This is a genomic window from Bradyrhizobium sp. CB2312, assembly GCF_029714425.1.
Taxonomy (GTDB): domain Bacteria; phylum Pseudomonadota; class Alphaproteobacteria; order Rhizobiales; family Xanthobacteraceae; genus Bradyrhizobium.
In genome coordinates, this window is record NZ_CP121668.1 from 7,299,699 (window position 1) to 7,356,450 (window position 56,752).

Sequence of the window (56,752 nt, forward strand, 5' to 3'; positions counted from 1 at the left end):
GCTTCGCCGTGCATGAAGCCGAAGTAGGTCAGGATGGCACCGACCAGCGCGAAGGCGGAGGCCTTCTCGAAATCGCGCTCGATGATGAAGACACCGATCGCACCCAGGATGAGGCCGCCGAGGATGGAGCCGCCGCCCATCACCTCCAGGCCGTGATAGAACACGCCCTGCTGCGGCAGCGCGGCGATCGCGGCGGCCTTGACCGCGTCGGCCTTGTCAGCGGCCATTCCGCCGACCGTCGCCGCAGCCGTCATGGTCGAGCCAAGCATGGTGTCGATCTGGAGCTTGGCCCAGGCGGCAAGATGCGGCGTCAACGCCAGCACGATCGCGGGCGCGTGCTTGACCGGCGTGGTCTGGAACGCCTGCGCGCCGATGAGCATGCCGATATAGAGCAGGATCGGCGAGATCGCGACGACGGGCACCAGTGCCAGCAGCACCGAGATGATGCCGAACCAGGCCAGCACCACGACCATGATGCCGGTCGCAGCCGAATAGCCGATACGGCCGCCCATCGCCTTCCAGCCGGGATGGCCGATATAGACCGCATTGATGAAAGGATTGCCCATCAGGCAGCCGATCAGGCTGACGACGCCGTCGGCGGTCAGCACGCGCGTGGTCGGATATTCGTCGCCGGCCGCTTCCGCGCTCTCGACATTGTCCATGGCCTCGACGAGGTCGTAGATGCCGAACGGAACGGCGGTGACCAGGATGATGCCGAGGAATTCGAAGCCGGAGAAGACGTAGCCCACGGCCGGGATCGGCACCGAGAAGCCGAAGTTCGCGAAAGCGGCTCCAACACCTGCGATGCTCAATCCGCCAAGGCCGAGCCCGAACAGGTTGGAGCCCCAGGCGATGATCATGCCGGCCGCGATCGCAACCAGACCAGCGGGAATGCCGCGCCAATATTTCACGCCGCCGAACCAGCTCACCAGGATGATGGCGAAGCAGACGAGGCCAATCTGCGGCGTCATGTACATCTCCAGCGCAGGCCGCATCGAGATGAAGGTGACGGAGACGCCGGCGAGCGTGCCGAGCAGCGCCGCGCGCGGCGTGATCTTGCGGATGAACGGCGCAATGAAGCCGCCGATCATCAGGATGAAGCTCTGGAAGAACACCCAGACGAGGCCGGCCGACCAGCCCTTGAGCGGATCACCGGTCTTCAGCGTGATCGGCAGCATGATCACGAAGGTGACGATGAACATGTGCGGCACGCTGACGCCCGACGGAAGCGCGCAGACGTCGCTGCGGCCGGTCTTCTGCGCCAGGCGATAGGCGAGATACGCGTAATAGAAGGTGGAGAGGCACATCATCAGCCCGAGCGCCGGCAGGATGCGGCCGAACACGAGGCTATCAGGCATCTTCAGGACGAAGCGAAGCAGGCCCGTGAGCACCAGCATGTTGACGAGGATGTTGGTGCCGAAGCCGAAAAACGCGTTCCAGTCGCCGGATGTCCATAGTGCCGGCTTGAACTCAGACTTGCCGGCCGTCCCCGTCAATGTGCTCATGATAATACCCCTATGTGGTCGAAACCTTCATTGCCTCCAGGACTGCGCCCGAGTCCGCGACCCAGCCGAAGATGCCGCCTTGGGCCTTGATCATCCTCAGGCCCATCTCGTGAAACTCGGGGAAGTAGGACGCGCAGCCGTCGGAGATGACGACGCAGCGATAGCCGCGGTCATTGGCCTCGCGCACGGTGGTGTTGACGCACACTTCGGTGGTGACGCCGCACACCAGCAAGTTCTCGATGCCGTATTTCTCCAGAACGTCGGTGAGCTCGGTGGCGTAGAACGCGCCCTTGCCGGGCTTGTCGATCACGACCTCGCTGTCGAGCGGATAGAGTTCCGGGATGATGTCGTGGCCGGCTTCGCCGCGAATGAGGATGCGGCCCATCGGGCCGGGATCGCCGATGCGCAAGGACGGCGCGCCGCGCTCAACCTTTGCCGGCGGCGCGTCGGACAGATCGGGCAGATGGCCCTCGCGGGTGTGGATCACCAGCATGCCGGTGTCGCGCGCAGCTTTCAGCAGCGCGCCGATCGGCTTCACCGCGCGCGCAAGCTGGCTGACGTCATTGCCGAGCGTCTCGCCAAAGCCGCCGGGCTCCATGAAGTCACGCTGCATGTCGATGATGACGAGCGCCGTACTCGACCAGTCGAGCTTGATCGGCTCGGGCTCGGCGCTGATGACGCCCAGTGTCGGCTTGGGTGAGTTCAACATGACGCCCCTCGCGAGAACTCTCTTTACGGAGAGTTCTGCAAGCGCCGTGCCATTGTGTACAATTGCGGTAGGACGTGAGCCGCGAGCGAATTCGTTGTGCGGTCAGAAGGTTACGTCAGAGATCGACGTCTGCTTATTCCCTGTGCGACGGCTTTGCGACGTGCATTTGCTTAAGAGATGGGCGGCGCACGACGCACTCTCCGCCGTCATTTCGGGGCGACGCGTCAGCGTCGAGCCCGGAATCCATCGGGCCGCAGTACGCGAGGTGAAATGGATTCCGGGTTCGCGCTACGCGCGCCCCGGAATGACCGAGCAGAGTATGTGGCGACGCCTAGCGCCTACCGCCCTGCCCCATACAGCTGCCCATACTCATTCTCATACGACGCATACGAATCCTTCAGCGTCGCCATGTTGAGCAACATCGTCGCAACCATCGTGCCCGCCCTGTCGAACACCCGTGTCTTCACCCAGGCACTCTCGGTGCGGCGGCTGCCGGAGAGCGCGACCACCTCACGCTCGACCTCGTACTCTTCGTCGACGAAGAGCGGGCCCTTCACCAGGCGGATCTCCTGATCGGCGAACAGGCCGACCGCCGGGCCCTTGGCCGGCAGCGGATCCTCCTTGGAGCGGTACTGGAACAACACACTCAGCATTTCCATCGGAATGATCGGCCTGCGCCACGGATCGTCGGCGGTCGCGTAGTAAGGGGAGTTCTCGGTGATGACGGAGAGCTTCTGCCGCAGCGAAAACGGATAGAGGTCGCCCATGTTCTGGTCGAACGCCATCCGCACGCTCTGCCGCTTGCTCGTCTGCGCCACCTTCACGTCGCGCAGGATCACGGGATCGGTGAGCGGCTTGAGCTCCGTAAGACGCGTCTCCAGCGCAGTCTGGGCGTGCGGCTCACCGACCGAGGCCGTGCCGCGCAGTACCTCGGTGCCGTCGCGCTTCACCATCTGGACCTGGCACTGACTCGTCCCCGGCAGCGGCTTCGACAGGATCGCCTGCACCTCCTCACCCTCGTAGCAGACGCTGCGATAATGCGCCGAGAGGCAACCGGTCTCGAACCAGGCCCGCCCCCACAAGCGCTCGCCGAGCGGAGCGAACTGGCTGAAATGCGTCGGACCCTCGATGGTGCCGCCCTTAAAGCCGAGCTTCTGCGCGGTCGCGTCGTCGTGGATCGAGGCATGCGCGTCGTAGGTCTGCGCTTGCAACATCTGGCGCGGCCGGCGCCACGGGCCGGTCAGGGCCTCGGCCGTCTCGGTGATCTCGGTGTCGAATGCATTTGCAGCCATGGTGCTCTCCACTGGAAGCCATGACTAGCAGGAGCGCCACGGATGCGGCCAGCGATATTGACTTCGCGGCCCCATGCCTTTGACTGTCACAATTCGCGTCGCGCAGCCGCAACCCCTCCCGCAGCGCAAACCCCACGCCGAACGAGACACGAGGACTCCTGAAATGACGCTGATGCAGGTCGAGCTGGACGATAAATACCGGCTCGAATCGAAGCGGATCTTCCTGTCCGGCACGCAGGCCCTGGTCCGCCTGCCCATGTTGCAGCGCGAACGCGACCGGCTCCAGGGGCTCAACACCGGCGGCTTCATCTCGGGCTATCGCGGTTCCCCGCTCGGCATGTACGACCACGCGCTGTGGCGCGCGAAGTCTTTCCTCCAGCAGCACGACATCGCCTTCGTCCCCGGACTGAACGAGGATCTGGCGGCGACCGCGGTCTGGGGCAGCCAGCAGGTCGGCCTATTCCCCGGCGCCAAGGTCGATGGCGTGTTCGGCATCTGGTACGGCAAGGGTCCCGGCGTCGACCGCTCGGTCGACGCGCTCAAGCACGCCAATGCGGCCGGAACCTCGCTCAACGGCGGCGTGCTCGCGCTGGCCGGCGACGACCATGGCTGCCAGTCCTCGACACTGGCGCATCAGAGCGAGCAGGTGTTCGCGGCGGCGCTGATCCCCGTGATCAATCCGGCGACGCTGCAGGACTATCTCGATCTCGGCCTCTACGGCTTTGCACTGTCGCGCTTCTCCGGCTGCTGGGTCGGCTTCAAGGCGATTAGCGAGACGGTCGAGAGTTCGGCCTCCATCTACAGCGATCCCGAACGCATCAAGATCGTGCTTCCCGATGATTTCGAGATGCCGCCCGGCGGCCTCAACATCCGCTGGCCCGATCCGCCGCTGGAGGCCGAGCGGCGCCTGTTCGGCCCGAAGATGGCCGCGGTGCAGGCTTTTGCCCGCGCCAACCAGCTCGATCGCATCGTGCTGGATTCCAAGCCGGCCCGGCTCGGCATCGTCGCGACCGGCAAGGCCTATCTCGATCTGCGCCAGGCGCTCGCTGACCTCGGCATCACCGACAAGGACGCGCAGGATCTGGGCTTGCGCATCTACAAGGTCGCGCTGACCTGGCCGCTGGAGGAAAGCGGAGCAAGGCGCTTCGCCGAAGGCCTTCAAGATGTGCTGGTGGTCGAGGAGAAGCGCGGCTTCATCGAAGACCAGCTGATGCGCATCCTTTACAACATCGATGCGTCCAGGCGCCCGACCGTGACAGGCAAGCGCGACGAGCGTGGCGCACCGCTGCTGCCGAGCGAGGGCGAGCTGACGCCGACCATCGTCGCCGGCGCGCTGGTGGCGCGTTTGCGCAAGCTCGGCCATCACAGCCCGGTGCTGGAGCAGCGCCTCGCCCGGCTCGAGGCATTCGACAATCCCGTCACATCAAGTTCGCAGATCAAGCTCGCGCGCACGCCGTTCTTCTGCTCGGGCTGCCCGCATAACTCCTCGACGCGCGTGCCCGAAGGCAGCCGCGCCATGGCCGGCATCGGCTGCCACGGCATGGCCCTGAGCATGCCGACCCGCCGCACCGACCTGATCTCGCACATGGGCGCCGAGGGCGTGAACTGGATCGGCCAGTCACCGTTCACCACCGAGAAGCACATTTTCCAGAATCTCGGCGACGGCACCTATACCCATTCCGGCCTGCTGGCATTGCGCGCCGCCTCCGCCGCCGGCATCAACATCACCTACAAGATCCTCTACAACGACGCCGTCGCGATGACCGGCGGCCAGCCCGCCGAAGGCGCCTTCAATGTCGCGCAGATCGCGCACCAGGTCTGGGCCGAAGGCGTCAAGCGGCTCGCGATCGTCTCGGACGATCCCAGCAAATATCCGCAAGGTGATTACTTCCCGCAAGGCGCGACCATCCATCACCGCCGCGAACTGGACGCAGTGCAGCGCGAGCTGCGCGACATCAAGGGTCTTACCGTCGTGATCTACGACCAGACCTGCGCGGCGGAAAAGCGCCGTCGCCGCAAGCGCGGGCTCTATCCCGATCCGGCAAAACGCGCCTTCATCAACGAGCTCGTCTGCGAAGGCTGCGGCGATTGCTCGCAGGCCTCCAACTGCGTCTCGGTGCAACCGCTGGAGACCGAGTTCGGCCGCAAGCGCCAGATCGACCAGTCGAACTGCAACAAGGACTTTTCCTGCGTCGAAGGCTTCTGCCCGAGCTTTGTCACCATGCATGGAGGCACGCTGAAGCGGATGAAGACCTCGGCCGTGGACTCCGGCCAGCTGTTCGCCGATCTGCCGCTGCCGTCGGCGCGCGAGCTCGACGGACCCTACAACATCCTCGTCACCGGCATCGGCGGCACCGGCGTCATCACCATCGGCGCCCTGCTCGGCATGGCCGCCCATGTCGACGGCCGCGGCTGCTCGGCGCTGGATTTTACAGGCCTGTCGCAGAAGAACGGCGCGGTGATGAGCCATGTCCGCATCGCGCCGAGGCCGGAGGATATCTCCGCGGTCCGCATCACCACCGGCGGCGCCGACGTCATCCTCGGCTGCGACATGATCGTCTCGGCTGGCCCGACTGCGCTCAGCCGCGCCGAGCGCGGCGTGACCAAGGCCTATATCAACGCCGACCTGCAGCCGACCGCGAGCTTCGTGCAAAACCCCGATCTCGATTTCGAGCTGGGCACGATGCAGACCGTGCTGCGCGATGCCGTCGGTGACAAGAACCTCGACATCATCGACGCCACCGGCATTGCCGCCGCGCTGATGGGCGACAGCATCGCGACCAATCCCTTCATGCTCGGCTTCGCGTTCCAGAAGGGCGCGATCCCGCTGTCGCTGGAGGCCCTGCTCCGCGCCATCGAGATCAACGGCGCCGCAATCGAGATGAACAAGCTCGCCTTCACCTGGGGCCGCCTCGCCGCCCACGACATGTCGCGGGTGCGCAGCGTGCTCCAGTTCAAGAACAGGGCGTCCGCGCCGACAAAATCGCTGGATGACATCATCGCGACCCGGGCGGAGTTTCTGACCAATTATCAGGACAAGGCCTATGCCGACCGCTACCTCGCGGCCGTCGCCAAGGTGCGCAAGGCGGAAACGGCAGCTTCGCCCGCCTCCACTGAGCTGACCGACGCCGTGGCAAAAAACCTGTTCAAGCTGATGTCCTACAAGGACGAGTACGAGGTCGCCCGCCTCTATACCGATGGCAGCTTTGCGAAGAAGGTGTCCGAAAAGTTCGACGGCGACTTCACGCTGAAGTATCACCTCGCTCCGCCGATCTTCGCCAAGCGCGACAAGGCGACGGGCCGGCTTCAGAAGCAGGAGTTCGGCGGCTGGATGATCCACGCCTTCCGCGTTCTTGCAAAACTGAAATTCCTGCGCGGCGGCGCCTTCGATCCGTTTGGTCGCACCGACGAGCGCCGGACCGAGCGGAAGCTGATAGCGGATTATGTTGCGATGATCGAGCAGCGGATGGCCGGGCTGACGGCGGAGCAGATCCCACTGCTGGCGCGGCTCGCGAGGGTGCCGGAGAGCATCCGCGGCTTCGGGCATGTCAAGGAAGCCAATATCAAGCTGGCGGCGGCCGAGGCGGCGCGGCTGGAAGCGGAGCTCGAGAACAGCCGCTTTGCGGCGGCGGCGGAGTAGCGGTTAGGCGCGAGCTCTCTCCGCGCGTCATTGCGAGGAGCGAAGCGACGAAGCAATCCAGGATCTTTCCGCGGAGGCGGCCTGGATTGCTTCGCTGCGCTCGCAATGACGAGATTGTGGAGTGCGCTTGCCACACGCTTGGTGTCATCGCCCGCGAAAGCGGGCGATCCAGTACGCCGCGGCAGTTATTGTTGATCTCGCCGTCTCTGGAATACTGGATGCCCCGCTTTCGCGGAGCATGACAGCGGTGGAGATGGCTAGACCGGCGCTGCGGCCGCACCCGCTGCGACTGCTGCATTCCCCTCCGCCAGATGCCGTCCCGCGATGTACCCGAACGTCAGCGCCGGTCCGAGCGTGATGCCCGGCCCGGGACAATTGCCATTCATGATCGAGCCCATGTCGTTGCCGCAGGCGTAGAGGCCCGCGACCGGTGTGCCGTCCCCGCGCAGCACGCGGGCCTGCGGATCCACCTTCATGCCGATGGCGGTGCCGAGATCGGCCGGATAGATGCGCATCGCGAAGAACGGCGCGCGGAGGATCGGCGCGACGCAGGGGTTGGGCTTGTGAGCGGTATCGCCGAGATGACGCTGGTAGATCGTGCTGCCGCGGCCGAATTCGGGATCGCGGCCCTCGTTGGCATCGGCGTTGTAGCTTGCAATCGTCGCCTTGAGCGTGGTTGGCTTGATGCCGATCTTCGCCGCCAGCTGCACGATGTCAGGCGCCTCGACCAACTCGCCGCTCGCCACATAGCGCCGCACCCTGCGCGTGAACGGCTTGATGCGGCCGAGGCCGTAGGCCCATAGGAACGCGTGGTCGCAGATCAGATAGAACGGCCGGTCCGGCTCGCCATTGCCATCGCGCAGCATGGCGAGCACGAACTCATGGTACGACAACGCCTCGTTGACGAAGCGACGGCCGGCGGCGTTGACCGCGATCACGCCGGGCTTGGCGCGGTCGGTCACCGTGTGCGGAAAGACTCCGCGGCTGCCATCGGCGCGACGGAACAACGAGGCCGGCACCCAATAGGCCGGGCTCGTCGCGTCCGTATTGAGCGCGGCGCCGACCGTGGCCGCGAGCCGAAGCCCATCGCCTGTGCTTGATGGGTTGGCTGCCGAGACGAAGCCGGCTGCACGCGGAAAAAAGCGCTTGCGCAAGGTCGCATCGTGCGAGAAGCCGCCAGTCGCCAGCACCACGCCGCGACGCGCGGCGATCGGGCGGTCACGCGCGCCGTGACGGACGACGACGCCATCGACGCGATCGCCCTGCATCGACAAATCCTCGACATCCGCGCTGAACAGGATCTCGACCTGCCGCGCCAGCAACGAGGCGTAGAGCCGCGCCGCGAGCGCATTGCCGAGATGCAGCGTCGTGCCGCGCGGGCTGTGCAGCCGCTGCAGCGCGTATGCGGAAACCAGCCGCGTAGCGCGCAACGTCGAACGCAGCGATTTTCCGGCACGCCGCAGATGCGGGATATCGAGCGGATCGACCATCATCCCGCCGAACAGCGTGAACTCCGGCAGTGGCGGCCGCAGGCGCGCAAAAGCCTGGCCGAGCCGTGTGCCGTCGAAAGCGACCGGCTCCAGCACGCGTCCGCCTGATGTTGCGCCCAATCGTTCCGGATAACAATCCGGATAGACGTTCACGGGCTGGAGCCGCACCTCGGTATTGGCTTCGAGCCATGCGACCGCCTCCGGGCCACGCGTCAGGAAAGCAGCGCGCAGGCCCGCATTGGCAGGCTCGGGAACCGTGCTCGACAGATATTGAACTGCATCCGTGATGCTGTCGGAGAGTCCTGCCTCTTTCATCCTGGCATTGGCGGGGATCCAGACCATGCCGCCGGACCGCGCCGTGGTGCCGCCGACGAAGGCGGTCTTCTCGATCACCAGCACGCGCAGACCTTCAGCGGCAGCCACTGCCGCGGCGGTCATGCCACCGGCACCGGCGCCGATGACAATGACATCGTAGGTCTCATGCGCCGGCATCATGCGGCAAGGGTCCGAGGGCGAGGCATGACACCGTCATACCCCGCCCGAGCAGAGATAGGCCATAGTCTGATGCCGGCGCTTCACCTCTCCCTACGGGAGAGGTAACACCGCGTCCTCGGCTTGGACCAAAGCCAAAGAAGGTTTAGCGCGCCGGCTTGCGCTCGATCGGGTCGATATCGATCGCCCGCAGGCGGCCGAGCCGCAGCACGTCCATGGCGAGCCGTCGGCCGATCCGGTCGCGGTCGAGCACGCGGATCAGATCGTCGACGCCGTTGATCTCGACGCCGTCGAGCCTGATCACGACGTCGCCGGGCAGCAGGCCCGCCTTGGCCGCCGGGCCGTCAGGCTCGATCTGCATCAACAGCGCGCCCATCTTGTTCTCGACGCCGGCCAGCACCGCATGCCGCCGCGGGACCGGCGCGGTCTGCCCGGCCACGCCGATATAGGCGCGACGGACATAGCCGTGGCGGATGATCTCCGACAGCACGAATTGCGCGGTGTTGCTGGCGACCGCAAAGCAGATGCCTTGCGCGCCGTTGATGATGGCCGTGTTGATGCCGATCACCTCGGCATTCGACGACACCAGCGGCCCGCCGGAATTGCCGGGATTGAGCGCGGCATCGGTCTGGATCACGTCCTCGATGGTGCGCCCGCTCACCGAACGGATCGAGCGGCCGAGCGCCGAGACCACGCCGGCCGTGACGGTCGATTCGAAGCCGAGCGGATTGCCGATCGCGATCACCAGCTGGCCGCGCTTGAGGCTCTTGGAATTGCCGAGCGCGGCATAGGGCAGATCGCGCACGCCGTTGGCGCGGAGTAGCGCAAGATCGGTATCGGGATCGACGCCGAGCACCCGGGCATCGCCGACATGGCCCTCGACATCCCGCAGCCGGATCTCCTTGGAGGAGCCGACCACATGGCTGTTGGTGAGCACGAGTCCGTCAGGCGAGATCACGATGCCCGAGCCGAGCCCGCCGCGCTCGCGGCCATTCGGCACCTTGGGACCGGTCTCGACCCGCACGACCGCTGGGCCGACGCGGTCGGTCACGTCGATCACAGCATTGGAATAGGCATCCAGCAGCGCCCGGTCATCGGCCGGGGCAGCCGCCGTCGTCCGCGATGACGAGGCGTCATCGGCGATATCTGAGGTGAAATCCAGCATGGCAAGAGTCCTTGGGGCTCACACACATGGTGGCCTGTTCCCTCCTACGCAAGGGACCCGCCCGGGGGCGCAGGGCTGGACTGCCAGTGCTTGACTACCCAGCTGGCTAGGGCACCCGCCGCAGCGTGCCCGCCCTCGCCTTGACCGGATCGAGCAACGACCAGTCGCCATCCGGGAGCACATGGCCCTTGGGGAACGGCGCGCGCAGCTCGAGCCCGAGCGAGCGCAGCACGCGGTCGTCGCGGTAGTAACATTGCAGCACGACGCGAACGAGCGTTGCGGCAGGCGCGCCGCCGTGCTTGCGAAACTCCTGCGCCACCGCATCGCGCGCGGCAGGTTCGAGATCAGCGAGCGGCATCCCCGCAAGCCGCGCCAGATGGTCGAGCGCTGCCGCGACAGGTCTGGTGTCGCGGCCGAGCGTTGCAAGGATGTCGGCCTGGATGATCTCGTCGTCGGCGCCGGGGGCGCGATATTCCTCGCTCGGAGGAATGATCATCGCGGCGATGGTGCGCAAGTCCTGGCGCTGCCGCGGCGTGAGGGTCGGCTGATCAGTCATGGCGTACTCTCGTTAGTTCATTCCCGCCGCAAAGACGGTGCGCTCCCTCCGCCGCTCGCGGGGGAGGGTTGGGGGGAGGGTGTCTCCACAGAGGGATTCCCCCAGAGGAGAAAGCCCACACCCGGCACTTCGCACCGACCTCTCCCGCAATCGGGAGAGGTACACGGAGGTCGCGGCTCGCTTCGATCCACATCATCTCAATCGAACAAATTGGCGAGGCGCTGCTTCATCTGATCCGCGATGTAGAGCGCGAGGGCCTGGATGGTCGAAGTCGGGTTCACCCCGCCCGAGGTGACGAAGATGCTGCCGTCGACGATGAACAGGTTCTTCACGTCGTGCGTGCGGCCCCATTCGTTGACCACGGAGCGCGCGGGATCGGTGCCCATGCGCGCGGTGCCGAGCAGATGCCAGCCGCCCCAGGGGATCGGCGAGTTGACGCAGATGTCAGTCGCCCCCGCCGTCTCGAGAAACTCCCGGCCGCGCGCCAGCCCATGCTCCATCATCTTCCGGCTGTTCTCGCTGATCGTGTAGTCGACCTTCGGCGCGGGAATGCCGTGGCTGTCCTTTAGCACCGGATCGAGCGTGACCTGGTTGTGCTCCTCCGGCAGATCCTCGCAGATCGCGGAGAAGCCGAGCCGGTGCCCGTTGAGCTTGCGGAAGACGCGGTGATGATCTTCGCCCCAGGGCAGAATGCCCTTCTGCTCGCTGACCACGGCCTCGAACACCGGACCTGCGCCGCGCACGAACTGCACGCCATAGCCGCGCACGAAGCCGCGCGACAAGTCGGTGTCGTACCACTCCTTGCTCCACAGGCAGGTCGGCGGCGCGCGATTGCTGTCGGTCGGCTCCTTCACATAGCCGTAGATCTGCGCATAGGGATGGAACATCAGGTTCTTGCCGACGAGGCCGGACGAATTGGCAAGGCCGTTCGGGAAGCGGCTGGATTTCGAGTTGAGCAGCAGCCGCGGCGTGCCGACGCCATTGCAGGCGATGATGACGACATGCGCCGGCTGGAACTGCGCTACGCCGTCCTTGTCGTAATAGACCACGCCCGAGGCCATGCCGTTCTCGTCGGTGGTGATCTCGCGCACCCGGCAATGGGTGCGCAGCTCGACGCCGGCGCGGATGGCGTGCGGCCAATAGGTGATGTCGGTCGACGACTTTGCGCCTTGCGCGCAGGCCGGCGTGCAATGGCCGAGATTGATGCACCGCGCGCGGCCCTCATAGTCCATGGTCGCGACCGTGGTGTCCGACGGCCACCAGTGCCAGCCGAGCTTGTTCATGGTCTTGCCGATGATCACGCCGGACAATCCCATCGGCTGCTGCGGCATCGGCGGATGCGTCAGCGGCGACAGCGGATCGCCCGACATCCCCGACGTTCCCATCATGCGGTCGTTCTCTTCGAAGAACGGCGTCAGCGCGTCGTAGTCGATCGGCCAGTCGTCGGCGACACCGTCGAACGTCTTCACCTTGAAATCGGAAGGATGCAGCCGCGGCCAGTGCGCGGTGTACATCACGGTGGAGCCGCCGACCGCGTTGTAGTTGACGACCTTGATCGGCGAATTGTCGTCGTTGATCGGATAGTCCTCGGGCCGGCCGCGCACGTTGGGGCTCGACGACCACTCGCCGTAGAACTTCGCCTCCCAGTCCCGCCCCGTGCTCGGATACTCCGCCGGGTTCATCCAGCCGCCCTGCTCCAGGCAGAGGATGTGCATCTTGGTCTCGGCCAGCGACCACGCCACCGCCGCGCCCGACGCGCCGGCACCGATGATCAGGACGTCCACGGGATCTTTCATCGCAACCTTGCCCTCCCCTCGCCGCTTCCCGGGCGATTCGGCCTCCGCAGTCCGGAAGGCTGCGCAAACGATAGGGGCAGAGCGACGGCCGAGTAAAGCCGCGAGGCCGGAATGTCGCACTTCGCAGGGCGCAGACCATTGGTAACGCCTCGTCCGGATGCTAGGAACAATGCGCCAGAGCAATCGATAGCGAGACCGTATGTCCTTCCGAAATTTCTTTGCCGCCGCCCGCGCTTTTGCGCTCGTTTCGTTTTTCGCTCTGCCCGGATTTCTGATCCCGTCCGAACCGGCCGCCGCGCTGACCGCTGCCGCGACGGTCCGGGACGGCAACTCCATCCAGCTCGGCGACGTGACCTATCGGCTCGACGGCGTCGATGCGCCCGAGCTGGACCAGGTCTGCATCGACGACCACGCCGATCCCTGGACCTGCGGCATCGAGGCCCGCGAGCAGCTGAGCAAGCTGATCAACAAGCGCTCGGTGCGCTGCGACGACGTCGGCCCGGAAAAGAGCTTTGGCAAGCGGCACCGCGCGATCTGCACCGCCGAGGGCGACAAGGCGAGCTTGAACGAGCAGCTGGTCAAGCTCGGCTATGCCATCGCGCGCGAGCCGATCAAGGCGAATGTCAAGCCAGCGGCGACCGACGCCAAATCCGCATCGGCCGGGATCTGGAAGGGCTGTTTTGTTGCACCGCAAGATTTCCGGACCGGCAAGAAGGACGGCACGCTGCTGGGCGCCGCCTGCCGCGCCGACCGCGACAAGGAAATCCGCGCGGTGCTATTTCCGGAGGATCTGGCGATGCCGCCGAGCTGCAGCATCAAGGGCAAGCTTGCGGTGCGCGCACGCGTCACCGGCAATATCGGCATCTACCATTTGCGGGGTTGCCCGAGCTACCCGGCGACCACCAAGCCCGACCGCTGGTTCTGCTCGGAGGACGACGCCCAGGCCGCGGGCTTCCGCAAGGCCTACAACTGCCGCCGGCCAAGGTGAAAAATTGGTTCACGCAGCCGTGAGTGGTACTCCGAGACAGTATTGATCCGGAATTGAACTCCAGCGCGAATTGCTACACCTATATGTGTACGCAAGCGCTTTGCGCGGGCGTTTCCTTGGCAGCAATCCGGCTTCGGCCGATTGTCTTTGCTCGGGCGTTTCCTCCCTAGACTTGGGCCGCTTGTCACAAACAAGCGGCTCTTCTTTTTTGCATCGATACAAGCCTAGGCCGTCATGCTCGGGCTTGTCCCGCCTGCGCGGCCGAAGCCGCTTCGGCGAGGCGTGGATGGCCGGGTCAAGCCGGCCATGACGATGTGGAGACGTTAGCGGATCAAGACGTCTTGCTCTGCCGCCGTCAGCGGCCTACTGCATCCTCATGATCTGATCCATCGGCGGCATGTTCTGGTTGAGATGGGACATGATCCAGACGGTGCCGCCAACCACCAGGAAGACGACCAGCAGCCCGAACGCCAGCGCCAGCACGTTGTTGGTGTTGTCGGGGCCCGTGGTGATGTGCAGGAAGAACACGAGATGCACGCCCATCTGCGCGATCGCGAGGACGATCAGCGCGACCGGAATTGAAGGCTGCCAGACAAGGTCGGTTCCGGCGATGAAGAACGACATCGCCGTGAGCACCAGCGCCAGGGCAAGGCCGACGACGTAGCCGAGGATCCGTTCGCCGACACTGTGTTGCTCTTCCTCGCCCGGTGCGAGGCCATGTTCGGCATTCATGTGCGTCTGATCGCTCATACGGCACTCCCAAGCAGGTAGACGACGGAGAAGACCCCGACCCAGATGATGTCGAGCGCGTGCCAGAACAGCGCAAAGCACATCATCCGCCGCAGGACGTCGGCGCGAAAGCCCTTGGCGAAGACCTGGGCCATCATGGTGAGCAGCCACAGCACGCCGGCCGAGACGTGCAGGCCGTGGCAACCGACCAGCGAGAAGAACGATGACAGGAAGGCGCTCCGCGACGGGCCGTAGCCGCGCGCAACGAGATCGGCGAATTCGCGGAATTCGATGACGAGGAAGATCAGGCCGAGCACACATGTCACGGTCATGCCGAGGTAGAACCAGAAGCGGTTGCGCACATCGGCCGCAATGCTGGCCATGCCGCAGGTGAAGCTCGACAGCAGCAGGCAGACCGTCTCGATCGCGACATTTCGCTGCTCGAAGATCTCCGAGCCCTTCGGTCCGTCCGCGGTCTGATGGACAAGCACTGCATAGGCAGCGAAGAAGCAGGAGAACATCACGATATCGGAGAGCAGGAAGACCCAGAAACCGTACGCGGTGACGATCCGCTTCGACGCGGGCCCGGGATGCTCGATGACGACGCCGATGTGATGGGGATCGGCATGGGCGTGGCCGGCGGTCGCGGTCATCGACATCAGATTGCTCCCGCCATGCTGACGAGGCTGCGCCGCTCCTCGAGATTGACGCGGTCGATGCGGGCGACCTCGGCGGCCGGAATGACGTATTCATCATGGTCGCGCCAGGCGAACACGACGAAGGTCGCGAACGCACCGACACCACCCACAATCACCATCCACCAGATGTGCCATATCAGCGCAAAGCCCATGATGGTGGCGAAGAAGGCGCAGACGAAACCGGTCGGCGAGTTCCGGGGCATCTCGATGTCCTGATACTCTGGCACGTCATGTTCGAGCGATTGCTGCTGGGCTTTGGCCTTCATGTCCCAATAGGCGTCCTCGCCGCGCACGTCCGGATTGAAAGCGAAATTGAACACGGGCGGCGGCGACGAGGTCGCCCATTCCAGCGAGCGCCCGTCCCAGGGATCGCCGGTGCGGTCACGCAGCGCCTCGCGGTTGCGGATGCTGACGACGAGCTGCATGATCTGGCAGATCACCCCGACGCTCAGCACGGCCATGCCGATCGCTGCCACGATCATCCATGGCCGCCACGCCGCGACCTCGTAGTGCTGCAAGCGCCGCGTCATGCCGAGCATGCCGGCGATGTAGAGCGGCATGAAGGTAATGTAGAATCCGACGAAGGTGAACCAGAACGCGGCCTTGCCCCAGCGCTCGTCGAGGCGGAAGCCGAACGCCTTCGGAAACCAGTATTCGAAGCCGGCGAAGGCGCCGAACAACACGCCGCCGATGATGACGTTGTGGAAATGCGCCACCAGGAACATGCTGTTGTGGAGCATGAAGTCGGCCGGCGGCACCGCGACCAGCACGCCGGTCAGGCCGCCGATGATGAAGGTGACCATGAAGCCGACCGCCCACAGCATCGGCGTCGCAAAGCGGATGCGGCCGCCATACATCGTGAACAGCCAGTTGTAGATCTTCACCCCTGTCGGTATCGCGATGATCATGCTGGCGATGCCGAAGATGGCGTTGACGTCGGGGCCGGCGCCCATCGTGAAGAAATGGTGCAGCCAGACCATGAAGGAGATGACGCAGATCGCCATGGTGGCGAGCACCATGGAGCGGTAGCCGAACAATGCCTTGCCCGAGAAGGTCGACACCACCTCGGAGAAGATGCCGAACGCCGGCAGCACCAGGATGTAGACCTCCGGATGTCCCCACGCCCAGATCAAATTCATGAACATCATGACATTGCCGCCGGCTTCATTGGTGAAGAAGTGGAAGCCGAGATAGCGGTCGAGCAGCAGCATCGCGAGCGTGGCCGTCAAGATCGGGAACGCCGAGACGATCAGGAGGTTCGAGGCGAGCGTGGTCCAGCAGAACATCGGCATGCGCAGATAGTTCATGCCCTTCGTGCGCAGCTTCAGCACCGTCGTGACGAGATTGATGCCGGCCACCAGCGTGCCGACGCCGGAGATCTGGAGCGACCAGGCGTAATAATCGACGCCGACGCCCGGCGAATAGGACAGTCCCGACAGCGGTGGAAAGGCGAGCCAGCCGGTGCGTGCGAACTCGCCGATCACCAGCGAGAGATTGACCAGCAGCGCGCCGGTCGCGGTCAGCCAGAAGCCGACGGAATTCAGCGTCGGAAAAGCGACGTCGCGCACGCCGAGCTGGAGCGGCACGACGAGGTTCATCAGACCGATCACGAACGGCATCGCCACGAAGAAGATCATGATGGTGCCGTGAGCCGAAAAAATCTGGTTGTAGTGCTCGGGCGGCAGATAGCCCTGCGACTGGTAGGCGACTGCCTGCTGGATCCGCATCATGATGGCGTCGCTGCCGCCGCGCAGCAGCATCACGGACGCGAGCAGGATGTACATGACGCCGATGCGCTTGTGGTCGACGCTGGTTATCCATTCGTGCCAGAGATAGGGCAGATGTCCCTTCACCACGACCCAGGCCAGCACGCCCAGGATCGCCACCAGCACGATTCCGCCTGCGACGAGCGGAATGGGCTGATCGAACGGGATCGCCGACCAGTCGAGCTTACCGAGCATCGTGGCCTCCCATGTGCGACCGGCCGGCCTCGGATGCGAGCTCCGGTCCGGGCCCCGGCGGGATGTGCTGGGTCGCGATCAGATCGAACAGGCGCGGGTCTTCGAGACGGTAGGTCGGCCGGCCCCGCTCGATGCTCTGCTGCATCAACTTCTTGTAGCTGTCCTCGTTCAGCACGGCGTCGGTCTTCGCGGTGTTCGCCACCCAATCAGGGAAGTCGAGCGGCGAGACCACGTTGACGTCGAACATCATGTCGGGAAAGCCGTCGCCGGAGAAATGCGCCGACAGGCCCTGGAGCTTGCCCTCATTGTCGGCACGCAGATTCAGTCGCGTCACCATGCCGTTCATGGTGTAGATCATGCTGCCGAGCTGCGGGATGAAGAACACGTTCATCACGCTCGACGACGTCAGCCGGAAATTCAGCTCCGCACCGGCCGGCACCGTCAGCGTGTTGACGGTGGCGATGCGCTGGTCGGGATAGATGAACAGCCATTTCCAGTCGAGCGAGACGGCCTGGATCCGCAGCGGGCTGCCGGTGCCCGGCACGGGCGCCGCGGGATCGAGCTGATGCGAGCCGATCCAGGCGACGCCGCCGAGCAGAATGACGGTGAGCGCCGGGATCGACCACACCACCATTTCGACGCGGCCGGAATAGACGAAGCCCGGCTGGAAGCGCGCTTTGGTATTGGAGGCGCGAAACCAGAACGCGAACGCCAGGATCGCGAAAATGGTCGGCACCACGATCACGAGCATGATGAAGACGGAATCGACCAAAATGGTGCTGTTGGCCACAGCTACGGGCCCTTGTGGATCAAGCAGATTCATCGGCAAGCCACTGGCGGTTGGGAAGCCCCGGGACAGAGCCTAGCGCGGGAAAGGCTCGGCAACAAACGCGATCGTGTGGGGTCGGTTCCTTCGGATCGTCCGCTCCGCCCCGCGCAATCTCGCGCGGCGGCATGCAATTCCGTGCGATGTCAATGACATGAGCGTGGGACGGTCGGCCTTCTCACCCCTGCACTCCATTGCTAACTTGCACGAAAATATCGGGATGAAGCGACATGCAGGGCCCTGACGATGATGCCGGCCACGCCGGCAAGGTCGCGCTGACCAGCGGCGGCGGCGCCGCGGACGATGGCGTGGGCAATGGTCGCGCCGCAGCAATCCTGCTGGCGCGCGCCGGCGCGAAGGTGCTGGTGGTCGACGGCGGCGTGAGGTTGCAGGCGCCCGAACCCGAGTCACAAGAACACTAGAGGAAACACAGCAATGGCCCGCCTGCCCTATCTCGAGGCCGACCAGGTCGCGCCGGAATATCGCGACATGCTCCAGCGCAACACCAATCTGCATAAGCTGCTGGTCAACTCTCCGGAGATGGCGCGCGCCTTCAACGGCATCGGCGGCTATATCCGCTTCAAGAGCAAGCTCGATCCGCGCCTGCGCGAGCTTGCGATCCTCCAGGTCGGCTGGATGGAGAAGTCGGAATATGAATTCACACACCACGTGAAGATCGGCAAGGAGTTCGGCGTCACCGACGAGGACATCGCCGGCCTGATGGCCGAGACCGAAGGCAAACCATCGAAGCTGGAGCCGCTCGCCAAGGCAATCCTGAAGGGCGCCCGCGAAATGGTGCGCGAGCTCGCGATGTCGGATGCGACCTTCGCCGAGATCAAGCAGCACCTGTCCGACGAGCACATGGTCGACCTCGTGCTGACCATTGCCTTCTATTGCGGCGTGGTGCGCGTGCTCGCCACCATGAAGATCGACAACGAGCCCTATTACAAAGAGGTACTCCAGCAGTACCCGATCCCGGGAGTGAATTGAGATGCGCTTGAAGGACAAGGTTGCGATCGTGGTCGGCGCCGGCCAGAGCCCCGGCGAAGGCATGGGCAATGGCCGCGCCACCGCGCTCACCTTCGCGCGCGAGGGCGCGAAGGTCTTGTGCGTCGACCACCATCTGGACTCGGCGCAGGAAACGGTTGCGATGATCACCGCAACGCACGGCATCGCCGCGGCCTGCAAGGCCGACGTGACCAAATCCGTCGACATCGAAGCGATGGTCGCGGACGCGCAATCGCGCTGGGGCCGCATCGACGTGCTGCACAACAATGTCGGCGTCAGTCTCGCCGGCGGCGACGCCGAGCTGCTTCAAATCACCGAGGAGGCGTTCGACCGCGTCGTCGCCATCAATCTGAAGAGCTGCATTCTCGCTGCGAAGGAGGTGATCCCGATCATGCGTGCGCAGCGAAGCGGCGCCATCATCAACATCTCCTCCATGGCGGCGATCACGACCTATCCTTACGTCGCCTACAAGGCGACGAAGTCGGCGATGATCGCCTTCACCGAGCAGCTCGCCTACCAGAACGCCGAATACGGCATCCGCGCCAACGTCATCCTGCCTGGCCTGATGAACACGCCGATGGCCGTCGACACCCGCGCCCGCGAATGGCACAAGACCCGCGCCGAGGTCGAGGCAGAACGCGACAGCAAGGTGCCGCTGCGCCGGAAGATGGGAACGGGTTGGGACGTCGCGAATGCCGCGCTGTTCCTGGCGTCGGACGAAGCGAGTTTCATCACGGGGGTGACTCTGCCGGTTGACGGCGGGGCGAGCGTGAGACGGGGGTGAGTCGAAACGACCTCAGTGCCCTTCCCTTCTCCCCTTGTGGGAGAAGGTGGCGCGAAGCGCCGGATGAGGGGTTCTCTCCAATCGCACGACCGTTCGTGAGGATGGAGACCCCTCACCCGCCTCGCCGCTTCGCGGCGAGCCACCCTCTCCCGCAAGGGGAGAGGGGGCACCGTCACCGCGGCACGCTTGTCACCCGCCAGATCGTGCCGTTGGCATCCTCCGACACCAGCAGCGATCCATCCTTCGCCACGGCAACGCCGACCGGCCTGCCCCACACCTCCTTGTCGCTCACCACGAACCCCGTGACGAAATCCTCGTACTCGCCGGTCGGCTTGCCGTCCTTCATCCGGATGCGGATCACCTTGTAGCCGGTGCGCTTCGATCTGTTCCACGAACCGTGCTCGGCAGCGAAGGCGTCGCCCTGATACTCGGACGGAAACTGCGTGCCCTGATAGAAGGTCATGCCGAGCGAGGCCGAGTGCGGTTGGATCAGCACATCAGGCACCGTCACCTTGTCCTTGAGGTCCAGCCGCGCGCCGGCATGGCGCGGGTCTTCGTTGCCGCCGATATAGAACCAGGGCCAACCGTAGAACGCGCCCTCCTTCACGCTCGTCACGTAATCAGGCACGAGATCGTCGCCGAGACCGTCGCGCTCGTTGGTCGAGCACCAGGGCAAGCTGGTCTCCGGCTGGACCGCAAGGCCGACGCAATTGCGGATGCCGGTGGCATAGATCTTCCGATCCTTGCCATCGGGATTGAAGGCCAGCACCGCGGCACGCTCGAGCTCGCTCGCCCAGGCTGCACCGAGCGGCTGCGCTTTCGCCCACGCCTCCATCCCGCCCGGCGGCGTGCCCATGCCCTCGGCGACGTTGCTGAGCGAGCCGACCGACACGAACATGCGCTTGTTGTCGGGCGTGAAGACGACATCACGCGTGGAATGACCGCCGTCATGCGGCAGGCTCGCCACGATCGTCTCCGCCTTGCCGCGCGCCTTGAGATCGCCGGCCTGATACGGGAAGCGGATGACACTACCGGTGTTGGCGACGTAGACCCATTGCGGATTGTCGCCGTTCGGGAAGAAGGCGATGCCGAACGGCTGCCTCAGGCCGCTGACAAACACCTCGTTGGCAGCGAGCTTGCCGCCCTCGCCGGTGCGCAGCACGCGAATGGCGCCGACCCGCGTCTCCGCGACGAAGACGTCACCGTTCGGTGCGACCCTGATGATGCGCGGCCCACGCAAACCGTCCGCGAGCAACTCGATCTTGAAACCGGCCGGCACCTGGGGCGCGGCTTCGGATGGGCGCGACACCACGCGCGCGGAGCTCGCAAACGAGCGCGTGGCGCCGGGCCGCACGAGATCCTCCGCCCGGATCAACCGGACTGTACCGGGCTTGTCGGCCCGCCAATCGCCGTAGGCATCCCTGCCTTGCAGCACTGGCTCGGCTTGCGCAGCGATCGCAACCACGACCGCAGCCATCGCGATGGAAATCCTGTTTCTCACCTCGGTCTGCCTCCCGGCCTGCATGTCTCGGCATCAACGGCGTTCAATCCGCAAACGATCTGCGGCAGGTCAAACGCCTGCCGAATCCCACGTCACGACCTGCCCGCACGATGTGCATCAGCTATGACCTATCATACTGGAAAATGGCAGGGATCGGTGCGACACATTGTAGGGGTTGGGCTGCCGGCTGCGGTCATCAAAGCTGCGGCATCGGTGCCGCAATGACGGAATGATCATGTGGGGATCCATCATATCGGAATGGGCGAGCCTGCTGCTTCGCTGGCTGCACGTGGTCGCCGCGATCGCCTGGATCGGCAGCTCCTTCTATTTCATCGCGCTCGATCTCAGCCTCAGGCCGAGAGCCGACTTGCCCGGTGGCGTGCAGGGCGAAGCCTGGCAGGTCCATGGCGGCGGCTTCTACCGGATCATGAAATATCTGGTGGCGCCGAGCCAGATGCCGGACGAGCTCACCTGGTTCAAATGGGAGGCCTACAGCACCTGGCTGTCCGGCTTCGCGCTGATGGTGGTGGTCTATTATCTCGATGCCGATCTGTTCCTGGTCGATAAGTCGATCCTCGACCTCACGCCGTTCCAGGCCGGCCTGTTCAGCTTCGGCAGCCTTGCCCTGGCGTGGCTGCTCTACGAGGCCGCCTGCCGCACCGGGCTGGCGCAGCGCGAGCTGCCCTTTGCCATCGGCGGCTACCTGTTCCTGGTCGCGCTGACCTACGCTTTCACGCACGTACTGAGCGGTCGCGGCGCCTTCAACCAGATCGGCGCGATCATCGGCACCATCATGGTCGCCAATGTCTTCGCGCTGATCATCCCGAACCAGAAGAAGATCGTCGCGTCGCTTATCGCCGGACAGGCGCCCGACCCGAAGCTCGGCAAGGCCAGCAAGGAGCGCTCGGTCCACAACAATTACCTGACGCTCCCCGTGGTCGTGCTGATGATCAGCAACCACTATCCCCTGCTCTACGCCACGCGCTTCAACTGGATCATCGTCGCGATCGTGCTGGCGCTGGGGCCGGTGATCCGTCACTTCTTCAACGAGCGCCATGCCGGACGAAAATCGCCGTGGTGGGTGTGGGGCGTTGTGGCGGCGGGCGCGATCGCAATCTGCCTGCTCTCCGCGGCAGGTCCGCGCGAGGTGAAGACGAGCGCACTACAGGCGCAGCCCACGCTCGCCAATGTCGAGGAGATCGTGATGTCCCGTTGCAGCATGTGCCATGCGGCCGAGCCGGTCTGGGCCGGCATCGCGACAGCGCCGAAGGGCATTTTGCTCGATGCGCCCGAGCACATCCATCGCAACATCCGCCTGATCGGCCGCGTCGCGGCCTGGTCCAACGCGATGCCGCCGGGCAACATCACCGAGATGACCGGCGAGGAGCGCGCCATCCTCGCCGCCTACATCGAGCAGGCTCGGTAGCGTCGACGCCGCCTATCGCGGAACGAAATTCCGCATCTGCCGCCGATTAGAAAATGACTTGACCGCCTATCCGGCGTAGACATGGCCGATGGCCGCCGCTGCGGCCGAAATCAGTTTGCATGCGGGGAAAAGAACAGTGGCCCTCAAGAACGTCATCGGTATCGACCACGCCGTGGTCATGGTGAAGGACCTCGACAAGGCCGCCGAGAACTATCGGCAGCTCGGCTTCACCGTCTCGCCGCGCGGCACCCACAGCGCGCATATGGGCACCGGCAACTACACCATCATGTTCGACCCTGATTACATGGAGCTGCTCGGCGTGCTGGCCGCGACCGAGCACAACGCGCCGGCCCGCGCCTTCGTCGACAAGCACGGCGAAGGCATCGAGCGCATCGCCTTCACCGCGGTCGATTCCTCCGCCGGCGCCGAGGAGATCCGCGCACGCGGCCTCACGCCGATCGGCCCGACCGATTTCGAACGGCCGGTGACGCTGCCTGATGGCACGGTCTCGGCGGCGAAATTCCGCACCTTCATGTGGCCGACCGCGGAGGCACCAGGCGGCGTGCGCATCTTCGCCTGCCAGCACAAGACTCGCGAGACCGTGTGGATCCCTGAACTGATGAAGCACGCCAATGCGGCCAAGCGGATCAAGCAGACGCTGATCACAACGCCGGAGCCGGCAAAGGAGGCCGCACACCTCGCGCGTCTGATCGACCGCGAACCGAAGGCCGAGACTGATGGTGCCGTCACGGTGCCCTCCGGTGGCGAGCGTGCCGACTTCGTCTATCTGACCTTGGCGCAACTCGGCGACCGCTATCCGGGCGTGCCGCTCGCAGGGCTCTCCGAGCGCGGCGGTGCGGCGCTCGTTCTCGTCAGCGGCGATCTCGCGGCGACGGAGAAGGCGCTGGGCTCGGCCGCCGTGCGCAGCGGGGCCGCGATCTGCGTGCCGCCGGCCAAGGCCAACGGCACCCTGCTCGCCTTCGTTGCCGGCTGATTTGAACTAATTCTTTAACGAGCGTTTACCCGGCGGGCTCTAGGATTTCGGGCGTTTCACACCGCCCGAGGCCAAGCGCATGTTCAAAGAGGAATCGCCGATCGCCTATGACGCGCCGGCCGAACTGAAGAAGTGGCCGTCGCTGAAGGGTGAGCGACAGAAGGACAGAGGGCCGCCCTATCTCGTCTACAACGGCACGCTCGCCGAATGCGTCCGCGAGCTGATGGGCAAGCCCATCAAAGGCATCTCGCTCTACGACATCATGACGAGGCCGCAGGCGGCGTTCGACCAGACCGTGCTGTCGCCCGGTGATGCCGCCGAGATCGCGATGCGCAAGGACTTTCCCAAGACGTAGCCGCCGCTCTACCGGTTGCACGTACGCATTTGTTGGTGGTTCCCGGTTCTGCGGCGGGAACACCCGTACTAACACCGACCCACCCTGCAGAATCGCAGCTTCGCCGCAATTACGGTTAATGAAGTCCTCGTCGCCGGCGCACGCCGGATGTTCCCCCACAGTTCGAGGACTCTTACCGAGATGCGATTTCTCGTCGCGGCTTGCGCTGCGTTCCTGATCGTGATGTGCGACGTCGGCTCGACGACGTCCCGGCAAGCGGAAAACACCGACAACGCCCTTCTCAAAACCGATCGCGGGCCCTCGCTGGTTCCCCTCGTCGAGCTCTTCCTTTCCAGCGTGCAGGCCATTGAGCTGGCGAATGCGCGCGCTGCCTATGAGGAGACGATCGAGCCGGCGCGCACGGTTGAAACCGTCGCTCCCGCCCCGCTTTCGGCGACTGAAAAATTCTGCCACGCGCTTCGCGAGGCCGCGGAAGCCAGCGGCATTCCGGTGCCGTTCTTCGCGCGCCTGATCTGGCAGGAGAGCCGCTTCAAGTCCAACGAGGTCAGCCAGGCCGGCGCACAGGGCGTTGCGCAATTCATGCCGGAGACGGCCGCCGAGGTCGGGCTCGACGATCCCTTCGATCCGATGAAGGCGCTGCCCGCATCGGCGAAATTCCTGGGCAGGCTGCGCGACGATTTCGGCAATCTCGGTCTTGCCGCGGCCGCCTATAACGCCGGCCCCGGCCGCATCCAGAAATGGCTCGCCAGGGAGAGCGAGCTGCCGCGCGAGACGCGCGATTATGTCCGCATCATCACCGGCACCAAGGCCGAAGACTGGACCGCACGGGCCGAAGCGCTCGCGATCCGGATCGACCTGCCGCGTGAAGCACCTTGCGAAGGCATCGGCAGTCTGTCCAAGATCAAGGACGTCGCCTGGGTTCCGGTGAACCTGACGCCCTCGGTCGCCACCATCATGCGCAAGGCCGAGCAACTGGCGGCGCGTTTGACCGCCAACCGTGCGCGCAAGCGGCTCGCCTCGGTGATTCGGAAGACCACCAAGGCACGCAGCATGATCGCGGCGCGTGCGGCCGGCAAGAGTGCCAAGGCCCGCGCCATCCGCCTTGCCGCACGCGAACGGTCTTCAAGCTGATGCGCGGACCGGAAGCCGTTCGTGGAAGCGGCGTTGGACGACGTTGAGAGGCTCGGTTTCAGCCGAGCCGTGAAGGCGAGATGAGGAACCAGCGATGCCAACGAGAAGCGCCGGGATCGTCGCTTATCGCGTGCGATCGGAGATCGAGGTTCTGCTGGTCCATCCCGGCGGCCCGTTCTGGCGCAACAAGGATCTCGGCACGTGGTCGATCCCGAAGGGCGAATATGAAGACGGGCAAGATGCCGAGCAAGCTGCGCGGCGCGAATTCGCCGAGGAGCTCGGCGTCGAGGTGACCGAGCCCCTCATTGCGCTGGGCGAGGTGAAGCAGCGCGGCGGCAAGATCGTGACCGCCTTCGCCATCGAGCTCGATGTCGATACGCACAATATTCGCAGCAACACGTTCGAGATCGAATGGCCGCCGCGCAGCGGCAAGCGGCAGGCGTTTCCCGAGATCGACCGCGCCGCGTTCTTCACGCTCGAGGAAGCGGCCGGGAAGATAAATGAGGGCCAGCGTCCGCTGCTCGAGCGGCTGGCGCGACTGGTCGGCGGCGCGGGCTAGCTCGCCGCGGTGCGGTCCCTCACCCGGAGGTCTTACTCCGCCTTGATGTTCGCGGCCGCGACGACCTCGGCGAGCTCTTTCGTTTCCTTCGCGATCTTGGCGGCGTAGTCGGCCGGGCTCAGCACGCTGACGACGCCCTGCGTCTCCAGCCGCTCCTGCAGCACTGGATCTCTGGCGGCGGCAACGATCTCCCGGTGCAGCGTCTCCAGGATCGGCGCGGGCGTTGCCTTCGGCATGAAGAAGCCGACCCAGAACGAGATGTCGAAGCCGGGATAGCCGGCCTCCGCGACGGTCGGCACATCCGGCAGCGATGGCAGCCGCTCGGCCGAGGACACCGCGAGCGCGCGCAGCTTGCCGGCCTTCACCAGCGGCACCGCGGAGAGCGGATCGAACACGGCGAGCACCTCCTGCGCGAGGATGCCGACCTCGGACGCAGCCCCACCGCGATAGGGCACGTGGATCAGCTTGATGCCGGCCTTCTGGCTCAGCAGCTCCATGGCGAGATGGGCGAGGTTGCCGTTGCCGCCGGAGCCGTAGGCAAGCTCGCCCGGCTTGGCCTTTGCGGCTGCGACGAGATCGGCGACGGTGTTGATGTTCGCCGTCTTGGGATTCTCCGGATTGACCACCAGCACCAGCGGCGCCGACACCACGGTGGTGAGCGGCGCGAAGTCATTGATCGGATCGTAGCGGGCATCCTTGAACAGCGTCTTGTTGAGCGTGATGGTGGAGGAGTTGCAGGCGAGGATGGTGTAGCCGTCCGCATCCGCACGCGCCACGCCCTCTGCGGCGATCATGCCGTTGGCACCCGCCCGGTTCTCGACCACGAAGGGCTGCCCGAGCTTGTTGCCGAGGCGGTCGGCGACGATGCGCGCGACGACATCGACCGGGCCGCCGGCGCTGAAGCCGACCATGATCTTGGCCGGATGCGCCGGATATTTTTGCGCGAGGACCTCTGTCGACGCGCACAGTGCGGCGACAAGCGCCAGCAGGCGAAGCGTTCGTTGCATTGGTCTCTCTCCCCACCTTCGCCGCCGCTTGTGTGATGCGGGTGCATTCGTGCACCATGATTAGCGGCCGCGCGCGATTGCGCAATCGCGTTTCCATGCCGGCATTCCGCCGCGCGGCAGGTGAGAGCCGATTGCAAACAAAAAATTTGAAAACAACCCCATGCACAGTAGCCGGCGCCTGCGCGAACAAGGACTTGCGCATCACGCAAGAGGATTTGACACGTCGGGCAAAACACCGGCAGAATGGCACCATCGCAACAATCGTCAGCATCCATACCGGACCGGCCGCGGCCGTGCCGACGCAGTTGCGCGTAAGCCCTTCATCGACATCCCGAAATTCGCATCCGCGCGCAACGAGCGAACGGTCGCTCGCGCGCGCCTGCGTCAGCAAAGGACACAGCATATGACGACGGCTCCGACCCTCCAGGGCACGCCGCCGGTTGCGGCAAACGATCGCAGCGGCTCCATCGCGAACCCGCGCATCCGGCTCTACAAGAAACGCATCGCGATCAAGCATCCCGATCCGCAAGCCGGCGAACGGCTGCTGGCCGAGGCGCTCGGCGCCGTCGACCGCGACGCGCTGCACGGCATTCTCAAGCAGTTGGCGAAGGCGAGCGCGATCGGGCATAGACCCGACGAAGCCAATCTCGCCTTCATGATTTCGACGATCAAGCGCATCGCCCCCGGCGATTCCATCGAGTCCATGCTCGCGGCGCAGATGGTATGCGTCCACATGGCGGCGATGCGCTCCGCCTGTCGCCTCGCCTGCACCGACGATCTTGCGCAGCAGGAGAGCATCACGCGCGCATTGACCCGGCTGACACGCACCTTTGCAGCCCAGATAGAGGCGCTCGGCTGCCATCGCGGCAACGATGAGCGCCCCATCACGGTGCGGAATCTGTCGGTGCAGGACGGCGGCAAGGAGATCGTGGGCCATGTCACGCAGCACGCCAACGTGCTTGTTGCTGAGGCAGGCCCGAGCGAGGCGAGGCAAGAGGCGGGCCGATGACCGGCCGTCACGATCGGAACACCGGCCCGATGCTGACCAGTCCCCGCTGCGGCGCCAGGACCCGCGACGGCGATGCGTGCCGCGCACCGGCGTCGAGCGGCAAATCCCGCTGCCGTATGCACGGCGGCGGACGCAGATGCGGCGCGCCGAAGGGAAACCAGAATGCGCGGAGGCACGGAGGGTTCACGCGAGAAGCCGTGGCCGAGCGGGTAAAGCAGCGACTGCTGCTCGACGAGGCGCAAGGACTGCTGCAGAAGTTGAAGTGACCCGCCGGTGAATCGAGCCGCCTCTCCCGGAATCGATGGATTTTGCTTCCGCCTTCGCTCTTCCCTATCAGGCCCTTTGACAATTTATACGTGTTTGTGAACTATCTCACACGCACGCTGTTCCCGCTGTCGCTAGCTTAGTCCTGTCTCGGTGAAACAGGGGAGAGGTGTCGTGGGGGCATTGAACCTTTCGCAGGTGCTTTGGGAGGAGCGGCGGGCGCTTGCCGGCGCACCTCTGGAATTCCCGCCGAAAGACAAAGATCCGGCAACCGGCGGCTCGGCCAAGCTGGCACCCGCTCAGCCGGCGTCCGAGGCGCCGCCCACACCGGCGCCACCGCCCTCGGCGACATCGGCTCAAGCTTCGCAGCGCTCCTCCCTGTCCTCGCAGGGCCCATCGCTGCCGCCAACGGCTCCCGTCCCTGAGCAACTCCTTGAAGTCTACCGGGCGCTCAACGCCGACGATCGGTGGGCGCTCTGCCTGTCCGGTGGCGGAATCCGCAGCGCGTCGTTCGCGCTCGGCATCCTGCAGAGGATTGCAGCCCTCAAGGTCAGGTCGAAGCGTCCAGATGAGGAGTCGGGCTCGGCTCTCGCGCAGTTTGAGTATCTGTCGACCGTGTCGGGAGGCGGATATATCGGCAGCTGGCTGTCAGCCTGGCTCTATCAGGAGCGCCGGCGTGAGAAGGTGCGCGAAAAATCGTCTGCCGCGGCAGCCGCAGGTGCACACAAGACCAATCGGAGCTCCGCGCCGGACCCGGTCGGTTTGCTCAACCGGCGCGACAGCCGCGGTCGACTCGGAGATCACGAAGAGGCGGAGCCGATTTCGAACCTCCGGCGCAATTCGCACTTTCTCGCGCCGAGCTTCTCGTCGATCTCCCCTGACCTGTGGAGCGACGTTGCCAGCGTGCTGCGCAATCTGTTCCTGAACTGGGTCCTGCTCGTCCCGCCGATGATCCTCGCGGTGCTCATCACCAAGGCCCTCTACTTTGCCGTTATTGATGCCCAAAGCATCAAGGACGAGAGGATGTGGTTCCTGGGTTTGATGATCGTACCCACCTTGTGCTTCCTGGTCTCCCTGTCGTTCTCCTTCGCAAACCGGCCCGCCCGCGGCTGGATCAATGTCTCGCAATCCTGGTTTCTCGTGTGCGACCTCGCGCCATTCCTTGTCGGAGCCGCACTGCTGGTTTTCGTGCTGCAAAGCCCTTATGGCCTGGCGACGCTCACGGACGTGACCGACAAGCTCGGGTTCAAGCCCGGAGAGGCCGAGGGACTTCGATTCTACGTCAACGTCGTCATTCGCGGCGCCCTCCTTGGAGTCGTCTTCTATCTCGCCTCCTCGTTGCTGGCGCGCGTATGGAGGCGTGTCTTCGGCCATTCAGCGCGCTCGCCGCGCACGGGCACGGTCAGTCCCTGGCAGCGCTGGATCGATCTCGCCGCCTGGTGCGTCGCCGGCGGGGCTTTCGGGCTGCTGAGCGCCGCGGGACTGGCCTTGCTCTGGTATCTGAACCAGCATGGCTCCAACGCCACGACAGCAATCTTTGCCTGCGTCCTCGGCCTGCCCTGGTTCGTGATGGCGCGCATCGTCGCCGACGTCATCTACATCGCGTTTGCCGAATTTCTGTCCGAGGTGGACGTCGGGCTCGAATTCCAGGCGCGATCGAGCGGAATATTCACGTTGGCTTATATCGGCTGGCTGTTGTGGTTCGGGCTCGTGCTTGGCGCGCCCGCGGCTGCAAAATGGATCGAGAGCAGCGCCTTCGTTCCCTCGCTTGCCGCTGGCGGGGGTATCTCAGGCCTGCTTTCGGTCATCCTGGGCGCGAGTACGAAGACCAAGGCCGCCGCCGAGCAGGTATCAGGCTTTCGCCAGTACCTCGGACTCAACACGATCGCCGCGATCGCGGCTGCGCTTTTCGCGATCATCCTGGTCGCCCTGCTGTCCATTGGCTGGGATGCTGCTTTCAGATCCTTCGAGCCCGACGCGAGCAGCCATATGCCCTGGACAATCGTGCTCCTGGCCGGCTTCACGCTTTCGGTGCTGATCATCGCGGCCTCACTCGTCCTCAGCATCAACCGCTACTCTCTCCATAGCCTCTACCGGAACCGCCTGGTGCGCGCGTTTCTCGGCGCATCGCGCGACGAGAAAGACCGCGACAAGACCAAGAATGCCTTTACGGATTTCGACGGCCGCGACAGCCCGTATCTGCAAGACCTCTGGAAGCCTGGCGTCGTCCCGCGAGGGGCCCGTTGGAGGCCGTTCCACGTGATCAGCGCGGCGCTCAACCTCGTGTCGTCCAAGAACCTCGCCTGGCAAGAACGAATGGCAGCGCCCTTTACGTTCTCGCCACTCCATTGCGGCAGCGGCAGCGCGGCATTTTCGGACGGCGCTTATCGGACGACCTACGCTCGAGCCGAACAGGAGCGGCCTTACGGCGGAGCACCGCTCGGCCTTACGCTCGGGACCGCAATGGCGATTTCGGGCGCTGCCGTAAGCCCGAGCATGGGTTACAACTCCTCGCCGGGTGTCGCCTTCCTGATGGCGCTCTTCAACGTGCGCCTCGGCTGGTGGCTGGCCAACCCGCGTGGCGACAATCCCGAATACGCGAACGTCAAGCCACCCTTTGCGCTGTGGCCGTTCTTCATGGAGATGTTCGGCCTGACCAGCGAAACCCGGCGCTGGGTCTATCTCACCGACGGCGGGCACTTTGAGAATCTCGGCCTCTACGAAATGGTTCGCCGGCGTTGCCGGGTTATCGTCGTTAGCGACGCCGGCTGCGATCCCGATTATTCCTTCGAGGATCTCGGCAATGCGCTGCGCAAGATCTGGATCGATCTCGGCGTGCGCATCGACTTGCACGGCCTCGACCTTCTCAAGAAGCGCTTCAAGGAACGTCCCACCCCTGCAGAGCAGGCGCCCTACTGGGCGATTGGCGATATTCGCTATCACGAGGCCGATGGCGGCAAATCACAAGACGGAGTGCTGTTGTATTTCAAGTCCGGCCTGCACGGCACGGAGCCCATGGGCGTCCTGAGCTATGCGATAGCCCACGCGACCTTTCCACACGAGACGACGCTGAACCAGTTCTTCTCGGAATCTCAATTCGAAAGCTACCGCACCCTCGGCTATGAGATCGCAGAACGCGCATTCGCCTCCGGCGGCGGTCTTTCGGCGACCGCGACGACCGGGGCGCCCCCCACTTTCCTTTCAATCGTCGAGAAGCTCAAAGGCGACATCAGAAAAGGCCAAGATGGGGAAGTCGCCGACCGCGTCATCCCGGCCCTGGCCTGATCGGCGTCACATCGCATTGCACGCGACGAACTGCGCCGGCCATGCACGGCCGGCGCCGCGATAGCTCGCTCCGCCTGTCCACTTCGAAGCTCCCACTTCCAAAGGCCGTCAATCCGACGCCGTCTTGGCCGAGATATCGTGGCTGGTGCGAGTTCCTTCGCCATTGTCCAGACGATAGAGCGCGGTCGCACCGCCGGCCAGGACACACACGATGACAAGGATGGCAATGACGTTCTTTATGCTCACGGACGCCTCCTCCTGGTGACGCGATCAAGTGACGCGATGACGTCAGTCAATCGAGCGTTCTCAGGCGGAGTTCCGTGAATTTTCGATGACGCCTGCGGCGGGATCGGTTGCCGGATCATCGGGATTCGAAATGTCCGTTGCCGCCGGAACTTCTCGCGGTGGCGCCACTTTGAATGGGCAACGGAAGCACGCCGATGAATGCCGAAACGGAACTCAAATTCCGCCTTGCGCCGCAAAAGCTGTCATCCGTCTTGCGCGCTGCCGCTTCAAACGGGCGACTCGGCGACCGCTCGGAGCAGGCGCTTGTGTCAACCTATTACGACACGAGCAATCAGAAGCTCAGGCGGCATGGCCTCACGCTCCGCGTCCGCAAGGTTGGCGATCGCTACGTGCAGACCGTGAAGGCGGGCGGCTCCGGAACCGTCACGCGCGGCGAATGGGAACATGAGGTCGCAGGCGCAAAGCCCGACTTCAAGAAGATCAAGAACACGCCTCTCGACGACCTCGCGTCCAAAAAACTTCCGCGCAAGCTGCGGCCGGTATTTCAGACCGAGGTCCATCGCACGACCGAGGCAAGGCGGGTGCGACGGAGCGAGATCGAGCTCGCCGTTGACCGCGGCCACGTCGCTGCCGGACGGCGCTCGCGGCCGGTTGCCGAGCTCGAGCTGGAATTGAAGTCGGGGCAGGTCGCCGATCTGTTCCGGCTGGCGCGCAACCTCGAACGCAAGACGGGCGCCGAGCTCGATCTGCGCTCGAAAGCCGAGCGAGGCTTTCAACTCGTCACCGGACACGGCGCAGGCGCGCAGCACGCCGAGCCGATCGCACTGAAAGGCGAGCTCTCGCCGCGCAATGCCTTCGGCGTGATCGCGCATTCGACGCTGCGCCAGATCACGGCGAATGCCGATCCGGTGCGGGACATGGATTCGGAAGGCGTCCACCAGATGCGCGTCGGCCTGCGGCGCTTGCGGGCCGCGATCTCGCTGTTCTCCGACATCCTGCCGCGCGCCAGCACGGAACGGATCAAGGCCGAGCTCAAATGGCTCACGGGCGAGCTGGCGCCGGCGCGCGAGATCGACGTATTCCTCGAGGAAAGTATTCGGCCGATCGCCGACCAGGGCGTCCCGAAACGCGGCGCTCGCGCGATCGCCAAGAGATTTTCCGCGGAACGAAGCGCAGCCTTCGCACGCGCCCGCGAGGCGGTCGGCTCCGCCCGCTACCGCCGCCTGCTGATCGACGTGATCGAGTGGATCGAGACTGAACAGTCCCGCGCCGGCGACGACCGGTCGATTGCCACCTATGCCGCGGCCTTGCTCGACCGGCGGATCAGGAGGGCGCGCAAGCAGGGCAAGCATCTGGACGATCTCGACCCGACGCAGCGCCACAAGCTGCGGATCAAGGTCAAGAAGATCCGCTATGCCGTCGACTTCTTTGGGAGCCTCTACAGCGATCGCGACCGCAAGCAGCTCGGAATCCTCGCCAGCCGGCTGAAGCAAATCCAATCCGCGCTGGGATCGCTCAACGACTTCATGGCGCATCGCGAGCTCGCGACCGAGGCGGCGCTGGCGGCGCCGCCGGCGAACCGGCGCGCCCAGGCGTTCGCATCGGGATTCATCGTCGGCCGGGAGCGCGAGGCGGCGAACGGCCTGATGAAGGACGCCGCAAAAGAGCTGCATCGATTGCACCGGCTGCGCGTCGCGCCGGGCAAGTGACCGCGGGAGAACCGGCATGTCATGGGTCGGCAGTTGGCGAAACCAGTTCGGCTCCATCCTGCGCGTCATCAGCGATGTCGAGGGACGCATCGAGGGCACGTTCGAGACCGCGCTTGAAGACAGCGGTTTCTATGGGCAGACGGTGCAGGTCACCGGGTTTCATCGGGGCAATTGCATCGGCTTTGTCGCCGTCGGCTCGTCCGCGACGGGGGACCGCGTCGTCTCGTACACGGGCTTGTTGCGCCACGGGAAGATGGAGACCGCCTGGTTTGTGGTCGCCGACCAGGCGCTGAGCGCCGCCAGCGAAGGCGATCCCGCAAAACTCAAGCCGCTGAACTGGTGGCGCGCCGTGACAACCAATGTCGACACGTTCGAGCGCACCTAGCGCCGGGCCTTCCGTCCGCCCCATCAGTGCCATTGCCGACAACCTCGGCAAGCAGCATCTGCCCCTGTATCTGATCTTCCGCGCCGCGATCTAGCCAAGGCAATCCGGAATGAGGGGGCTGCCCTCTCCCGCCATTGGCACCCTCCGCCCGATCGTGTAACCCGGCAAAAACCCTTGCCGGGACGGGACGCTATGAGTGCGGTTGCCACGGATGAAGCGGGACATGGCACCCGCGCGCTGATCTTTGCGCTGCTTGCGCTCGCCTGCGGGCACATGCTCTCGACCTTGCTGCGCACCATCCCCGCCGTCAGCCTCGATCTGATGGCGGCGGATTTTCATATCGAGCCGCAGGCGCTGGCGAGCCTCACCTCGGTCTATCCCTTCGCCTTTGCCGCCGCGCAGATTCCGGTCGGCGCGGCGATGGACCGGTTCGGCGTGCGGCCGGTGTCGCTGAGCCTGCTCGCGGGAACCGTGGTCGGCGCCATCGCGTCGGGCTTTGCGACGGGACCTTCGAGCTTTGCCTTCGGGCAGGTGCTGCTCGGCGTCGCGACCTCGGGCATGCTGATGTGCCCGATGACGCTCGCCGCGAAGCAATTGTCGGCGGCGCGGTTCGGGCTGTGGTCGGGCGCGATCCTCTCGATCGGCAATATCGGCATGCTGCTGTCGTCGAGCCCGCTTGCCTTCGTGGTCGACACTTACGGCTGGCGCGCCGGGTTCTGGATTTCGGCAGCTGGCGGCCTGCTGGTGGCGCTCGCGGTGTTCCTGCTGGTGCCGAGCCAGCCGGCCGAGCACAAGGACGATTCCTCGCCGCTGTCGCAGATGATCGAGGTGCTCAGGCTCGGCTTCTCGCGGCCGCTGCGCGGCCTGATCGCGCTGGCGCTGGTGTCGCTGGCGACCTCGCTGGTGCTGCGCGGCCTGTGGGGCGGGCCGTGGCTGATGGAGGTCAAGGGACTGACGCGGGTCGAGGCCGGCAACCAGCTCGGAGCATTCACGCTGGCGATGATCGCGGGGCCGCTGTGCATCGGCGTGATCGACCGCAGGCTCGGCCGCCGCCGCGCGCTGGTGGCCGGCTCGCATCTGGCCGGCGCGCTGCTGCTGGCGCTGATGGCGCTCGGAGCGCCGCATTATCCGGTCTCCGCGCTGCTGGGGCTGTCGGTGATGCCGCCGCAATACGACCTCGTGCTGTTCGTGCTCATCGGGCTTGCGACCTCGGCGCAGCCGCTGGTGTTCGGCATGTCCAGGCAGCTGGTCGACGCGCAAACCGCGGGCAAGGCGCTCGCGGCCGTGAACCTCGCCTTCTTCCTCGGGGCGGCGCTGATGCAGTCCGTCACCGGCGCGGTCGCGGCGTTCGCGGGCTTGCCGGCGGTGCTGCTGTTCATGGCTGCGGCGCTGTTCCTGGGGGTGCTGATCTTTTTGACTTACACATCGTCCCATTCGTAGGATGGGTAGAGCGCAGCGAAACCCATCATCTTGAGGCGATGGGTTTCGCTTCGCTCTACCCATCCTACGAGTCAAGGAATTCAGCTCATGCCCGTCGACACCAAGGCCGCCACCGACCGTCTCATGCGCTTCCTCGCCGTCGAGGGCGTCACAGGACAGGAGGCGGCGATCGGGCGTGAGCTCACGGCCGCATTGAAGGAGGCCGGCGTGCCGGCCAAGGCGATCCGGCTCGACGATGCCAACACGCGCATTCCAGTGCCGACCGAGACCGGCAACCTCATCGTCGACCTGCCCGGCCGCGGCGCCCTGCACAACCAGCCGCGCATCATGTTCATGACCCACATGGACACCGTGCCGCTCTGCGCCGGTGCCAAGCCCAAGAAATCCGGCCGCAAGATCGTCAACGAGGCAAAAACCGCGCTCGGCGGCGACAATCGCTGCGGCTGCGGCGTGCTGGTGACGCTGGCGGCGGAGCTTGCCAAGCAGAATCTCGACCATCCGCCGATCACCCTGCTGTTCTGCGTGCGCGAGGAGAGCGGGCTCTATGGCGCGCGCCACGTCAAGCTGGAGGAGCTCGGCAAGCCGGTGATGGCGTTCAACTATGACGGCGGCGCGGCCTCCAATGTCGTGATCGGCGCGGTCGGCGCCGATCGCTGGACCGTCGAAATTCTTGGTCGCGCCTCGCATGCCGGCGTCGCGCCGGAGCGCGGCATCTCCTCGACCATGATCATGGCGCTGGCGCTTGCCGAGGTGAAGGCCGGCGGCTGGTTCGGCAAGGTGGTGAAGGGCAAGCGTCAAGGCACCAGCAATGTCGGCCCCGTCACCGGCGGCGAAGGCCGCCCCGCGGGCGATGCCACCAACGTCGTCACCGACTACGTCCATGTGCGCGGCGAGAGCCGCAGCCACGACGGAAAATTCTTCAAGGAGATCACCAAGGCGTACAAGGCCGCGTTCGAGAAGGCGGCCAAGAAGGTCACGAACGCGCAAGGCAAGTCCGGCAAGGTCAAGTTCAAGGCGGAGACCGATTATTATCCGTTCCGCATGAAGGAGAGCCTGCCCGTGGTGAAACGCGCCATCGAGGCGGTGGCCGCGGTCGGCGGCACGCCGAATGTCCGCGCCGCCAATGGCGGCCTGGATGCCAACTGGATGGTGCGCCATGGCGTTCCCACCGTGACTTTCGGTGCCGGGCAGAACGAAGCGCACACCATCGACGAGTGGATCAATCTCGACGAATACGACCGCGCCTGCGCGCTGGCTGTGCAGCTCGCGACGATGCGGTGATTGGCGTGGTTCGGTTCGCGCTCGCAGGATTTGCGCTGCTGGCGCTTGCGGGCGCGGCTGGTGCGGAAGAGGACAACGGCGCCTTGCTGGTTGATCTCTTCGCAAAGATCTGCGCGCCCAAGCCGGCGAGGCCAAGCCAGGTCGAGCGTATCGCAGCGGGTCTGGGTTTTGTCAGCGACGGCGGCCCGATCACGGCCGAGATGGAGCGTGGGGCAACAATCGACCTTCTCTACTCGGCGAAGCTGATCAGGCGGGGGGAGAGGCTCGGCAGCATGACGGCCTATTTTGCAGGACCTGACGATGGTCCGAGCGTGACCTGCACGGTGTCGGCCGTCGGCGTCTCGGCCGACGCCCTGCCCGGGCTGATCGAGACATCATTGAAGGCCCGTGAGCGGACCGACAAGCCGTCCAACGACGACAATCATCGTCTGGCGAGCTGGCATGTCGGTGCCGGCAGCGGCGACGGGCTCGAGATGTCGGTGTGGCGAACCTCGCCGCACCGGGCCTCGATCAGCATCAATTATTACGCCACCAAGCGGTAAGCGGGATCGCCCGCGCCTTGTTGCGCGTTGCAGTGCGTAGGATGGGTAGAGCGTCGCGAAACCCATCCCCCAACATTGACGATGATGGGTTTCGCTGCGCTCTACCCATCCTACGACAAGAAAAAACCGGGAGGCTACATGCCACGCATCGCAAACATCGAATCCGCCCTCTACCGGATCCCCCTGCCCATCACGCTCTCCGACTCCACCCATGGCGAGATCGCGGCGTTCGAGCTGATCACCTGCCGAGTACGCGATGCCGATGGCGCCGAGGGCGTCGGTTACACCTACACGGTCGGGCGCAATGGCGGGGCGGTCGCCGATATTCTCACGCGCGAGATTCCGCCGCTGGTCGAAGGGCGCGAGGCCGACGACACGGAAGCCGTCTGGCATCATGTCTGGTGGGGCCTGCATTATGGCGGGCGCGGCGGGCCGGCGGTGCTGGCGCTGTCCGCGCTCGACATCGCGCTGTGGGACCTGAAGGCGCGGCGCGCGAAATTGCCGCTGTACCAGTTGCTCGGCGGTTTTGACGCGCGCGTGCCGTGCTATGCCGGCGGCATCGACCTCGATCTGTCGGTCGAGGCACTGCTCGAGCAGACCGACGGCAATCTCGCGAAAGGCTTTCGCGCCATCAAGATGAAGGTCGGCCGGCCCGATCTCAAATCCGACGTCGCGCGCGTCTCCGCGATGCGACAGCATCTCGGCGACGGCTTTCCGCTGATGGCGGACGCCAACATGAAGTGGACGGTCGAGGAAGCGATCCGCGCCGCGCGCGCCTTCGTTCCCTACGATCTCACCTGGCTGGAAGAGCCTGTTATCCCCGACGACGTCGCCGGCCATGCCCGCATCCTGCAGGCCGGCGGGGTGCCGATCGCGGCAGGCGAGAATCTGCGCTCGCTGTGGGAGTTCAAGAACTACATCGTCGCGGGCGCGGTGTCCTATCCCGAGCCCGACGTCACCAATTGCGGCGGCGTCTCGAGCTTCATGAAGATCGCGCGGCTGGCGGAAGCCTTCAACCTGCCCGTCACCAGCCACGGCGCGCACGACATCACCGTGCACCTGCTCGCGGCCTGTCCGAACCGGTCGTACCTGGAGGCGCACGGCTTCGGGTTGGACACATATATCGAGCACCCGCTGGTGCTCGAGGACGGCAAGGCGCTGGCGCCGGACCGCGCCGGCCATGGCATCAGCTTTGACTGGACAGGGTTGGCGAAATTGGCGGCGTAGGGCTGATCGCCGCTGCGAGCGAGGTGCGCCCCTCTCCCGCTTGCGGGAGAGGGTTGGGGAGAGGGTGTCTCCGCAGTGAGATCCCCAATGACGATCGAGCCCTCTCCCGGCTTCTCCCGCAAGCGGGAGAGGTGAAGCGGAGCGCGCGGCGCGGTTGGTCTACCCAGCAGGCACGGAGTTCATTGCTGCACGCGAGGCATTCCAAGGGGCTTGATGTGGGAGGCAGATAATCGGCTATGGTGGCAACAGCCGACACCATCTGAAAGTCTCCCGCCTTGACCCCCGACCTGCACAAGAAACTGACCGAATGGCGCCGGCATCTGCATGCGCATCCCGAGCTGTCGCTCCAGGAGAAGGCGACTGCCGCCTTCGTGCAGGAGAAGCTGACCGAGCTCGGCATTCCCTTCAAAGCCGGCATCGGCGGCCACGGCGTCGTCGCGACCTTGAGGCGCGGGTCTGCGCAGGGCCGCGTCGGCCTGCGGGCCGACATGGATGCGCTGCCGATCACCGAGGATACCGGCCTTGCCTACACCTCGACCACCCCGGGCGTGATGCATGCCTGCGGTCATGACGGACACACCGCCTCGCTGCTCGGCGCGGCGGCGCTGCTCGCTGCCGACACCAGTTGGAGCGGCACGGTCGATTTCATCTTCCAGCCGGCCGAGGAAGGCTTTGGCGGCTCGCGCGCGATGGTCGCGGCCGGGCTGTTCGAGCGCTTTCCGATGGACCGGGTGTTCGGCTTCCACAACTGGCCGGGCTTGGAGGCCGGCACCATCGCGGTCCATGACGGGGTCGTCATGGCCTCCGGCGGGCGCATCACCATCACCATCGACGGCCATGCCGGCCACGCCGGCATGCCGCATCTGACGCGCGATCCGGTGATGGCGGCGGGCCATCTCATCGTGGCGCTGCAGACCATCGTGTCGCGCAGCGTGGATCCGCTCGACACTGCCGTCCTCTCGCTCTGCACCATCGAGGGCGGCACCGCGCCGAACCAGATCGCCGGCCGCGTCACCATCCGCGGCACGCTGCGCTATCACCGCGACGGCGTGAAGGACACCATCCTCGACGGCATCGAGCGCACCTGCGCCGGGATTGCGACGAGCTTCGGCGTCAAGGTGACGCCCGAGATCGTCATGGGTGTCGGCGTCGTGATCAACACGCCGGCGGAGGCGGACCTTGCCCGCATCGCCGCCGACAAGGCGCAGGCGCCCGTACGCCGCGACCTCGCGCCCAGCATGGCCGGCGAGGACTTCGCCTACTACCTGCAAAAGCGGCCCGGCGCGTTCGTCTGGATCGGCAACGGGCCCTTGCGCGACGGCGCCGAGCTACACGGGCCGCGCTACGATTTCAACGACGCGATCCTGCCGGTAGCGTCGACCTGGATGGCCGAGGTCGCCAAGACGGCGCTGGCGTCGAACTAGCTGATCTCGCGCGGCAGCTTCCACTCCGGCCGGGGCTCGCAGACCTCGGCCTGCTCCACCCGCGCGACGTGATATCCCTCGGGCAGAAGCCGGCCGCCTTCCTCGTCCGCGACCGGCACGTCGGTCACCAATCCCTCGATCAGGGCGGCTTCCCATACCTCCTTCTCGGAAGGAAAGGGATCGCCGATCTGCTTGTTGCCTTCGAACAGCGCATACATCAGTTCCGGCCCTCCCGTTGACCAAGCTCACGAGAAACGTATCGATAGCACGGACGTTCCTTCCGGCAGGCGCGGCTTCCGCCATGGAGCGAGCCGCGTCCGGCGATGGCAAAGGAAGTCACGTGAATGGCGCGCGTTCTGATCGGAACCTCCGGCTGGCACTACGCCTCCTGGCGCGGTCCGTTCTTTCCTGAAGGCGTGAGGCTGAAGGATCAGCTTCGCTACTATGCCGGGCAATTCGAGACGACGGAGCTGAACGGCGTGTTCTACCGCACGCCGACGCCCGAAGCCGTCGAGGCCTGGCGCGCGCAGACCGGGCGCGATTTCGTCTTCGCCTGGAAGGCGTCCAAATTCATCACGCACTGGAAGCGCCTGTCCGATCGCTCGGTGAACAGCCTCGAGCTGCTGGAGGACCGCATCTCGCGGCTCGGCGGCAAGGTCGGGCCGATCCTGTTCCAGCTGCCGCCGCAATTCGAGGCGAATGCCGACCGGCTTGCGTCCTTCTTCAAGCTGCTGTCCAGGAAGCGGCGCTACAGCTTCGAATTCCGCCATCCGAGCTGGTACCAACCGCGCATCCTGCGGATGCTCGCTGACGAAAACATCTCGCTGTGTCTGTCCGACCATCATGATGCGCCGGCGCCGTGGAGGCGCACGGCGGATTTCGTCTATGTGCGCGGACACGGGCCGGGCGGGCGCTATCACGGGCACTACAGCAAGGCCGCGCTGGCGCAATGGGCCCGCCGCATCAAGTCGTGGAAGCGGCAGGACTGCGACGTCTACGTCTATTTCGACAACGACCAGAAGAGCGCGGCGCCCGCCGATGCCAAGGCGTTGAAACAATTGCTAGGGTAAGCCCGTGGCTCCCCCGGCTCCGTTGCGCTAGGATCAAGGCTGGTTCGAGCCAGCGAGATCCGGATGAACCGGCGCGAATTCGTCTCAAGGTTGACGGCCGCAGCCGCGTTTGCGGGCGTGGCGCCTTTGGCTGAAGGCGCGGAAGGCCGGCGGGTCGCGCTTGTCATCGGCAACGGCGCGTACAGGAACGTGCCCGCGCTGCCCAATCCGCCGAACGATGCGAGCGACATCGCCGCGGCGCTGAAGCGACTTGGCTTCGCTGTCTCCCTCGCCACAAACGCCAGTTTCGATGCCATGCGCCGCGGCCTGATCGCGTTGGGACGCGACGCCGCCGGCGCCGACATGGCGGCGGTTTATTTCGCCGGCCATGGCATGGAGATCAATGGCGAGAACTGGCTGATCCCTGTTGACGCAGAGCTGAAGCGGGATACGGACGCGGCGAACGAAGCCGTCAACCTGCAAAGCGTGATGTTGCAGGTGTCGAGCACCACGAGCCTTGGTCTCGTCATCCTCGACGCCTGCCGCAACAATCCGTTTGCCGCCAAGATGAGTAGATCGATCGCCACGCGTGCGGCCACCACGAGCGGGCTCGGCCGCATCGAGCCCGTCGGTAACGTTCTCGTCGCCTATGCCGCACGCGACGGTACCACGGCGCTCGACGGCGATGCGCGCAACAGCCCGTTTGCCGCGGCACTCCTGCGCAACATCGAGGTGCCCGGCGTCGAGGTGACATTCATGTTCCGCAACGTCCGCGACGACGTCATGGAGGCGACCCGCAACGAGCAGCAGCCGTTCGTCTACGGCTCGCTGTCGCGCAAGGCGATCTACCTCGCCGGCCGGCCGCCCGCCGGCGCCGAAGGCGCGGCGCCGCCGAGCCCACTTCCGGCCGCCGTCTCCCCTGCTCCACCACCCACGCCGGCATCGCCAACGATCGACCCCGCGCTGGTCGGCACCTGGGAGATCATGGTGCCGAGCAGCCGCGGGCAGTCGCGCTGGATCTGGCAGATCATGGGCGACGGCACCTACAGATTCCACGCCGAGCCGCAGCGCTCGGCGCGTTCGCATGAAGGCACGATCACCGCCGCGAACGGCCGCTGGACCCTGCACGCAAGCAGGGGCCTGTCAGGCTACAGTGACGGCGGCGCCTACGAGATCCGCGATGCGCTGGCGGTGATCACGGGCAAGCTCGGCACCGGCGCCTGGAAGCGCAGCGCCGACTAAAGCGCGATGAGATTAGGATGACGCGCCACAGCAGGGGGTCCTCGTTTGCGGAGACACCCTCTCCCCAACCCTCTCCCGCAAGCGGGAGAGGGAGCGTATCTCCCATGGTGCTTCAGACACGGCTGGACCGATCAGGCGGCAACGTCCTGCTGCCAGCCGCCGTGGAGCTCGCTGATCAGCTTCTCCTCCCGCGCGATCCGGCGCCGGTAGAGCTCGCGCTCCGTCTCGGTTTTCGCGCCGGCCAACAGCAGGCGATAATGCCCTATGACCTTCTCGCTGCCGCGGATCAGCAGGGTTCGGACGTCCGTCATGGCGCGCCCCCCGCGTTCTCAGACACGGTGGCGCCCTTCGGCCAGGTGAGTTCGACAGGGAACGCGTTGGAGGCGAGCGCCGCGAGGGCCGTCTGTTCCTCCGAGAGCCGCCGTTCGATGAACTGGCGCTCAAGGTCCGACAGCCGCGTCTTCAGCAGGCGTCGATAGCGGGAGACGTTGTTTCGGTGCGCGCGAATGCGGGCCAGATCTTCATCGAGCATCATCGTCGGCTCCTGACGGTCTTTCACAATCCTTTTCGGTTGTCGGGTGCTGGAAGAGCAGCCTTCCGGCGGGAAAAAATATTCGCGCTTCTCACGCTGTCAAGACGCACCCTTGCCGCTCCCTGCTCGCCGGAACGACCGGCCGGCCGCGCCTTCAAAAAAATTTTCGTCAACCTCTTGCAACGACTTCACTCCGCCCTAAGTCGTTTTTCGCCGCGAGAGCGGTGTGCCGGATGCCCGATCGGGTCCGGCGCGGGCGCCGGGCCCGGGGTCTTCGGACCCGTTCCGATTCCCTGTCTTGCGCTCCTTCGTATCCATCTTGCTCTTTGGAGGACTTGGTTATGAGGACCACCTTTGACTTCGCGCCCCTGTGGCGCTCCACCATCGGCTTCGACCATCTGGCCGACCTCGTCGACAGCACGCTTCGCCAGGCGGGCGAGGACAACTATCCCCCCTACAACATCGAGCGCTCCGGCGAAGACCAATACCGGATCACGCTTGCCGTGGCGGGCTTCGGCGTCAACGACATCACCGTGACCGCCGAGCAGAACGCGCTCGCGATAGAGGGCAGAAAGCCCGACGGCGCCTCGCGCGAATATCTCTATCAGGGTATTGCGGCGCGCCCCTTCCGCCGTGTCTTCAACCTCGCCGACTACGTCCAGGTCAAGCAGGCCGCCTTCCAGGACGGACTGTTGATCATCGATCTGCTGCGCGAGATTCCGGAGGCCATGAAGCCGCGGCGCATCCCGATCGCAGGCGCCCTGTCACCGCAGATCGAGAAGAAGGCGGCCTAGACGCGCCGAGCGCGTTCGCGCCTTGCCAGCAACCGCATCGGCGGATTGCGACCTCATCGCCATCCGCCGACTGGACAACCATTCCCTTCGAAAGGGGTGTAGAGGGAGACGACCGATGACTAATGCCAATACGACTGCCGGCGGTCTCGACCCGCTGTTTCATCCTGCCGCACATTATTCATCTCCGGACGCCGTTCTCGACGACCGCAAGCTCTCAACACCGGAGAAGCGGATCATATTGTCGTCCTGGGCCTCGGACATGTACGCCGTCGAATCCCAACCTGCACTGCGCGAGCTTCCCGGCATGGATCATCCGGTCCGGCTTGCGGACATTCTCGCCGCACTGCGCAAGCTCGATGACGACGACGACCCGCCGCCCGGTGGCGGCGTCCCGATGCGGCTGCGGCGGCCCTGGAAGCGGACTTGGGCCGCCGCGACAGAGCCTTATCCGTGATCGTTCAGCAAGATCCGTGATTGGTTTCGGCTAGATGATCCCGCCTTGCCGGAGCGCTGCGATCGCAGCCTTGTCATAGCCGAGCTCGGCCAAAACGAGATCGGTATGCTCGCCGAGCGTCGGCGGACGGCTCGCGATTGCGCCTGGTGTTTCCGACAGGCGGACCGCGGCGCGGGCGACCGGGGCCTGTTTCGGCAGACCCGGATAATCGACGTCCTGCAGGAAGCCCGCGGCGCGGATGTGCGGATGATCCAGCGCCTGTTGCGGGCTCAGCACCGGCCCGGTCGGGATCATCGCCTCACCCAACGCGTCGATCGCCTCCTGCGTGGTGCGCATCGCGCACCAGCGCGCCATCCGCTCGCTGATGACAGGCCCGTTATTGCCGCGGCTGATGTCGTCGGCAAAGCGCGGATCGTTCAGCCAAAGCTCCTCCTCGCCCATTAGCCTCGCCCAGCGCTTGAACAGCGGCTGGCCGGTGACCTGGCACAGCACCCAGCCGTCCTTGGCGCGGTAGATGTCGGCGGGCGCGGCGGTCTGGCCGAGATTGCCTGATGGCACGCGGTTGACGTTGATGACGGCCTGCTCGATCAGCGTGGCATTGGTGAAGGACAAGGCGGTTGCGAGCAGCGCCCCCTCGACGATTTGCCCGCGTCCGGACTTGCCGCGCTCGATCAGCGCGGCAAGCGTGCCAAAGGCGCAATGCAATGCGGTGCCGAAATCGACCCAGTTCACCGCGGCGCGATAAGGCGGATCGCCCGCGCCAGTCATATAGACCGAGCCCGACATGACCTGCCCGACACCGTCGAAGCCGACCCGATCGGACCACGGCCCCGGCCCGCCGAACGCGGTCGCCGTGGTCAGGATGATGTCGGGCTTGATCGCCTTGAGCGAATCGTAATCGAGCTTCATCGCGCGCAGCGTCTGCGGCGGCAGATTGGCGACGACGACGTCCGCGGTCGCAATCAGCCGGCGCATCACCTCCTGCCCTTCAGCCTTCATCGGATCGAGCGTGATGCACTTCTTGTTGCGGTTGACCTGGAGGAACAGCGCGCCCTCGCCGTTTTCGCCGACCGGCGCGACGAAGCGATCCTCGCTGCCGTCGCGCTTCTCCACGCGGATGACCTCGGCGCCGAATTCGGCCAGCAAGGTCGCGCAGTAGGGCCCTGCGATATAGCGCCCGAAATCGAGGACGCGCACGCCCGCCAAAACTCCTCCCATCGATCCCTTCCCTTATCTTTATGTTCTCGCAGCTTACAGGGACTGGCTGCCACGGCAAGGCGGCGACGGGCATGCTGCCTTACGCCGAAGATGTGATCGGCGACCCGTTTCGGCTGGCGGAAATTCTGCTCTAGAATGAGCTGCCCGTCCCCCGAAGCGAGAAGCGCCCGGCCATGCCGCAACAATTCGACCGATCCGCAGAAGATCTCGGCAACGCGATCCATTTCGAGCACGTCAACATCCAGGTCCCCGACCAGCGCCTCGCCACGCTGTTCTACGTCACCGGGCTCGGGCTCACCCGCGATCCCTATCTGATGGTGTCCGACACCAACATGTGGATCAATGCCGGACGCAGCCAGTTTCATCTGCCAAGCGGCAAGGCGCAGGTCCTGCGCGGCCATACCGGGCTGGTGATCGAGGGCCGCGAGGCGCTGCTGACGCGCCTGGCATCGGTTGCGAAGAAGCTCGAAGGCACCGCGTTCGCGTTCACCGAGCACAATGATCACATCGAGGCGATCTGTCCGTGGGGCAATCGAATGCGCTGCTACGAGCCGGATGCGGCGCGCTTCGGCCGCGTCGCGCTCGGCATTCCCTATGTCGAGTTCGACGTGCCCGTGGGCACCGCGAAGGCGATCTGCGCGTTCTATCCCGAGATCATGGGCATGCCCGCCAGCTTGCGGAACGGCGACGGCACTGTTGCCGCCGTGCAGACCGGCCGTGACCAGCATCTGCTGTTTCGCGAGACCGACCGGCCGCAGGGCGGCTATGACGGCCACCATGTGCAGATGTACATCACCGACTTCTCCGGCCCCTACCGCAAGCTGCTGGCGCGCGACCTGATTTCGCGCGAGGACAACCAGTACCAGTACCGGTTCTGCGACATCGTCGACCTCGACAGCGGCAAGCACCTGTTCACGGTCGAGCACGAGGTGCGCTCGGCGACCCACCCGATGTTCATGCGCCCGATGGTCAACCGCAACCCGGCGGTGAACAACCGCAATTATGCCTACGGACACGATCAGACGTCATGGGCGATGGGACTGGATCAATACGAGGGGTAGAGGGCGTGCCGGCTGGCCTCGATGATTTCGAGACGCATTTGGAAAAAGCACGACGCTCGCGGGCCGTGCTCTTTGAACGATCGAAAGAGCTGCTATCTTGTCGCAGCGCAAATGCAGCATAGGCTCGTGGCCGCCGTGCCGGACAGCCACAGCCCGGAGACATCGCGATGAAGAAGTGCGTCTATTGGGCCGCGGCGGCGGTCTGTCTCGCCGCCTCCAGCTCCGGAGCTGAGGCTCGCTCGGCTTATGACGGCGCCTGGGATCTCGTCTTCGTAACCCAGCGCGGTGAATGCGATGCGAGCTACAGTTTCTCCGTCAACATCACCGACGGGATCGTGACGCATCCGAACCTGGTCCGGTTCAGGGGCTACGTCGCAAGATCCGGGGCGGTTCGCGCCTCGGTCGCCGTTCAGGACAAATTTGCCTCAGGCAGCGGCCGGCTTTCGGGTAACGCCGGCCAGGGACGGTGGAGCGGTTATTCCGGGACCGCGCGTTGCTCCGGATATTGGACTGCACGGCGAAACTGATCGTCGGCCCTGCCGAGAGGATTCGGAGCAGCACAGCGCGGCGGACGAGACTTTCTAAGCACGACATGGAAAGCCGCTATCCCGGTCGAGCGCCAAGGGGATCCGTTCATGGACACGCCGACCTCCGACAAGGACAGTCAGGCCAAGGACATTCAAGCCAAGCCTGACGCGCCAGGCGACGATCACAAGCCGGGCCCGCGCAGCACGACGCGCACGCCTGCCATCATCGTCGCCATCGTGGCAGCCGTCGTCGCCGGGCTGTCGATCTTCTATCTGCTGCGGCCGGAGCCGCTGCTGGTCCAGGGCGAGGTCGATGCGACCCGGCTGGACATCGCGGCGCGCGTCGACGGCCGGGTCAAGGAAATCCCCGTCCAGCGCGGCCAGAACGTTGCTGCGCAGGCGGTGCTGGTGCGGATCGACAATCCGGAGACGATCGCGAAGCACGACCAGATGAAGGCGGCCAAGGCCGTCGCCGACGCCCAGCTCGCCAACATCATGGTCGGAACGCGCGTCGAAACCATCACCGCGCGCAAGGCCGAGATGGAGCGCGCGCAAGCGGCCGTGGTGCTGGCGCAGAAGACATTCGACCGCACGCGGACCCTGACCGAGCAGGGCAACGCGCCGCAGGCCCGCCTCGACCAGGTCACCGACGCCCTGCACGAAAGCGAGCGCGCGGTCGATCAGGCCAAATCGGCCTATGAGCAGGCCGTCAACGGCTACACCAAGGAAGAACGGGCGATCGCGAAGGCCAATGTCGAGAAGGCCGATGCCGACATCCAGAGCGTCCAGTCGATCATCGATCAGCTCGTGGTCTACGCGCCGGTCGCCTCCCAGATCTACCAGCGCAATGTCGAGCCGGGCGAATATGTGTCGCCGGGCGTGCCGCTGGTCACGCTGATCGACCTCGGCGATGTCTGGGTTCACTTCGACCTGCGCGAGGATCTGGTCAAGAGCCTCAAGGTCGGCGATCGTTTCGACGTCCGCATTCCCGCGCTCGACGACCGCAGCGTCACCGTCGAGGTCAAGCTGATCGCGACCAAGGGCGAATATGCCAGCTGGCGCGCCACGCGCGCCTCGGGCGATTTCGACCTGCGCACGTTCTCGATCCGCGCCTATCCCGTGAAGCCGGTGCCTGAGCTGCGGCCCGGGATGAGCGCCTATCTCGACTGGCGGTCGCGGCAATGACGTTTGCCACAAAGCCCGGGTTCTGGCTGGTCGCGCGGCGCGAATGCCGCTGGCTGTTTCATGACCGGGTTGCGCTGCTGCTGATCTTCGGCGTGCCGCTGTTCGCATTCGTGGTGCTGACCACCGTCTTCAGCCATCCGGTCATTCGCGGCCTCGGGGTCACGGTCGTCGACGAGGACAAGTCGGATGCTTCGCGCGCCCTCGTGGAGTATGTCGCGGCGTCGCCGAGCCTGAGGATCGTAGACCGATCCGGCACGCTGTCCACGGCCGTCGAGGACATCCGCTCGGGCAAGTCGATCTCGGCGGTCTTTATCCCGCCGGATTTCGAGCGCGACCTGAAGGCGGCGCGCCGCCCGCAGGTCGTCGGATTCTACAACCAGCAGTTCTTGACGCCTTCCGGCATCGCCTCCTCGGGACTCAGCGACTCGCTCTCCGCCGCGGCGGCCGTGGCCGCGCCAGCCAGCCGCGCGGCGCCCGCGCCATCGTCTTTGGGAACGCTCAAGGCGGAGACCATGGCGCTGGTCAATCCGCAGAAGAACTATGCGCAGTTTCTACTGCGCGCGCTGCTGCCGACCATCATCCATGTGGTGATCACGCTGGCCGCCGGCTATTCCGTCGGCTCCGAATTCCGCCGCAGGGACGCGCGAACCTGGCTCGCAAGCGCCGGCGGCGATCCGCTCGTCGCGCTGGCCGGCAAGCTCGCGCCGCTGTTCTGCATCTTCTTCCTGGTGATGCTGGCCGAGCCGCTGTTCCTGGAGGGCGTGCTGGATATTCCGTTCAGGGGCGACCTGCCGTTGATGATCGCCGCGGCCTCGCTGCTGATCATCGCCTATCTGTCAATCGGCGCCCTGCTCCAGCTTCTGGTCGGCGATCTCGCCACCGGCCTCGGGCTTGCGGGTCTCATCGCCTCCCCCGCATTCGGCTATGCCGGCGTCGGCTTTCCCACCATCGCCATGAATAGCTTTGCGCAAGTCTGGAGCGCGATCCTGCCGCTGCGCTGGTACATGGCCGTTCTGCTCGGGCAAGCGGCACGCGGATTGCCGGTCGCCGATTCCGCGATTCCCTTCGCGGCGCTGGCGGGCCTGGCGCTGCTCTTTGCCGGCCTTGCGCTGCTGCGCATGGCGAGCCTCACGCGCCGAGGCTGGTTTGCAGCCGCGCGGCCGGCCGAGCCCGCCGAGGCCAGCGAGGCGCCGCGCGGCGTCGGCGGCGCCTTCATTGCGGAGTGGCGGCGGGTGCTGGGCACGCGGAGCGCCTTCAGCCTGCTGTTTCTCGCGCCTCTCGTCTACGGCATCTATTATCCGCAACCCTATCTGAACCAGATCCTTCGCAAGCTTCCGATCGCCGTCGTCGACAATGATCTCAGCGATCTCAGCCGCCGGATCGTCGAGACGCTGGATGCGAGCGGCGCATTGAGCGTCACGGTTCGCGCCCGGACGCTTGCCGAAGCGCGCAGCGCGATCGATCGCGGACAGGCCTTCGCCGCCGTCGAGATTCCGCCCAACACCGAGCGCGACGTGCTCAAGGGCATCACCGCGCACATCCCGGTCTACGCCGATGCGACCTATCTGTTCATCTTCCGAACGAGCGCGAGCGGGATCGCCACCGCCGTCGGCGCGCTGACGTCCGAGCTCGTCTCGCGCGGCGCGCGCGCCGATGGCAGCCTCGTCAAGGCGAAGCTTGCGAGTTCGAGCCCGGCCGACGTCCTGCTGCAGCCGATCTTCAACCCGGTGGGCGGCTATGCGAGCTACATTGTTCCGGCAGCGTTCATCCTGATTCTGCAGCAGACCCTCTTGATCGGCGCGGCGATGCTGACCGGCACGGCGCTCGCGGCCGGAGGCGGAGCCTTTGCCGGCGTGCTCGGTCGCGGCATCGCCCATCTGACCGTCTATCTTCCCGCGCTCGCGCTCTATGTCGTCGTGCTGCCGCGCATCTACGGTTTTTCGACGCTCGGCCATCTCCCGCAGATCCTCGCGCTCGGAACCGTCTTCCTGCTGGCGACGAGCTTCATGGGACAGGCGGTCGGCGCCTGGTTCACGCGGCCGGAGAATCCGACGATCCTGCTGCTGGCGACCAGCCTGCCGCAGTTCTTCATGGCCGGCTTTGCCTGGCCGCGCGAAGCGATTCCGGACGTGGCGCTCGCGTTCGGACGGATTTTCCCGGCGGACTCGGCGATCGACGGCCTCGTGCGCATCAATCAGATGGGCGCCAGCATCTGGGAGGTCGCGCATGACTGGCGCGTGCTGTGGAGCCTGGCGATCGGCTATTTCTTGCTCGCGGTGATCTCGGCATTTGCCTTCAGGAGAGGACAGCGACATGCGCAACCTTAGAGCTGCCGCCTTCCTCGCAATTCCGCTCGCCCTCGTCGCGGCCGCACTGATCTATGCCACGCGTCACTCCGAACTTCCCGCGGCCATCGTCGGCATCGTGCGCGCGACCGAGGTCAGGGTGGAGCCGGAGGTGAGCGGTCAGCTCGCCGCGATCGCGGTCGAGAAAGGCGCCCATGTGAAGGCGGGCGACGTGGTGGCGCGGCTGTCGGCGGTGGAGCTGACGGCGCAGGCGGACCAGGCGCGTGCCGCGCTCGCCTCCGCCGTCGCCAACCGCAACAACGTCTATGCCGGCGTGCGCCGCGAACAGGTCGAATCCCTGAAGGCCGCCATCGCCAAGGCGCGCGCCCGCCTCGACTATGTGGAGGCCCAGCTCACCCGCACCAGCACGCTCGCGCGGCAGAGCTTCGAAACGCAGCAGGCGCTCGACCAGGCCCAGAACGACGTCGCGGCCGCGCGCGCCGACGTCGCGGAGGCCCAGGCCAATTACGATGCGGCGGTGGCTGGTCCGACACGCGAGGAGCGCGCCATTGCCGATACGCAGGTGCAGGCCGCCGCCGCGGCCGTCACCGTGCTCGAACGCCGTCTCGACAAGATGGTGCTGCGCGCTCCCGCCGACGGCACGGTCAGCGTCATCGCCGCGGAGGTCGGCGAGAACGTCCGCGCCGGCCAGCCGATCCTGATGGTCGCGGCCGCGGGCCGGCAATGGCTCTCATTCAACGTGCGCGAAGATCATCTCGGCCGGGTCGCAATGGGGAGCACGGTGAACGTGGCGCGGACCGGGAGCAACGCCGCGACGACGGCGGTCGTGACCGAGCTGCGGCCGCTGGGCGTGTTCGCCACCTGGCAGGCCGAACGGGTCATCGGCGATCACGACCGCAACACGCTGCGCCTGCGCCTCGATCCCGCGCGCGAGACGGCGGACCTCGAACCAGGCATGACGGTCTGGATCGCGCGTTGACGGCACGCGCTTGCGTCCCCTGCCAGAGCCTCACGATGCGAGACCCGCGCGATAGGCGTCGCCCTGCATCTCCTCCTCGCTCCGTCTCTGCAATACTTTCCTTGGCCTGACGGCCTATTTCTCCGGCGCGGTACTGTCCGCTCAGCGGGACAACATGCGCGCCATGACGCGATCTCGATAATACATCAGATGAACAAGGGCGGCGGCTACGTGTGCACCGACCAAAATCAAAAGAAACCACTCAGTAGCCTGGTGCAGACCATCGATCGCTTTGCCTGCTGCCGGATTGTTGGAGAAGAGCATCGGAAACGGAAACAAGTAGAAGAAGGAGATCGACCAGCCACGGAATGAAGCGAACAGCCAACCGGTGACAGTCGTCAGCAGCACCATCAAGTACAGCATCCAGTGCAGGACCTCGGAAGTCACCTTCTGCCACCCTGGCAACGAGCTCTCGGGCGCGACTGGATGAGTGAGGCGCCACGCCAAACGCAGCACGATAAGGATCAGCAAGACCAATCCGATCGAAACGTGCAGGGTCATACCCACGCCGGGCTGCATGCCACGATGGATATCCGGCATCAGCCAACCGACGGGATATTGGATGAGCAGAAGGGCGACGATGGTCCAATGAAGGACCTTCGCGGTGGTCCCATAGTTCAGTTGAGGCAGCATCGATTCTTTTCTCGGTTCAAGATTGAACGGTGCGGCCGACGCGTTGGCCACGGGCCTGATGAACCCTTCGCAATGGCCGGTTCCGAGCAGCAGATAGACCAACCCGGAATGCGCGTTGAGCGTTTCGCAAACCACCCGCACTTCCCGCGGAACCGCAATATATCATCTGTCTCGCGCCTGGCCTTGATCAGGCTCAATGCATGCTTTCGCGCCGAGGTGCAAAATAGGGCCGGTCCCGCGATGTCGGCTACGACCAACCTTTCGCGATCCAGTACGTTGCAGATGCGCAGAGGGCAAGCCATGGACAAAAACTATCCGGACATCACCCGGCAAATCTCCGCAAACCTGCGCAAGCTGCGCAACGACATCCCCGATACGATGAAAGGATTTGCCGTGCTCGCGCAGGCTGCCACGCGGGACGGCGCGCTCGACAAAAAGACCAAGGAACTGATTGCGCTCGCGCTCGGCGTCGCTGCGCATTGCGACGGCTGCATTGGCTTCCACATCGAAGCGCTCGTCAAGCTCGGGGCGACGCGCCAGGAGATCGAAGAGGCGCTCGGCATGGCCGTCTACATGGGCGGCGGGCCATCCCTGATGTACGCTGCCGATGCAATCGCCGCTTACGAACAATTCGCGGCGCAGCCCGCATCATGACTTTGTATTTGCGGCTCCCTCCTGGCCGAACAGCCTGGCGGAGCCGGTGCGGCTTGCGATGCGCGCGGGCCGGCTCAACGATTGAGCCACGTCAAGGCCCTTCTCACACCCTGCGGGAAGTCGCATGTTGCGCCCGCGTAGCGAACGGCGCACACTGACTTCAGCTCCGGCGAGACAAGACCGGACGACGCATTACGAGCCGTACCATGTACGCGATGGTGCTTTCCGCGCGCGGCGCGCCGTTGACATTCCAGCAACGACCCGACCCGGTCCCCGGCCCCGGCGAGGTTCGCGTCAAGGTCAGCGCGTGCGGCGTGTGCCGGACTGACCTGCACGTGGTGGATGGCGAGCTGCCCGATATCTCCTATCCAATCATCCCGGGGCATGAAGTCGTGGGCCGCATCGATGCACTCGGCGCAGGCGTCGATGAGTTGGAGTTGGGCATTCGCGTAGGTGTTCCATGGCTCGGCTTCACGTGTGGCGAGTGCTCTTATTGCCGCACCGACAAGGAAAATCTCTGCGATCGTCCCGAATTCACCGGCTACACGCGCGACGGCGGCTTTGCCAGCCACCTTATCGCCAATGTCCGATATTGCTTTCCGCTCGGCGAGCACGGCGAGGACGCAGCTCTTGCACCGCTGCTTTGCGCCGGCCTGATCGGCTGGCGATCCCTGGTGATGGCCGGCGACGGCAAGACGCTTGGCATTTTTGGCTTTGGCGCGGCGGGCCATATCGTCGCGCAGGTGGCCCACTCACAGGGGCGGAAAGTCTACGCCTTCACCCGTGACGGCGACAAGGAAGCACAGCAACTTGCGCTTGCGCTCGGCGCTGACTGGGCCGGCGCTTCAGGGGACATTCCGCCGACCGAACTCGATGCCGCCATCATATACGCGCCGGTCGGAGCATTGGTGCCGCTTGCCCTGCGCTCGGTGCGCAAGGGCGGACGCGTTGTGTGCGCCGGCATTCACATGTCCGACATCCCATCGTTCCCCTATCGTATTCTTTGGGGCGAGCGGCAGATCGTATCGGTTGCGAACCTCACGCGAAAGGACGGCATCGATTTTCTCGCCGCCGCCGCAAAGGCCAATATCCAGACACACACGACGGTATTTCCGCTCGTCGAGGCCAATGAAGCGCTCTCCCGTCTGAGGGACGGCAAGCTCATTGGCGCAGCCGTGTTGCGTCCCTGACCGCAGCGTCTGGAGGCGACATGGTGAGCTCCTTTGGCCCGTGCAACCAAACCAACTTGTCCGAGACCGAATTGAGCTGCATCAACCCAAAGATCGAGCTGCCTCTTACCTTGCTGGTCAAGAGACCAACAGGCCGGCGAGCCCTTCGATGATCGAGCAGCCTAGCGCGGCCAAGGCATTGGCCGCTGCCGACTTCTGGCGAACACCAAAAGACGCCCTCTACCGCGCGCTCGGCTCTGGCCCCAACGGCCTATCACAGGTCGAAGCGGATCGGCGCCTCGTGATCTTCGGAGCAAACCACGCTGTCGCCTCTCAAAGCCGATCGGTCCTGCGCAAGCTCGGGCAACGCGTTTGGAACCCCTTGATTGCAATGCTCCTGGTGGCCGCCCTCGTATCCGGATTAAGCGGCGACGTTGGCAGTTTCGTGATTATCGCGGCCGTGCTGTCTCTGTCCATCACGCTGGACATCGTTCAGGAACATCGCGCGGAGCTGACTGCCGAGGCGCTGCGCGAATCGGTGGCCATTCGGGCTGACGCCGTCCGCGATGGCAAGGACGTTACGGTACCGGTGACGGAGCTTGTCCCCGGAGACATCGTGAAGCTCCGTGTCGGCGACCTCATACCTGCCGATGGCATCGTCCTTGATGCCCAGGAATTGCAGGTCAATGAGGCTTTGATGACGGGTGAGCCGTTTCCGGCTTTCAAGACGGACGCTCCCTGCTCCGCGGCATCGCCGGCGGAGGCGACGAATGCGCTGTTCGCCGGAACCAGTACCGTCGGCGGAAGCGGCAGGATGTTGGTGGTGAAAACCGGAGGCCAGACCCGGTTTGGCGCGATCGCTTCGGCACTCGCGGCCAATGCTCCGCCAACGGCTCTCGAACAGGGTGTGCACAAGCTTGGACTCCTGATCCTTCGGCTTACGCTCTTTCTGACCCTCTTCGTGTTGTTGGCTCATCTCGTCGCGCAACGCGCCGCACTGGAGTCCTTCCTGTTCGCGGTCGCACTCGCCGTCGGCCTGACGCCTGAGCTGCTGCCCATGGTGATGACGGTGACGCTCGCCCGCGGCGCGCTGCGCATGGCGGACCGAAAGGTTATCGTCAAACGTCTGTCCGCAATCCATGATCTGGGTGCCATGGACACGCTTTGCGTGGACAAGACTGGCACGCTGACGGAAGCCAAGATCACGCTCGAAGCGCATGTCGATCCGAAGGGGCGACCCAGCGATCGCGTTCTGAGCCTCGCGTACCTCAACAGCATCTTCCAGGCCGGCGTCAGAAGTCCCCTCGACGATGCCATACTCTCCGCGCGGAACGGCGCCACAGATGGCTGGGTTCGGATCTCGGAAGTGCCGTTCGACTTCGAGCGAAGGTGCCTGTCGGTGCTGGCGGCACGGAACGACGAACGCATCTTGATCGCAAAAGGCGCTCCGGAATCCATCCTGGCCCGCTGCGTCGCCGTGGACATCGATGGTCTGGCCCATCCGCTCGACGCCGCCTGGCAGCAAAAAATGAGGGACATCCAGGATCAATATGCCCGCGACGGTCTTCGGCTTCTTGCCGTCGCCGTCAGGTCTGTTCCGCCTGAGCAGCAGACGATTGCGGTCGGCGACGAGGCGGGTCTGACCATGATTGGGTACTGTGTCTTCGCTGATCCTCCGAAGCAGGATGCAGCCTCGGCCATTGAAGCCCTTACCTCGCTCGGCATAACAGTAAAGATTCTCTCGGGTGACCACGGCGCAGTGGTCTCGCATGTCGCGCGATCGGTAGGTCTTCAGTCGGACCGTATCATGACCGGGGCCGAGATCTCGGAGCTCAGCGACGCCGCGCTCACGGCCCGTGTCGATAACATCGATCTGTTTGCCCGCATCGATCCTGATCAGAAACGACGGATCATTGCTGCACTCCGGAATCGCAAGCACGTGGTCGGCTTCATGGGGGACGGCGTCAACGATGCCCCGGCCATCCATGCAGCCCATGTCGGCATATCCGTCACGGGCGCAACCGAAGTCGCCCGCGCGGCCGCCGACATGATCCTGCTGGCCCCCGATCTTTCAGTCCTCGCGGCCGGCGTGCGCGAAGGCCGCAGAACTTTTGCTAACATCCTGAAGTATGTCCGAATGGGAACGAGCTCGAACTTCGGCAACATGCTCTCGATGGCCCTGGCCTCGATCGTTCTTCCGTTCCTGCCGTTGCTCCCGCTGCAGATCCTGCTGAACAACCTGATCTACGACCTCTCCGAAATCGGCATCCCTTTCGATGAAGTCGACCGCGAAGACCTTGCGCAACCGGAAGCCTGGAACATGGCAAGCATCCTTCGTTTCACGATCATCATGGGAATTGTTTCTTCCGTGTTTGACGTGATTACCTTCGCCGTCCTTCTGAAGCTATTTGAAGCGAATGCGGCGCAGTTCCAGACCGGGTGGTTCGTGGAATCAATATCGACGCAGATCCTGGTGATTTTCGTAATCAGATCTCGCCGGATGCCCTGGCGCGCAAACCACCCCCATATTGTCCTGATCGCAACGTCTCTGGGCGCTCTTGCTGCCGGCGTGGCCCTTGCGCTCGGGCCATGGGGAGGACTGTTCGGCTTTACCCCACCTTCCGCGGCACTGCTGGCGACGATCATCGCTATCGCGGCTGCTTATCTCTTCTCTGCGGAGATTGCCAAGCGCCTAGCGGTTTCGGGTCCGTAACGCCCGGGTGTCTGCCGCTTTGACGTGCGTCAAATCTCTCGATGACGACATGTGCTGTTCTGAAGCTCAGATCGGAGCGGGAGGTACGCATGTTCAGAGACCTGCTGGTGCACATTCCAACGGAGCGGTCACCGCGACCCGCCATCGATGCGTCCGTTTCCATGGCGATCAAGACCGGCGCGCACTTGGATGCTATTGCCACGGGATATGCGTCGACGAATGTGCCCTTTGTTGCGGAAGGCGGCGCAGCCATCGCATCATCGCTGCAATTCGAGTATGAACGTGCGCTGGAACGTGCCGATGCAGCACTTCGCATTTTTGAAGTCGAGGCGAAGAACGCTCGAATCAACTACGGAAAATGCGCACTGAGCGGGGCTATCGCCGAGACCGTTTCAAAAGTCGGGGCGACGGCGCGCCTTTATGATCTCACGATCGTGTCACAAGGCGACCCGGATATCGAGACGTTCGACAACCGGCTTCCACAGGAGCTCCTCTTGCAGGCGGGCGGGCCGGTGCTATTCATCCCCTATACTTTCCGCGGCGACTTCAAGGCGGCGCGCGTCGGCATCTGCTGGGACGGCAGCCGCCTTGCCGCCCGCGCCTTGCGGGATGCAATGCCTTTCATCACCAACGCAGACGCCCTAACAACCATAACCCTCAATGCATCCGAGGTACCGTCCGACGCATCGCCCGACCGCCTCCTGACACACCTCGCGCGGAAGGGCTTGCCGGCGAAGACCGTTTCGCTTCAGTCCGACCGTGGCAATCTGCAG

52 protein-coding genes (2 of these 52 only partly in view) are annotated in these 56,752 nt (G+C 65.0%); 33 read left to right on the top strand and 19 right to left on the bottom strand.

From position 1 onward, the window contains the following. From QA642_RS35435 to QA642_RS35445, 3 genes are all read right to left on the bottom strand, one after another. Positions 1 to 1,505, bottom strand: the 5' portion of a protein-coding gene (locus tag QA642_RS35435; protein ID WP_283081039.1) for a regulator. It extends 148 nt beyond the left edge of the window; 1,505 of the gene's 1,653 nt are visible here — the first part of the coding sequence; it begins with the start codon at positions 1,503 to 1,505; its stop codon lies off the left edge, out of view. A gap of 10 nt (positions 1,506 to 1,515) precedes the next feature. Beyond that, on the bottom strand, positions 1,516 to 2,214 hold the full coding sequence (locus QA642_RS35440) for an isochorismatase family cysteine hydrolase (RefSeq protein WP_283081040.1): 699 nt from the start codon (positions 2,212 to 2,214) through the stop codon (positions 1,516 to 1,518). A gap of 338 nt (positions 2,215 to 2,552) precedes the next feature. Then, on the bottom strand, positions 2,553 to 3,506 hold the full coding sequence (locus tag QA642_RS35445; protein WP_283081041.1) for a hypothetical protein: 954 nt from the start codon (positions 3,504 to 3,506) through the stop codon (positions 2,553 to 2,555). A 163-nt stretch (positions 3,507 to 3,669) separates the two neighbouring features. Here QA642_RS35445 and QA642_RS35450 point away from each other — a divergent pair, with 163 nt between their 5' ends. Continuing rightward, positions 3,670 to 7,146, top strand: a complete 3,477-nt coding sequence (locus QA642_RS35450; RefSeq protein ID WP_283081042.1) for an indolepyruvate ferredoxin oxidoreductase family protein — start codon at positions 3,670 to 3,672, stop codon at positions 7,144 to 7,146. A gap of 257 nt (positions 7,147 to 7,403) precedes the next feature. Here the strand turns inward: QA642_RS35450 and QA642_RS35455 are convergent, their stop codons facing one another. The 4 genes from QA642_RS35455 to QA642_RS35470 all read right to left on the bottom strand — a co-directional run bounded on the left by QA642_RS35455 (position 7,404) and on the right by QA642_RS35470 (position 12,645). Next, the gene (locus QA642_RS35455; RefSeq protein ID WP_283081043.1) at positions 7,404 to 9,131 is read right to left on the bottom strand and encodes an FAD-dependent oxidoreductase; all 1,728 of its coding nucleotides are present in this window, start codon (positions 9,129 to 9,131) and stop codon (positions 7,404 to 7,406) included. A gap of 142 nt (positions 9,132 to 9,273) precedes the next feature. Continuing rightward, positions 9,274 to 10,293: a trypsin-like peptidase domain-containing protein gene (locus QA642_RS35460; protein WP_283081044.1), complete on the bottom strand. Its 1,020-nt coding sequence runs from the start codon at positions 10,291 to 10,293 to the stop codon at positions 9,274 to 9,276. 106 nt (positions 10,294 to 10,399) lie between these two features. Then, entirely contained in the window at positions 10,400 to 10,849 is a 450-nt protein-coding gene (locus tag QA642_RS35465) for a hypothetical protein (protein ID WP_283081045.1), read from the bottom strand. 197 nt (positions 10,850 to 11,046) lie between these two features. Next, positions 11,047 to 12,645 (bottom strand): GMC family oxidoreductase, encoded by a 1,599-nt coding sequence (locus tag QA642_RS35470; protein ID WP_283081046.1) that lies wholly within the window; start codon positions 12,643 to 12,645, stop codon positions 11,047 to 11,049. Positions 12,646 to 12,844: 199 nt separating this feature from the next. Between QA642_RS35470 and QA642_RS35475 the strand changes: the two genes are divergently transcribed. After that, positions 12,845 to 13,633: a thermonuclease family protein gene (locus tag QA642_RS35475; RefSeq protein ID WP_283081047.1), complete on the top strand. Its 789-nt coding sequence runs from the start codon at positions 12,845 to 12,847 to the stop codon at positions 13,631 to 13,633. A 363-nt stretch (positions 13,634 to 13,996) separates the two neighbouring features. Here the strand turns inward: QA642_RS35475 and cyoD are convergent, their stop codons facing one another. From cyoD to QA642_RS35495, 4 genes are read right to left on the bottom strand one after another with little or no spacing between them, the layout of a single operon-like run. Then, on the bottom strand, positions 13,997 to 14,383 hold the full coding sequence (gene cyoD / locus QA642_RS35480) for a cytochrome o ubiquinol oxidase subunit IV (protein ID WP_283081048.1): 387 nt from the start codon (positions 14,381 to 14,383) through the stop codon (positions 13,997 to 13,999). Next, on the bottom strand, positions 14,380 to 15,021 hold the full coding sequence (locus tag QA642_RS35485) for a cytochrome (ubi)quinol oxidase subunit III (RefSeq protein WP_283081049.1): 642 nt from the start codon (positions 15,019 to 15,021) through the stop codon (positions 14,380 to 14,382). Before QA642_RS35485 ends, cyoD begins: the two co-directional genes overlap by 4 nt. Next, a complete protein-coding gene (gene cyoB, locus QA642_RS35490) occupies positions 15,021 to 17,021 on the bottom strand; it encodes a cytochrome o ubiquinol oxidase subunit I (RefSeq protein WP_283081050.1) in 2,001 nt (666 codons plus the stop codon). Before cyoB ends, QA642_RS35485 begins: the two co-directional genes overlap by 1 nt. After that, positions 17,011 to 17,811, bottom strand: a complete 801-nt coding sequence (locus QA642_RS35495; protein ID WP_283081051.1) for a cytochrome ubiquinol oxidase subunit II — start codon at positions 17,809 to 17,811, stop codon at positions 17,011 to 17,013. The genes cyoB and QA642_RS35495 overlap by 11 nt, the downstream gene beginning before the upstream one ends. Before the next feature lie 266 nt (positions 17,812 to 18,077). Between QA642_RS35495 and QA642_RS35500 the strand changes: the two genes are divergently transcribed. The 3 genes from QA642_RS35500 to QA642_RS35510 are packed head-to-tail and all read left to right on the top strand — an operon-like array spanning position 18,078 to position 19,639. Next, the gene (locus QA642_RS35500; RefSeq protein WP_283081052.1) at positions 18,078 to 18,269 is read left to right on the top strand and encodes a hypothetical protein; all 192 of its coding nucleotides are present in this window, start codon (positions 18,078 to 18,080) and stop codon (positions 18,267 to 18,269) included. A gap of 13 nt (positions 18,270 to 18,282) precedes the next feature. After that, a complete protein-coding gene (locus QA642_RS35505) occupies positions 18,283 to 18,837 on the top strand; it encodes a carboxymuconolactone decarboxylase family protein (protein ID WP_283081053.1) in 555 nt (184 codons plus the stop codon). 1 nt (position 18,838) lies between these two features. After that, the gene (locus tag QA642_RS35510; RefSeq protein WP_283081054.1) at positions 18,839 to 19,639 is read left to right on the top strand and encodes an SDR family NAD(P)-dependent oxidoreductase; all 801 of its coding nucleotides are present in this window, start codon (positions 18,839 to 18,841) and stop codon (positions 19,637 to 19,639) included. A gap of 172 nt (positions 19,640 to 19,811) precedes the next feature. On the opposite strand, the gene QA642_RS35515 is transcribed toward QA642_RS35510, so the two are convergent. Next, on the bottom strand, positions 19,812 to 21,140 hold the full coding sequence (locus QA642_RS35515; RefSeq protein WP_283081055.1) for a sorbosone dehydrogenase family protein: 1,329 nt from the start codon (positions 21,138 to 21,140) through the stop codon (positions 19,812 to 19,814). A 235-nt stretch (positions 21,141 to 21,375) separates the two neighbouring features. Between QA642_RS35515 and QA642_RS35520 the strand changes: the two genes are divergently transcribed. From QA642_RS35520 to QA642_RS35540, 5 genes are all read left to right on the top strand, one after another. After that, positions 21,376 to 22,566 (top strand): urate hydroxylase PuuD, encoded by a 1,191-nt coding sequence (locus tag QA642_RS35520; protein ID WP_283081056.1) that lies wholly within the window; start codon positions 21,376 to 21,378, stop codon positions 22,564 to 22,566. 136 nt (positions 22,567 to 22,702) lie between these two features. Further along, positions 22,703 to 23,560 (top strand): VOC family protein, encoded by an 858-nt coding sequence (locus tag QA642_RS35525; RefSeq protein ID WP_283081057.1) that lies wholly within the window; start codon positions 22,703 to 22,705, stop codon positions 23,558 to 23,560. Positions 23,561 to 23,639: 79 nt separating this feature from the next. Then, the gene (locus QA642_RS35530; protein ID WP_027558397.1) at positions 23,640 to 23,915 is read left to right on the top strand and encodes a hypothetical protein; all 276 of its coding nucleotides are present in this window, start codon (positions 23,640 to 23,642) and stop codon (positions 23,913 to 23,915) included. A 180-nt stretch (positions 23,916 to 24,095) separates the two neighbouring features. Beyond that, positions 24,096 to 25,046, top strand: a complete 951-nt coding sequence (locus tag QA642_RS35535) for a lytic transglycosylase domain-containing protein (RefSeq protein WP_283081058.1) — start codon at positions 24,096 to 24,098, stop codon at positions 25,044 to 25,046. 94 nt (positions 25,047 to 25,140) lie between these two features. Beyond that, positions 25,141 to 25,605 (top strand): NUDIX domain-containing protein, encoded by a 465-nt coding sequence (locus QA642_RS35540; protein ID WP_283081059.1) that lies wholly within the window; start codon positions 25,141 to 25,143, stop codon positions 25,603 to 25,605. A 32-nt stretch (positions 25,606 to 25,637) separates the two neighbouring features. Here QA642_RS35540 and QA642_RS35545 read toward each other — a convergent pair whose 3' ends face one another. After that, positions 25,638 to 26,612 (bottom strand): tripartite tricarboxylate transporter substrate binding protein, encoded by a 975-nt coding sequence (locus QA642_RS35545; RefSeq protein ID WP_283081060.1) that lies wholly within the window; start codon positions 26,610 to 26,612, stop codon positions 25,638 to 25,640. Between the two features lie 403 nt (positions 26,613 to 27,015). Between QA642_RS35545 and QA642_RS35550 the strand changes: the two genes are divergently transcribed. The 3 genes from QA642_RS35550 to QA642_RS35560 all read left to right on the top strand — a co-directional run bounded on the left by QA642_RS35550 (position 27,016) and on the right by QA642_RS35560 (position 31,170). Then, complete coding sequence (locus QA642_RS35550; RefSeq protein WP_283081061.1) at positions 27,016 to 27,621, top strand: hypothetical protein; 606 nt, start codon at positions 27,016 to 27,018, stop codon at positions 27,619 to 27,621. Beyond that, positions 27,618 to 27,887, top strand: coding sequence for an HGGxSTG domain-containing protein (locus tag QA642_RS35555; RefSeq protein WP_283081062.1), 270 nt, complete (start codon positions 27,618 to 27,620; stop codon positions 27,885 to 27,887). Before QA642_RS35550 ends, QA642_RS35555 begins: the two co-directional genes overlap by 4 nt. Before the next feature lie 172 nt (positions 27,888 to 28,059). Beyond that, entirely contained in the window at positions 28,060 to 31,170 is a 3,111-nt protein-coding gene (locus QA642_RS35560) for a patatin-like phospholipase family protein (protein WP_283081063.1), read from the top strand. Positions 31,171 to 31,278: 108 nt separating this feature from the next. Here the strand turns inward: QA642_RS35560 and QA642_RS35565 are convergent, their stop codons facing one another. Continuing rightward, positions 31,279 to 31,416 (bottom strand): hypothetical protein, encoded by a 138-nt coding sequence (locus tag QA642_RS35565; RefSeq protein ID WP_283081064.1) that lies wholly within the window; start codon positions 31,414 to 31,416, stop codon positions 31,279 to 31,281. A 194-nt stretch (positions 31,417 to 31,610) separates the two neighbouring features. Here QA642_RS35565 and QA642_RS35570 point away from each other — a divergent pair, with 194 nt between their 5' ends. From QA642_RS35570 to QA642_RS35600, 7 genes are all read left to right on the top strand, one after another. After that, on the top strand, positions 31,611 to 33,125 hold the full coding sequence (locus QA642_RS35570) for a CYTH and CHAD domain-containing protein (protein WP_283081065.1): 1,515 nt from the start codon (positions 31,611 to 31,613) through the stop codon (positions 33,123 to 33,125). A gap of 16 nt (positions 33,126 to 33,141) precedes the next feature. Further along, a complete protein-coding gene (locus tag QA642_RS35575) occupies positions 33,142 to 33,510 on the top strand; it encodes an avidin/streptavidin family protein (protein WP_283081066.1) in 369 nt (122 codons plus the stop codon). A 192-nt stretch (positions 33,511 to 33,702) separates the two neighbouring features. Then, complete coding sequence (locus QA642_RS35580) at positions 33,703 to 34,950, top strand: MFS transporter (protein WP_283081067.1); 1,248 nt, start codon at positions 33,703 to 33,705, stop codon at positions 34,948 to 34,950. Between the two features lie 87 nt (positions 34,951 to 35,037). Continuing rightward, entirely contained in the window at positions 35,038 to 36,231 is a 1,194-nt protein-coding gene (locus tag QA642_RS35585) for a M20/M25/M40 family metallo-hydrolase (protein ID WP_283081068.1), read from the top strand. 5 nt (positions 36,232 to 36,236) lie between these two features. Beyond that, entirely contained in the window at positions 36,237 to 36,773 is a 537-nt protein-coding gene (locus tag QA642_RS35590) for a hypothetical protein (RefSeq protein ID WP_283081069.1), read from the top strand. A gap of 138 nt (positions 36,774 to 36,911) precedes the next feature. Further along, positions 36,912 to 38,000 (top strand): mandelate racemase/muconate lactonizing enzyme family protein, encoded by a 1,089-nt coding sequence (locus QA642_RS35595; RefSeq protein WP_283081070.1) that lies wholly within the window; start codon positions 36,912 to 36,914, stop codon positions 37,998 to 38,000. Positions 38,001 to 38,275: 275 nt separating this feature from the next. Continuing rightward, entirely contained in the window at positions 38,276 to 39,424 is a 1,149-nt protein-coding gene (locus tag QA642_RS35600) for an amidohydrolase (protein ID WP_283081071.1), read from the top strand. Here the strand turns inward: QA642_RS35600 and QA642_RS35605 are convergent. Next, entirely contained in the window at positions 39,421 to 39,642 is a 222-nt protein-coding gene (locus QA642_RS35605) for a hypothetical protein (protein WP_283081072.1), read from the bottom strand. The genes QA642_RS35600 and QA642_RS35605 overlap by 4 nt on opposite strands. 126 nt (positions 39,643 to 39,768) lie before the next feature. Between QA642_RS35605 and QA642_RS35610 the strand changes: the two genes are divergently transcribed. Beyond that, positions 39,769 to 40,494 carry a DUF72 domain-containing protein gene (locus QA642_RS35610; RefSeq protein ID WP_283081073.1) on the top strand — a complete coding sequence of 242 codons (726 nt, stop codon included), beginning with the start codon at positions 39,769 to 39,771 and terminating at the stop codon, positions 40,492 to 40,494. A gap of 63 nt (positions 40,495 to 40,557) precedes the next feature. After that, on the top strand, positions 40,558 to 41,715 hold the full coding sequence (locus QA642_RS35615) for a caspase family protein (protein ID WP_283081074.1): 1,158 nt from the start codon (positions 40,558 to 40,560) through the stop codon (positions 41,713 to 41,715). Between the two features lie 131 nt (positions 41,716 to 41,846). Here the strand turns inward: QA642_RS35615 and QA642_RS35620 are convergent, their stop codons facing one another. Further along, entirely contained in the window at positions 41,847 to 42,026 is a 180-nt protein-coding gene (locus tag QA642_RS35620) for a hypothetical protein (protein WP_283081075.1), read from the bottom strand. Beyond that, positions 42,023 to 42,247, bottom strand: a complete 225-nt coding sequence (locus QA642_RS35625) for a hypothetical protein (protein ID WP_283087044.1) — start codon at positions 42,245 to 42,247, stop codon at positions 42,023 to 42,025. The genes QA642_RS35620 and QA642_RS35625 overlap by 4 nt, the downstream gene beginning before the upstream one ends. 341 nt (positions 42,248 to 42,588) lie before the next feature. Between QA642_RS35625 and QA642_RS35630 the strand changes: the two genes are divergently transcribed. Next, positions 42,589 to 43,041, top strand: coding sequence for an Hsp20 family protein (locus QA642_RS35630; protein WP_283081076.1), 453 nt, complete (start codon positions 42,589 to 42,591; stop codon positions 43,039 to 43,041). 115 nt (positions 43,042 to 43,156) lie between these two features. Continuing rightward, positions 43,157 to 43,495: a hypothetical protein gene (locus QA642_RS35635; protein ID WP_283081077.1), complete on the top strand. Its 339-nt coding sequence runs from the start codon at positions 43,157 to 43,159 to the stop codon at positions 43,493 to 43,495. A 30-nt stretch (positions 43,496 to 43,525) separates the two neighbouring features. On the opposite strand, the gene QA642_RS35640 is transcribed toward QA642_RS35635, so the two are convergent. Beyond that, positions 43,526 to 44,713, bottom strand: coding sequence for a CoA transferase (locus QA642_RS35640; RefSeq protein WP_283081078.1), 1,188 nt, complete (start codon positions 44,711 to 44,713; stop codon positions 43,526 to 43,528). A gap of 173 nt (positions 44,714 to 44,886) precedes the next feature. Between QA642_RS35640 and QA642_RS35645 the strand changes: the two genes are divergently transcribed. The 5 genes from QA642_RS35645 (at position 44,887) to QA642_RS35665 (ending at position 50,771) form a co-directional block, all read left to right on the top strand. Then, a complete protein-coding gene (locus tag QA642_RS35645; protein ID WP_283081079.1) occupies positions 44,887 to 45,774 on the top strand; it encodes a hypothetical protein in 888 nt (295 codons plus the stop codon). Between the two features lie 167 nt (positions 45,775 to 45,941). Next, the gene (locus QA642_RS35650) at positions 45,942 to 46,301 is read left to right on the top strand and encodes a hypothetical protein (protein ID WP_283081080.1); all 360 of its coding nucleotides are present in this window, start codon (positions 45,942 to 45,944) and stop codon (positions 46,299 to 46,301) included. Positions 46,302 to 46,409: 108 nt separating this feature from the next. Further along, positions 46,410 to 47,486, top strand: a complete 1,077-nt coding sequence (locus tag QA642_RS35655) for an efflux RND transporter periplasmic adaptor subunit (RefSeq protein WP_283081081.1) — start codon at positions 46,410 to 46,412, stop codon at positions 47,484 to 47,486. Beyond that, positions 47,483 to 49,813 (top strand): ABC transporter permease, encoded by a 2,331-nt coding sequence (locus tag QA642_RS35660; RefSeq protein ID WP_283081082.1) that lies wholly within the window; start codon positions 47,483 to 47,485, stop codon positions 49,811 to 49,813. The genes QA642_RS35655 and QA642_RS35660 overlap by 4 nt, the downstream gene beginning before the upstream one ends. Further along, entirely contained in the window at positions 49,800 to 50,771 is a 972-nt protein-coding gene (locus QA642_RS35665; protein ID WP_283081083.1) for an HlyD family efflux transporter periplasmic adaptor subunit, read from the top strand. The genes QA642_RS35660 and QA642_RS35665 overlap by 14 nt, the downstream gene beginning before the upstream one ends. Positions 50,772 to 50,912: 141 nt before the next feature. Here QA642_RS35665 and QA642_RS35670 read toward each other — a convergent pair whose 3' ends face one another. Further along, positions 50,913 to 51,443 carry a cytochrome b/b6 domain-containing protein gene (locus QA642_RS35670; protein WP_283087045.1) on the bottom strand — a complete coding sequence of 177 codons (531 nt, stop codon included), beginning with the start codon at positions 51,441 to 51,443 and terminating at the stop codon, positions 50,913 to 50,915. A 300-nt stretch (positions 51,444 to 51,743) separates the two neighbouring features. On the opposite strand from QA642_RS35670, the gene QA642_RS35675 reads away from it, so the two are divergent. From QA642_RS35675 to QA642_RS35690, 4 genes are all read left to right on the top strand, one after another. Then, a complete protein-coding gene (locus tag QA642_RS35675) occupies positions 51,744 to 52,097 on the top strand; it encodes a carboxymuconolactone decarboxylase family protein (protein ID WP_283087046.1) in 354 nt (117 codons plus the stop codon). Positions 52,098 to 52,303: 206 nt separating this feature from the next. Beyond that, positions 52,304 to 53,287: a zinc-dependent alcohol dehydrogenase family protein gene (locus QA642_RS35680; RefSeq protein ID WP_283081084.1), complete on the top strand. Its 984-nt coding sequence runs from the start codon at positions 52,304 to 52,306 to the stop codon at positions 53,285 to 53,287. 148 nt (positions 53,288 to 53,435) lie between these two features. Next, a complete protein-coding gene (mgtA, locus tag QA642_RS35685; protein WP_283081085.1) occupies positions 53,436 to 55,979 on the top strand; it encodes a magnesium-translocating P-type ATPase in 2,544 nt (847 codons plus the stop codon). A gap of 89 nt (positions 55,980 to 56,068) precedes the next feature. Beyond that, positions 56,069 to 56,752, top strand: the 5' portion of a protein-coding gene (locus QA642_RS35690; RefSeq protein WP_283081086.1) for a universal stress protein. Its footprint extends 150 nt past the window's final position; the window shows 684 of its 834 coding nt (coding positions 1-684); the start codon lies at positions 56,069 to 56,071; its stop codon lies beyond the right edge, outside the window.

Coding starts and splice junctions, on each gene's coding strand:
- QA642_RS35475 (WP_283081047.1), top strand. CDS start 12,845: ATGTCCTTCCGAAATTTCTTTGCCGCCGCCCGCGCTTTTGCGCTCGTT.
- QA642_RS35635 (WP_283081077.1), top strand. CDS start 43,157: ATGACTAATGCCAATACGACTGCCGGCGGTCTCGACCCGCTGTTTCAT.
- cyoB (WP_283081050.1), bottom strand. CDS start 17,021: ATGCTCGGTAAGCTCGACTGGTCGGCGATCCCGTTCGATCAGCCCATT.
- QA642_RS35595 (WP_283081070.1), top strand. CDS start 36,912: ATGCCACGCATCGCAAACATCGAATCCGCCCTCTACCGGATCCCCCTG.
- QA642_RS35615 (WP_283081074.1), top strand. CDS start 40,558: ATGAACCGGCGCGAATTCGTCTCAAGGTTGACGGCCGCAGCCGCGTTT.
- QA642_RS35620 (WP_283081075.1), bottom strand. CDS start 42,026: ATGACGGACGTCCGAACCCTGCTGATCCGCGGCAGCGAGAAGGTCATA.
- QA642_RS35645 (WP_283081079.1), top strand. CDS start 44,887: ATGCCGCAACAATTCGACCGATCCGCAGAAGATCTCGGCAACGCGATC.
- QA642_RS35680 (WP_283081084.1), top strand. CDS start 52,304: ATGTACGCGATGGTGCTTTCCGCGCGCGGCGCGCCGTTGACATTCCAG.
- QA642_RS35455 (WP_283081043.1), bottom strand. CDS start 9,131: ATGATGCCGGCGCATGAGACCTACGATGTCATTGTCATCGGCGCCGGT.
- QA642_RS35460 (WP_283081044.1), bottom strand. CDS start 10,293: ATGCTGGATTTCACCTCAGATATCGCCGATGACGCCTCGTCATCGCGG.
- QA642_RS35555 (WP_283081062.1), top strand. CDS start 27,618: ATGACCGGCCGTCACGATCGGAACACCGGCCCGATGCTGACCAGTCCC.
- QA642_RS35510 (WP_283081054.1), top strand. CDS start 18,839: ATGCGCTTGAAGGACAAGGTTGCGATCGTGGTCGGCGCCGGCCAGAGC.
- QA642_RS35675 (WP_283087046.1), top strand. CDS start 51,744: ATGGACAAAAACTATCCGGACATCACCCGGCAAATCTCCGCAAACCTG.
- QA642_RS35485 (WP_283081049.1), bottom strand. CDS start 15,021: ATGTCGATGACCGCGACCGCCGGCCACGCCCATGCCGATCCCCATCAC.
- QA642_RS35540 (WP_283081059.1), top strand. CDS start 25,141: ATGCCAACGAGAAGCGCCGGGATCGTCGCTTATCGCGTGCGATCGGAG.
- QA642_RS35585 (WP_283081068.1), top strand. CDS start 35,038: ATGCCCGTCGACACCAAGGCCGCCACCGACCGTCTCATGCGCTTCCTC.
- QA642_RS35580 (WP_283081067.1), top strand. CDS start 33,703: ATGAGTGCGGTTGCCACGGATGAAGCGGGACATGGCACCCGCGCGCTG.
- QA642_RS35465 (WP_283081045.1), bottom strand. CDS start 10,849: ATGACTGATCAGCCGACCCTCACGCCGCGGCAGCGCCAGGACTTGCGC.
- QA642_RS35670 (WP_283087045.1), bottom strand. CDS start 51,443: ATGCTGCCTCAACTGAACTATGGGACCACCGCGAAGGTCCTTCATTGG.
- QA642_RS35625 (WP_283087044.1), bottom strand. CDS start 42,247: ATGCTCGATGAAGATCTGGCCCGCATTCGCGCGCACCGAAACAACGTC.
- QA642_RS35630 (WP_283081076.1), top strand. CDS start 42,589: ATGAGGACCACCTTTGACTTCGCGCCCCTGTGGCGCTCCACCATCGGC.
- QA642_RS35570 (WP_283081065.1), top strand. CDS start 31,611: ATGAATGCCGAAACGGAACTCAAATTCCGCCTTGCGCCGCAAAAGCTG.
- QA642_RS35545 (WP_283081060.1), bottom strand. CDS start 26,612: ATGCAACGAACGCTTCGCCTGCTGGCGCTTGTCGCCGCACTGTGCGCG.
- QA642_RS35520 (WP_283081056.1), top strand. CDS start 21,376: ATGTGGGGATCCATCATATCGGAATGGGCGAGCCTGCTGCTTCGCTGG.
- QA642_RS35500 (WP_283081052.1), top strand. CDS start 18,078: ATGCAGGGCCCTGACGATGATGCCGGCCACGCCGGCAAGGTCGCGCTG.
- QA642_RS35535 (WP_283081058.1), top strand. CDS start 24,096: ATGCGATTTCTCGTCGCGGCTTGCGCTGCGTTCCTGATCGTGATGTGC.
- QA642_RS35450 (WP_283081042.1), top strand. CDS start 3,670: ATGACGCTGATGCAGGTCGAGCTGGACGATAAATACCGGCTCGAATCG.
- QA642_RS35440 (WP_283081040.1), bottom strand. CDS start 2,214: ATGTTGAACTCACCCAAGCCGACACTGGGCGTCATCAGCGCCGAGCCC.
- QA642_RS35470 (WP_283081046.1), bottom strand. CDS start 12,645: ATGAAAGATCCCGTGGACGTCCTGATCATCGGTGCCGGCGCGTCGGGC.
- QA642_RS35610 (WP_283081073.1), top strand. CDS start 39,769: ATGGCGCGCGTTCTGATCGGAACCTCCGGCTGGCACTACGCCTCCTGG.
- QA642_RS35665 (WP_283081083.1), top strand. CDS start 49,800: ATGCGCAACCTTAGAGCTGCCGCCTTCCTCGCAATTCCGCTCGCCCTC.
- QA642_RS35655 (WP_283081081.1), top strand. CDS start 46,410: ATGGACACGCCGACCTCCGACAAGGACAGTCAGGCCAAGGACATTCAA.
- cyoD (WP_283081048.1), bottom strand. CDS start 14,383: ATGAGCGATCAGACGCACATGAATGCCGAACATGGCCTCGCACCGGGC.
- QA642_RS35505 (WP_283081053.1), top strand. CDS start 18,283: ATGGCCCGCCTGCCCTATCTCGAGGCCGACCAGGTCGCGCCGGAATAT.
- QA642_RS35530 (WP_027558397.1), top strand. CDS start 23,640: ATGTTCAAAGAGGAATCGCCGATCGCCTATGACGCGCCGGCCGAACTG.
- QA642_RS35650 (WP_283081080.1), top strand. CDS start 45,942: ATGAAGAAGTGCGTCTATTGGGCCGCGGCGGCGGTCTGTCTCGCCGCC.
- QA642_RS35575 (WP_283081066.1), top strand. CDS start 33,142: ATGTCATGGGTCGGCAGTTGGCGAAACCAGTTCGGCTCCATCCTGCGC.
- QA642_RS35605 (WP_283081072.1), bottom strand. CDS start 39,642: ATGTATGCGCTGTTCGAAGGCAACAAGCAGATCGGCGATCCCTTTCCT.
- QA642_RS35640 (WP_283081078.1), bottom strand. CDS start 44,713: ATGGGAGGAGTTTTGGCGGGCGTGCGCGTCCTCGATTTCGGGCGCTAT.
- mgtA (WP_283081085.1), top strand. CDS start 53,436: ATGATCGAGCAGCCTAGCGCGGCCAAGGCATTGGCCGCTGCCGACTTC.
- QA642_RS35550 (WP_283081061.1), top strand. CDS start 27,016: ATGACGACGGCTCCGACCCTCCAGGGCACGCCGCCGGTTGCGGCAAAC.
- QA642_RS35660 (WP_283081082.1), top strand. CDS start 47,483: ATGACGTTTGCCACAAAGCCCGGGTTCTGGCTGGTCGCGCGGCGCGAA.
- QA642_RS35445 (WP_283081041.1), bottom strand. CDS start 3,506: ATGGCTGCAAATGCATTCGACACCGAGATCACCGAGACGGCCGAGGCC.